This is a genomic window from Rubripirellula reticaptiva (assembly GCF_007860175.1).
Lineage (GTDB): Bacteria > Planctomycetota > Planctomycetia > Pirellulales > Pirellulaceae > Rubripirellula > Rubripirellula reticaptiva.
On record NZ_SJPX01000001.1, the window covers coordinates 1,153,430 to 1,211,100 of the forward strand.

A 57,671-nucleotide genomic window follows, 5' to 3' on the forward strand; every position below is an offset into this window, starting at 1 on the left:
ACGAGTCACGCAAACCGGTCGAACGGGATGGTACGTGCGAGTTATCCAAGGCGGCACGATCTCGGCCGGCGACGAGGTTTCCTTAACCGCTCAGCCACATCCAAATTGGACGGTCGCACGCGCGGGCGAAATCATGGTCGATAAAACGCCAGGCACCGATTCCATCGAAGCGCTCAAGAATCTACCCGAGCTGTCGCCGGAATGGAAAAAGGATCTTCCCTAGACCCGGCGCCGCCTACGTCAAGATCGTCCTTGACGATGTCCGTTTCAAAGTCATCCGTTTTGACATGGCCAGCACCAGCTCGCTCGCCATCCAGACGGTGAAACCACTGCGATGTCACCCTTTTTCTTCCACTCAAATTTGGACAACCCGCGTGGCCCCGCGACTCCGTTCGCGGGGATCGAACTGCAAAGCAGTGAAGAGGCAGCAACAAGCATCTTCACAAGCGGGGCCGCCAACGACCGATGACAACGTAACGAAAGTTAAGTGGATACTCGATTGTTTCACCCCGCCGCCACACGAAGCGATTTCCTCTCAATCCCAAAACCCCGAACCAGACCTCACGCGAAGCGATTCCCTTACGTCAATAGCAAGTCTACTCATCAATTTTGTCGGGAAGCTCAATGCTTGTTGGCAGGGGCTGAAAAACAGATTCCGCAACAAAACCACTGCCAATTCTAACTGCTGCTTCCGCGTGAACTACCGACCCGCGATCGATGGTCTTATGGGGCGTTGTGTAGTGCAGCGACACCTTGTCAAGTTGCCATGTCTTATTTCGCTTGGTCCAACTGCTTAACGTTCGCGCGAACGGTGCATCGTCTGCTTTTGCATCGTCTTCGCTTGCAGATGCAGGTGGCTGAATATTCAGCGTTAATCTTATAGGCATCATGCCGTGCAAGTTTGAGAAATACGCTTTGCACGTTACCTTCGATTTTATTGAAGCCCATTCAATTTCAATACTGCCATCGTCAAAGATTGTGCCTCCAGTTGGTTGTCGATCGAGCAGTTTCGTCAGCCCAAGCCTTTGCTTCATCGTAAACTGAATTTCTGCGGCTGTAGATAGCGGAAGATTACGATAGTCGCGAAATCTCAGCTTTCGAACTGCAATCGATTCGCTAACGGGAACCCATCCCGAGGCTGATCCGAGTTCGCGAAAATAGCAGCCATCGTCATTGACCACCATCGATGAGGCAACGATCGAAATTCCCTTGTCGTCAGTTGGTGAATTTTCCGTTTTTTTTAAGTCCGGGATTTTAGTCTCAGCTTGGCTATCTATATGGTCGCGTTCGAGTTCGGCTAAGCGAGTAAACACATACTGACGCTTTTCCTTTGCGACGATCATCCTAACGCGATGTGACGAGAGTCTAGCTGGATCAGAATTTACTCTGGTGATAATTGACTCGTCGATATCTACTCGCTTCCCCTCACAGTTAGTGAACCACTCTCTGAAGTTACGAGTGGCTTTCTCGTATGGGCCAGTGGCCATCTCGTCAGCCGAGAGATTGAAAATTGGCTCGGTGGGCGCTTGAGAGTCTTCCGCAGCCAAGTTCGTGTTATTAGTGAAACAGCAAAACCAAAATAGGGCACCGAACAACAATCCATGAAACAACGATTGTGCACGTGGTTTCGAGTTGAACATTAAAAACCCACAGTTGAATGACACGGACTTAGTCGCGAAGTCTCTAACGGAAAAAACTTACGTGCTGTTATCACCATACCGAATGTTCGAAAGAATCGTGTTCTGGAATCGAATTTTGAATGGCGAGATATGTGTTGACTCCGGAATGGAAAAAGGACTTGCCGTAGGTTCAATGCTGGCTACATCAAGATTTCTTGGATGATCTTGCCCTCAACGTCTGTCAAACGAAACTCGCGGCCTTGATACCGGTACGTCAGTTTTTCGTGGTCCAAGCCCAATTGATGCAAAATCGTTGCATTCAAGTCATGCACATGGACGCCGTCTTTGACAATGTCCATGCCAAAGTCGTCGGTCTCACCGTGACTGACGCCGCCGCGAACACCACCTCCGGTCATCCAGATCGTGAATGCGTCTTTGTGATGGTCACGGCCAGGAGCGGTCTTGCCGGTGCCGTCTTTGCTCTGGCCGAGGGGCGTTCGCCCGAACTCGGATCCCCAAACAATTAACGTTTCGTCGAGCAGTCCGTATTGTTTTAGGTCCGTGACCAACGCCGCCATCGCTTGATCGACGTCGCCGCATTTCTGCGGCAATCGTGTTTTCAAATTGTTGTGGTGATCCCAATCCGAATCGTATAGTTCGATCATCCGTACGCCGCGCTGGACCAACCGCCGGGCCAACAAGCAATTGTTGGCGAAGGAAGCTTTGCCCGGTGTCGCACCGTAGGCATCCAACGTGGCAGCACTCTCGCCGGAGATGTCCATCAAATCCGGGACGGATGTTTGCATCCGAAACGCCATCTCGTACTGGGCGATCCGCGTTTGAATTTCGGGATCACCCGTTTCGTCTTCGTGCATCGCGTTCATTCGTCCAAGCGTGTCGAGCACGTCACGCCGATCGTCGGGCGTGTGTCCGTCGGGACTGGAAAGGAACAGCACGGGGTCGCCGGCCGATCGAAACTGGATGCCTTGATAGACACTGGGCAGAAATCCGGTCGACCAAAGACTCGTCCCCGCACCCCCGGGCGGACCGCTTAACAGCACGACGTAGGACGGCAAGTCTTCGTTCTCGCTGCCCAGACCATACGTCACCCATGACCCCAAGCTAGGCCGTCCGCCGCGTCCGAAACCACTGTGCAAAAACATCTGCGCCGGTGCGTGATTGATTTCTTCGGTGTGCATCGAACGGACGATCGCGATGTCATCGGCGACAGTGTGCAAGTGCGGCAACAGTTCTGAAATCGATTGCCCCGATTCGCCGTGACGACGGAACTTCCACTGCGACGCCGCCAACGTCGACGTCTTGCCGAGAAACGCGAAATCACGCCCGGCCGTCACCTCTGGCGGACATGGTTTACCATCCCATTTCGACAACAACGGTTTGTGGTCAAACAAATCCAACTGCGAAGGCGCGCCGACCATGTGCAAATAGATAATGTTCTTGGCTCGCGGTGCAAAGTGGGGCGGTCGCACCGCGTGTGGGTTGTCATTGGTCGCCGCTTCGCTGGTTTCCAAACCCAACAACCGTGCCAGCGCGAGACCGCTTAAGCCCGCACCACCACATCGAACGAAGTCACGACGACCGATGTTTGGATTATGTGATTCCATGATTCACTCCTTGGTGATCGTTTCGTGAAGATTTAGCATCACATTGGCGACACCGAACCAAGATGCGAATTCGATTTCGGATAGGCCGTCGAGCCGAATTCCCGCTGCCAATTGTTTGGCTCGATCGGGATGCTTTTCCAAGTCGCTGGACTGGTCCGTCCATAGCGACGTCAAAGCCTGTACTTCGTCGGCGCCAGGTTCTCTCGCGACGCATCGACGTAGTTCCTCGTAAATCGTTGATTCGACCGACTGTCGCTTTGCGCTGGTGGCCGCTCGCAGCGCGATCGCCTTGGCCGCTTCGACATAGACCGGATCGTTCAACAACGTCAATGCCTGCAGCGGCGTATTGCTTCGCGATCGCCGTACCGTACACGCGAACCGGCTCCCCGCGTCAAAATTCGTGAAGCTGGGATACGGTGCGCCTCGTTTGATGACCACATAAACGCCGCGACGGTGCTTCTGATTCCCCGGGCTGACGACGTAGTCGTATTTTACTCCGCCGACCTTCGTCCACAGACCATCGGGTTGGTACGGTCGAATGGGCGGGCCAAAGGAATCGAGTGAAATCAATCCCGAAATCGCCAGCGCGTTGTCGCGGATCGTTTCGGCGTCCAATCGAACTCGAGGCCCCCGCGCGAGCCATCGGTTTTGGTCGTCCCACTCCAATGACTCGGGACTGGTTGCCGACGTTTGTTGATAGGTCTTGGACATCACGATCGTCTTGATCAATTGCTTCATCGACCAACCGTGCTGAACAAACTCGACCGCTAACCAGTCCAACAACTTCGGATGCGATGGTCGGTCGCCTTTGATTCCAAAGTCTTCGCGCGTCCGCACGATCCCCTCACCGAACAGTTCGGCCCAAATTCGATTGACCGTCACTCGCGCGACCAACGGGTTCGACGGATCGACCAACCACTTTGCCAAGGCCAGCCGGTTACCGCCAGACGCCGACGACTCTTCGATCGAATGCAAGAACGCCGGCGTATCCGGCTGGACCGATTCGCCTGGCGAACGATAGTCGCCTCGCAGGAATACGTAAGACGGTCGCGGTTGATCCAGTTCCGACATCACTTGCGTCGTGTCGGGTGCAACCTTTGACAAGGACCGGTCGATTGCCGCGATCTTTTTGTCCAACTGTAGCATCGCAACATCAGACTGCGATCGAAAATCGATCAACGCGTTACGATTCTTAACCGACCATTCTGGGCTGGGTTTGTTCAGCAACGAAATGATCGCATCGGGAACCGTGTCGTGGTCCGGATTGCCCGAGACGGCTGACAGTTGCAAACAACCGATCGTCCTCGCGTTGCCAAACCGCTGATCTAAAACAAACTCGATCTCGATGGGGCCACTCTCGTTCAAGGGTTCCTCGAGCGTGAACAGTGCCCAGTGTGGCCGCGAAAACTGGGGCGAGATGGCCCATCCTGTCTTTTTGATGCCGTCGATCGCTTTGCCCACGTCGTACGAACCCTGCGAATGATCGGCACGTGCGCCGACGAAAGAAAGCGGAGTTTTGGTTCCGTCGCTGCGAACCAAGGATGCTGAAAACTCGTTCAACACAAAGTTGTTTCGGACTGGGTCGCCGCGCCCGGGGCCAGTCCCGGGCAGCGACGGATCCGTCAACACGTCCAAGCGAATGGCGCGGATGTCAGTCGCATCGATTTTTGCCGATACCACGTACCGGTCCGACGATGGCGGATCATCACCAACCAACAATACGGCGCCGTCGTCGCGAACCTGATGCGAATCGGTCGTCCCTTCGGATTCAAACCCCGTGACTTTCATCACGTGTAAATGGGGTGACTGTTGAAAATCGTTTGCGAGTCGTTTCGCCCAATCGTCCAAGTCAACTTCGTACTCGGATCGCAATGCTTTGCGTTCACTGACGAGTGGTTTCTTCACAAGTTCCAGTTCGCGGCGTTTTTGATCACGCGCCGTGTTGGCGATCGGCATGGACGGGCCGAGAAATCGGATCGAGGAAATGGTTTTCGGATCGGATCGATCGGCTTCGATTTCGGTTTGGTTGAAGAACGCGGCAAACTGGTAATAGTTCTTGATCGTGAACGGATCGAACTTGTGGTCATGGCATTGGGCGCACTCGAGCGTTGATCCCAACCAAACGGTGGCTGTTGTGTTGACACGATCGAGAACTTGTTCGATGCGAGTTTCTTCGGGCAATGCACCTGCTTCGACGTTCGTCGGTGAGCAGCGATGGAATCCGGTCGCCACTTTCTGAGACTCCGTCGCATCGGGCAACAAATCGCCAGCAAGTTGCTCGATGGTGAATTGGTCGAACGGCATGTCATCGTTGATTGCACGAATGACCCAGTCGCGATAAGGCCACAAGTCGCGAAGGTCATCGCGTTGGAAACCGTGCGAATCGGCATACCGGGCAAGGTCCAACCAAGGCCTCGCCCAATGCTCGCCGAACTGTGTTCGCGTCAGCAGTTGATCGACCACCCGGCTGAAGTGTTCGTTCGACGGATCCGCTTCGAATGCGCGCACTTCATCAAGCGACGGCGGGAGTCCGATCAGGTCCAAGTGAACGCGACGAAGCAGCACCGCGGGATTGGCGGGTTCCGAGGGCATTCGACCTCGATCGTCCAATCGAGCGAGCACGAAATGGTCGACGGGCGTTCGGGGCCAATGATGATCCGAAACGGTGGGCAGCGCCGGCCGCGTCGGCGCGACGTAGGACCAATGCGGCGGCGGTTGGAAACCATCGGGCCATGCCGCGCCAGCTGCGATCCACTTGCGAATTGCACGAACTTCCGATTTCGAAAGCGGATCGCCGATCATCGGCATGACTTCGTCATGGTTTCGCGGTAACTCGATCCGCCGAACGAGCTCGCTATTGTTGGGATCGTCCGCCTCCAGGACTCCCGATTCCATCAAGCTTGATTCTTGATCCAATCGCAATCCGGCATCTTGGCGTTCTTCACCGTGACATTCGAAACAGGAACGATGAAGAACGGAATAGATATCCGCGACGAAATCGAACGACTCGGCGGCCAACGAGACCGATGCCGAATCGGCGATGAACATCATCGTGATCGCAATGCGTACGAGCATCTTCGGGGATGAACTTGGGTAGCGATCCTGCATGGTGGGAGAATCCAAAATCAGTCGGAAGTTGCAATCGGCCCTATCAGTCTAAGTGAACTTGCACCTGCATGCGTTGTGTTCGCAAACCTTTCGCCGTGGCAGGGTGCGAACTGCTTTGCAGTTCATTACCCGTCAGCGGAGTCGCGTGGCCACTTCGGGTTGCCCAAGTTAGGAACACTGGTTAGCCGAATCCGCCGCCGCCGGGCGTTTCGATGATCAGTCGATCGCCGGCTTTGACTGCGGTGGTTGTGGTGGCGGGTAGTTCGGTGGTGACGCCGTCCGATAACAATGTGTTGCGGCCCGACATGCCAGCGCCGCCGCCGGCGATTCCGTAGGGGCGTGTCGTTCGGCGACTGGTCAAAAGGCTCAGTGTTAGCGGTTTAAGAAACTCGAATTCTCGTACGATTCCGTCGCCTCCGCGATGGCGTCCGTGTCCTCCACTGCCTCGCCGGATCGCGAATCGGCGAATGCGGACTGGCAAACGAGACTCGGCCATTTCGGGGTCTGTGATCCTTGTGTTGGTCATGTGGGTGTGCACCGCATCGGCGCCGTCGGCGTCTGCGGTGGCGCCGCTGCCGCCACCAATCGTTTCGTAGTAACCGAACGTTTTATCCCCGAAGATCACGTTGTTCATGGTGCCTTGCGACGCCGCCACGGTGCCGATCGCACCCAGTAGAACGTCAACGATTCGTTGGCTGGTTTCGACATTTCCCGCCACCACGGCGGCACATTTTGCCGGATCGGGATTGGCCGGCGGATCCAATAGTCCAGGATCGATCCGCAGGTCCACGTCGCGCAGCACGCCCTCGCAAAGTGGCAGATTCGACTGTGACACGCAGCGCAGTACGTAAAGGGTTGCCGCAGTCGTAATTGCTGGTGTTGCGTTGAAACCGAAGCGATGCACCGGAGAAGTCGTGAAGTGGATCGACAATCGTGCCCCGATCCTTTGGATGCGGACGGCAATCGATGTGCCGTCGTCCAAGGTGTCGCTGAACTCCATCGGATCGGTCGACAAACCCGCAATCCAGCGGTGCATCGAGTCGCCGGCTAGATCCAGGATTTGCCCCATCAAATCGTTCACAATCGACGCAGAATGCGTTGCCGCCAATTCTCGCAGCGCCGCCGCGCCGTGCATTCCGGCGGCCTGAGCAGCAGCGATGTCGGCAAGGTTCTCGTGAACGCTTCGCGATGGGAATTGCCCCGACTGAAGCAGCAATCTCAGTTCGTCGCGCCGCGAAACGTTGCCGCGAACAAGCGGGAAATCGCGGATCAGGACGCCTTCTTCGGCGAGTGACTGAGCGTCGGGCGGCATCGAGCCGGGCGTACGTCCACCGATTTCGGCGTGGTGTGCTCGCGACGCGACAAAAAAGTCGGGTTTGGCGTCGCGGGCCAAAGCGTCGCAAAAGACTGGCGTCACCAACGTCACGTCCGGTAAGTGCGATCCGCCGGCGAATGGATCGTTGCTTAGGTACGCATCGCCCGCCGACATGGTCGGAAACACGTTCATCATGTGACGTACCGTGTGGCCCATGGCACCTAGATGCACCGGAACGTGCGGCGCGTTGGCGATCAACGATCCGTCGCCACGAAAGACGGCACAACTGTAATCGAGTCGTTCCTTGACGTTGACGCTAAAGGATGTCCGCCGCAGGACTTCGCCCATGGCATCGGCAATCCCTTGTAACCGGCGAGCGATGACTTCGATCAAGACAGGATCGGTATCGAGCGTGCCCCGCGATTTGTTGGTTGCATCCGCCATCGTTGAAGTTGCTGCGGTCTTGGTTTGGACGGGTGCCAGTTCGACCACGCCCCCATCCAACACCTTCGCTCGCCAACCCGGTTCGACAAGCAACGTCGAGTGGTCGCCGACGATCATCGCCGGTGCATCGATGTCATCACCCGTTTGTAGGCCAACGCGATCAATCAGTTTGGCCTCGATCATTTCTCCATCATGCCAGATCGACGTTGTGGTCGTCGGGGCCGGACTAGCCGAAGCGATCGTCGTGTTCGAGTCGTTGACCGGATGATGGATGGTCGCTTCGCCGCGGACCGCGACTAGTTCGATCGAACGGCCGGGTTGGTGGTATCCAAACGTGGATTGGTGGGAACCGATGAATCGATCAGCGATAGATTCGACCGGTTGCAGCGAGATGGTCAGTGAAGCGTCGGTACCTTGGTACCGAACGTCGCACTCAAAGTTGTGGTTGATTTCTGAGTCGTTCGTTGAGCTGGTTTCCGACGCCAGCATCTGGCTGGTTTCATCCTGCAAGTCAGCTATCATTGTTTTGAATTCGGTGACAGTGATGTCGCTCAGTGGCCGATAAATGCCGCGAGCAACGACACGGCCAATATTGGCCAATCCCATTCCCAAAGCGCTCAGCATGCCCGCGTCAGGGTGATCCAAAATGCGTTTCATGCCCAGTGCGGTTGCAACGCGGCAAAGGTGTTGTCCCGAGGCACCGCCAAATCCGACCAGTGCCATCTCGCGAACGTCGACGCCTTGGGCGGTGCTGACCGTGCGGACGGCCTCGGCCATGTGAGTGATCGCAATCCGCAGGAATCCCTCGGCGAGTTTCTCGGTGCATGTGAATGCACCGGAGTTTATTCGCTCGGCGATGGATTGGATTCTGCGCTGCGATGCCTCGCGATCAAGGGCGAATGGGAACCGGCTTTCTGGGATTCGGCCCAACAACAGATTGACATCCGTGACGGTCAGTGGCCCGCCACGACCATAGCAAGCGGGGCCCGGATCGGCGCCAGCGCTGGCGGGGCCGACCGTCAAACGTCCGTCGACATAGTCACAAATGGAACCGCCACCGGCAGCGACGGTTTCGATATCCATCATCGGCGTCATCACGCGAATGCCGGCAACACGCGACTCTTGGCGGCGTCCAACGGTGCCTTCAAATCGGCTGACATCGGTGCTGGTGCCGCCCATGTCGATACCGATCGCACGATCGGCCCCACAAAATCGGGCGACATTGGCGAGTGCGACGACACCACCGGCAGGCCCAGACAGGATGCTGTCGCGACCGCGAAAATCAGCGGGGGAAACGAGATTCCCGTTGCTGGTCATCAATCGGAAGCGGCAATTCGATTCGCCACCGAATTGGGCCCAAACATTTGCGGCGTATCCAGCCAGGATCGGATTCAGGTACGCATCGAGCGTCGTCGTTTCGGCTCGCGAGACCAACTTGATCAGCGGCGCCACTTCGCTGGAACGACTGATATGGGTGAACCCCGCTTGGCGTGCCAAGTCCTCAGCAATTCGCTCGTGGGCATCGTTGACATGAGCATGCATCAAAGAGATTGCGATCGACTCGATGCCGTCGCCGCGAAGTGCGATCAAGTCTTGACGTAGTTGATCGATGTTGATTGGCGTCAGGACGTTGCCATCGTGGTCGAGTCGTTCGCTAACTTCGACGACGGATTCGGTCAGCGGTTTTGGTTTGACGATCGCGAGCGCGAACAGATCAGGCCGATCTTGCTGGCCGATCCTGAGGATGTCGCCAAAGCCAGTCGTGACCAGAAGCGCAGTCTTGGCACCACGCCGCGTCAATAGCGCGTTGGTGCCGCGTGTGGTCCCCAGTCGAACGTCGAGATTCGGCAGGCCCTGGTCGAGTGGGACGCCAAGCAGGATTCGTGCGGCAAGCACTGGTGATTCGAGTCGGGCATCAATGCAAAGCGACGTGCCCGTTTTAATCTCGGCGTCGCTGTTGGCGTCGTTGTTAGCGGCTTTACTGCGCGACAGCACGATGGTGCGGTCCGTCTGCCGTATGACGGTTCCGATCGGCGTGAGTGCGCCATCAGCGCCCACGATCGACACGTCGGCAGAAATCCAGAAGCCTTGAACTTCGGCGGCGGGGAACGCATCGAGTGTTAGCGAACGGTCGGCTGAAACGTCGATCACTCGCGCGTAGACGGCACCCGAACTGAGCACTTTGGTGGCTCGGCGTTGATTGCCATCGACGACGAAACAGTCCGTAAACGTTCCGCCAACATCGGCCCACACAGAAACAGTCATGGCGTTGGGACAGTCATCGCGTTTTGGATGGACGTTAGGAAGGATTGAACAATTGCAGGCTGTCGTCGGTCGCGGCCTGGTCGATCAACGCAACCACGACGTCACCGGTCTTTAACTGATCGGACGCCGTTGGGACGCGAACAAATCCATCACGATGGATCGCGGCGATCAAGCATTTTCCGGCCAGCGGTAGTTCAGCCAAGCTGGCCTGTGTGACTCGTGACCCCTCGGTGACTTCCAGTTCAAAAACGCCGATCGTTCCGTTGGGCAATCGAGTTTGGCTGATAATCGCGCCTTCGTTCAGAAAGCCCATGATTTGACGCGCTGCAACGTCACGTTCCGACACCGCGCGGTCGATTCCTAGCTTTCCGACGACGTTGGCGTAGTCAGGGCGACCAACCACACACATCACTCGTGCTGCACCTAGTTCGCGAGCCTCGACGCCCGCCATGATGTTACTCTCGTCGCTGCCGGTGCAGGCGACAAAGTAATCGACCTTGCCGGCGCCTTCGTCTTCCATGATGCTGCGGCGGTTCGCGTTGGCATGGACGACGGTCACGTTGGGCAGAATCTTTGCGATATGGCTGCAACGATCAGGGTCACGTTCCAGCATGACGATGCGATAGTCACGGCGGCTAAGTGAATCAGCCAGGTGGTAGCCCGTTTCGCCACCGCCCGCGATCATGACTCTTTGCTTGGCTTTATCTTCGGTCTTGCTAACGAAGATTTCGCGAGTCTTGGCGACGGTGTCGGGTGTGCCGATCAAGCTAACACGGTCGCCGGCATGAATTTCGTCTTCACCGCTGGCGATCCACATGCGTCCGTCGCGCGAGATCGAGCCGATGCGGATCGACGCGGGAAGTTTGAGGTCTCGCAGTTTGTGGTCGACCGCGCTGCTCTTGGAATTGACTTCTAGTTCGTAGACTTCCAACTGACCTCGCGCGAAGTGTTCCAGCGGTATCGCGTCGGGGTTGCGAATCGCGCGGGCGAGTTCGAATGCGGAAAGTTGTTCAAGACTCAGCAGGCTGTCGATGTTGAAGTGACGTTGGTAATCAAATGTTGAAAGGTCTCGGAATGCGGGCGCGTATACTCGAGCGATACTGCGCCGGGCGCCAAGAGCTTTGGACATGCTGGCCGCGACGATGTTGACTTCGTCGTCGCCGGTCACTGCCAAGACCATGTCGGCGGCGCAAACATCAGCTTGAAATAGCACGGTGCTTCGAGAGGCGCTGCCCTCGATAGCTCGCACATCCAATTCGCTGTTGATGCGGCGAACGTTTTCGGGGTTGTGATCGACAACGGTCACGCTGTGTCGTTGCCGACAAAGCATGTCGGCGACCCAGCGTCCGACGGTTCCTGCACCAAGAGTCAATACTCGCATGAATTTATCGCACGTCGAAGCCGATCAATCGATCGACAAAAGGGAAAGTGATGGGTTGGCCAGAATTGGCGATCGATCGACCAATCAAGCAAGCCAGTCGAGCACACATAAAACGGCGAAGATGATCGCCATGAACCCAGTGATCCATCGCCCTGTCTGAAAGGCGTGACGCAGCACCAGCGACGTGTCTTCATGACGCGTGCCACCGAACACCAACGAGATCGCAATGATCAGCGGCACGTAATACAGAAGATACGACGGAGCGATGGAGAGCATGGAAGGTTGGTTTCGAAAGTATTGTTGGGTTGAGATGAAAGAGCGACGAAATCAGTCTTGGCAAAGTTGTCGTCTCGCGGCTTCAAGCTTCCGCCGTTTCGGTTGCCGCGACATCTGATTTTTCGTCATCTTTCTTTCGTCCACTGATCGGGATCGCAAGCGGTCCACCATAGGCATCGTAGATCACCAGAATATTCAACAACCCAGCGATCACGGTGTACCACGTGCCAAGCTCATAGCCTGCGCCGCGACGTGCGTACCAAGCTGATACCTCGTCGGCTTCGCTTTCGATGACGGGTCGAAACGGCGGAGCCATGAATCCGCCCCACAACGGTTTGTAAGCTGGCGACGTTCGGCCACTGGCAGTGGCCTTCCGCATCATATTGCCTTGGACCAAGGCCGGCAGAGCTGCCGCACCGACACCTGCTTGTAAGAAATAGTGCCAGCGTTTGTCGCCCGTTTCCCACGATGCATAGACAACGTGACCGCCGCCAAGGGCAAAGCCAAGGATCCACGCCGACATGATGCAGACAAAGAAGAGGCATCCTTTGGTGGTGCGGCCTTGGTACAGGTGGCCGGCACCAGGGACAAGCCACGCCAGAAATGCGGCTAGCGGTCGGTTGCGCAGATTCACCTCCTGCCCGTCGACTGCGATTGTATTTTGCGGGTCCGTTGGCATCTGGATTCTTTGTGCGTACTTGTCGAGATCGGGTCAATGAAAACATCACGCCGTTGACATTGGGTCGAAGACTTCGGGTCATGGCTGCCGCTCATTGTGAGCCAAAGCGTTCCAGGGCGGTAGGTGAATGTTCTTGGCATTCTTCGTTGATCGGCGGCGATTCTTGGTTTGAAGGGTATTTGCTGCCTCGATTTCAGGGTTGGTTTTTCTTTGTCTTAACTGATCAGTGCTTCGATTGGCCGGTGTTTCTATTGACCTAGACGCAACGGATTTCTTAAACGGGAACTACGGCCGACTCAAACCCAACCCTACCCATCCTCAGTAGCAGCTTTCTGATGTCACAAAAGAAGCACCTGTCATTTCCATTTGCATCCTCGGTATCGCTTGCGTCACCCACTTTCAGGTCATCGTGCCTGGCAGCCCTGGTGATCGCATGTGTCGCCGGTTGCGGTTCGAAAGACAGTGAAATGGCCGCTAATTCGTCGAATCAATCGAGTTTGTCGGCAGCATCGATAGCCGAAAATTCCGAAAACGTTGCAGCGCCGGCGGACGTGGTCAGCCAATATCTGGACCTGGTTCGGCGTGGCGGTGCAGATACGGGCGCTGGGTCGTTGTTAACGACGCGTGCCCAGGCCGAATTGAAGCGAATCGGGATCGCAGTTACTCCGATTGGATCGCCCAATGCAAAGTTCACCGTCACCCGCTCGGAAGCTTTCCCAGAACAGCCCAATTCGATGCTCGTCCACACCATCTGGACCGAGCCGGGTGCAGACGGAACCACAACGAATACCGAAGTGGTTTGGGCACTCGAGCGAGAATCGGTGGGCTGGCGGATCTCTGGATTGGCGATGGACCAAGGAGGCTCGGAAGGCCCTCAATTCATCGACTTCGAAAATGGTGCTCGAATGGCCCAATTGATGAACGAAGTCTCGCCGCAACCCGAGTCTCAACAAGCCATCGCTCGATAGAACGCTGAAATCCGCTGCAAAGCGTACCAAGCAAATTGCTCGGCGATCTGGCCCCGATGACCCCGATCGTCCGGCTCTCGGGATGCCGGGGAAGTCATGGACGCCCGCGATTTTACGTCATTGTGCGAAATATCAGGCGCATTGGTTGTACCACGATGACGCACCGGCGACAGGCAGCCCTTTTGGGTGGTTTGGTTGTCGTTTTGCCGTAAATTTCGGTGTTTTTTTCGTTCCCGGTTGCGTTTTGGAACTGCGGCGGTGACCTGTCGGTGGCAATTTGGGTCGATTGCCTCGTTTGAGCCGATTGACACTTTCATGTCCGCGGCTACTGTAACAACGAATCGAACTGGCTGCATATTCAGCCTAGGCTGCGCATTTTGTGCTGCCGCCGGTTTTTTGAGAGAGACCGAGCGACGGTCGGCGTGTTGTCGACGGCTTGGTCAGGAGTCCGAGGGTTTGGACTTCTTCAACTTGATGTGCGAATTCGGATCGCACCAAACACTCCGAAATCTTGGGAGAATTCTATGAATCGGACTGTGGTGAGCGGCGTTGCCGCATTCGCACTTTTGATCGGTGCGGCCTCGAACATGAACACGGTTGAAGCAGGTTGCTGTAACGGCGGATTGTTTGCCAAGCTGCATTCGAAAAAGTGCAGCGGCGGATTGTTCTCGCGTCTGAAAGCAAAGCATGCTTCGGATTGCTGTGCACCGGCTCCTGTTGCCGACACTTGCTGTGCACCAGCACCCGTTGCTGAGCCTTGCTGCGCTCCAGCACCTGTTGCTGAACCTTGCTGTGCTCCAGCACCTGTTGCTGAACCTTGCTGCGGTGGCGTTGTCGAAGCGGCTCCAATGATGGAAGCTGCTCCTTGCTGTGGTGGTGGCGAAGTCATGATGGGCGACGTTGTCAGTGACCAAGGTATGATCGTCGACGACAGCAGCCAAGGTTACGATCTGGCACCGGGCGAGCAACTCGTCCCAGGCAGCGTTCAAACGATCTCGGAAGGTGGCGCTGCTGAAGCCGCTCCTGCCGCTGAAGCTGCTCCCGAAGCAGCGCCAGTTCCAGTTGCTGATCCTGCACCTGCAGCAGAAGCACCTGCAGCAGAAGCACCCGCAGCAGAAGCACCGGCCAGCAGCAGCGATGCTGTTGAAGCCGTCGAAGAAGCTGCACCGCCAGCTCCGCAACCCGACGCTTCGACCGATGCGTGATCTTGTTGCGATCAAACTTTGATCGCATCTCAAGAATGATTTAAAACGAGAAACCTCGCCGGTCACTAGATCGGCGAGGTTTCTTTTTTGTCATCGTCGTTGTTCGAATTGTCTTCGGTGTTTGCGCCGTTGAAGTCATCAATCACATCCAGCCTCAGTCGCCCGACGTCGTTGAAGTCTTCGACGTCATCGGGTTTCAGGAACAAGTGTTCGCTGGCGTCTTGATCACGGACAAAGAACCAACTTGACGTCGTCGCTGCCATTTCCACTCGGTCTGATACCGTTTTAATCTCGACGTCCGACGGTCGCGCCGCCCAAGCCTTGGGTGACGCCCACGGGGACGCTCCGCAGCTCAAGTCACGCAGGATGTCAGTCATGGCGACATCCGACGACGGCTGCGGCATTCGAATCGGACCGATGTCACTGATGATCATCGGAACGCGAATTTCTGGGCTTCGCAGGGGGCCGCAACCGCGACCAATCCACCCGTTTTGGCCCAGCGAAAAACCGCCCGTGCCGACCACGATAAGCTGTGGATCATCGGCGCTGATCGATTGCAGCAAAATTTCGATCATCAAATCGATCAACCGTACCTGACATCCATAGGTTCGCATCCACGACGTCACCAAGTCTGGATCCGACGAATCAGCTAACGACAACTTCGGCACAGTGACGGTTTCAAAAATCGGCAGAGTCGGTTCAACGAGCCTTGCAGGTTCGGTGTTGCCGATCAGTTCAACTTCTTCTTCGTCGGCTTCGTGCGCTAGCAACTCGATTTCATCAATCGGAAACAACGACCGCGGCGCGTCCCACCGCGTCGACAAAAAATTGCTGTGCAGCCACATCACGCTCCAAGGTTCATCTTCGGCATCCCGTTCGACCGCTGCCGCGATCACCGATGCCAACTGAGTTGTTTCGATCTCGTCCGCGGGTTGGGCGTCTTGCTGGGTCGCTTGTGGCGGTAACGTGGTAACGCGATCAAAGCATTTTGCGTCAGCCGCGATCGATGAATCGTCGGTGATCAAATCGACGGCTCCACTGCCTCGCCATGCATCGGCCCAGCTGTTATCGCCACCATCAAACCAGCGGCGCAAGACTGCGGCCGAGTCATCGTTGGTTGCGATCCAGCGATCCCAAACACAGCCTCCAGTGGCAATCGTGTCGATCGCCGGAGTCTGGTTCCACGACGATCCGTAGCAACCGATTGCGGCCGTCGCCAGCGCGTCGAAGGAAAGCACGATCAACGGTTTGGTCAAACGACCATGATCGGACGCAGTGGAATCGGACACAGGCGAGTCGTTGGGCGACGAAGGGGGGAGAGACGCACGGATTTTACCGCGTAATCGCGACATTCGTTGCAACCGTCGCGACAACCGGATTGGACCGAAGGTAACAGCTTCGGACTGGCCCACCCAGTCCCTGCGGTAACCTAGCGTTCACCGTCTCGATTCGCCTTTGCAACACGTGGCCGCCATTCATGTCGATTATCACCGGCGTTTCCACTGTTTTCGTGTGGCAGTAAACTCCGGCGAATTTATCACTTTGACTCTCCACGCTTCTCGCTCCAATCCAATCAATTCACAGATGGCCGACTCAAACTCCTCCTCTCGGCATACCCGATCCGTCGTTTGGGGTGTTCCCTTTGACCACGTCACGCTCGAGCAATCGATCGACAGCATCGACGACATGATCGCTGGGGGGGAAGCCGGTTATGTGATCACGGCGAACCTGAACTATGCAATGCTGAATCGTCGCAATCCAGACATGCATCCGATCACCCGGGACGCTGATCTGATACTCGCTGATGGACAGCCGATCGTATGGCGAAGTCGTCTGAACAAACAACCGCTGCCCGAGCGGGTTGCTGGCAGCGAGATGATCTACAAGTTGGCCCAGCGAGCCACGCAGAAGGGACACGGCATTTACTTCATGGGCGGCGAGCCAGGCGTTGCCGCCAAGTGCGCCGATCGTTTGTCTCGGCTGTATCCCGGACTCGTGATCGCAGGAGTCGAGTCGCCTCCGTTTCGGAAGTTGACCGACGAAGAACAAGCCGAACAAGACGTTCGCATTAAAAAGTCGGGCGCCAAAATCTTGCTGGTCGCTTTTGGGCAACCCAAAGGCGAACGCTGGATCCACGAAAACTATCAACGGCTAGGTGTGCCCGTCTGTATCCAACTTGGTGCGTCGTTTGACTTCATCGCCGGAACCGCAAAGCGAGCGCCGATGATTTGGCAAAAGCTCGGCATGGAATGGGCCTACCGAATGATGAGCGATCCCAAGCGACTGGTACCTCGATACGCATCCAACGCTTCGTTCCTCGTCGGCGCGATCGTCGAAGACTGGCGTCAACTTGTCATTGGTTGGGGACTCTGGCCATCACCTCGCCAATGACCCGTCCCGCCAATCACCAACCAAGTAACCAGCGAACACTTCGTTCGCGCACAAACCTTTATCACGGACGAACCTCAAATACCCGACCGTTTTAACCTTACTTTGCAGAGAACTTAGCCATGTTGAATGCTCTCCTGATCGCCGGAACCGCCATCGTTTCCGTCGTCGCAGTCGCCACGATCATTATTCGGACGTACAACCGTCTGGTCGCGGACAAGCAAATCGCAGGCAACAGCTTTGCTCAGATCGAAGTGCAGTTGAAACGGCGTTACGACTTGATCCCGTCGCTTGTCGAAGCCGTGCGGGCCTACCTCGGTCATGAACGCGAAACACTTGAAGCCGTCATCGCAGCCCGCAGTCAAGCGTCGTCCAAGTTGCCCGGCGTGGGGCAGCAACTCAACGATCCAAACGTTGTCGGAACATGGGCGGCGTCGGAATCGGCACTCGGTGGTGCAATCGGGCGTTTGGCGATGGTGATCGAAGCCTATCCCGAATTGAAAGCGAACGAGACCGTTGCTGGTCTTACCGAAGAATTGACCAGCACCGAAAATCGAATCGCGTTCGCTCGCGGACTGTACAACGACGGTGCGACCACGTTCAACATTCGTCGCCAAAGTTTCCCAGCGATTGTCTTCGCCGCCGCAATCGGTTTTGGCGATGACTTGGTCTGCTTGCAATTCGACGACCAGCCGGAAATCCATCAAGTGCCAGCCGTCGAATTGGTCGCGTAGTGTAGCGTTGACGGACGTTCCGTCGTTCGAATTAGAACAACAACCCACTGGCTGATCGCGGAACACTGATCTTTTTTATGGTACGGTTCCGGGTTGCCAACTTGGATGAAACGCCCATGTTTGACTTTCTAGCTCGAAAAACGCGAGCAATGCGTGCTTCGGCTCGATGGTTTGCGTTGGTGTTTGTGACGCAGGTGTTCACGGTCGTCTCGACAGGTGTGGCGGTCGGCTATCTGTTGGTGTTTCCCGTTGTGTTCGCGTTCGCGTACCATAATTCGAACGCACCCCGTGATGGTCTGCTGAACGAATACGGACGCGAAGTTGACAAAATCGAATACTCCGTCGCGCGAGCGTTTACAAAATCGTTTGATGACTCGATCTCCGCTGAAGACCGTTGTGTCGACCCCCATCGCGTTTTTTGGTTCACGTCTTTATTAGGCGTCGCATCGACGGCCGCAGGATTGCTGTGCATCACAGCGATTGAACGCCATCGCATTCAGCGCGGCGGTGGCTGGGCCATCGGATTGGCGATGGGTGGACGTCGTGTCGATGCGATGGCCAACTTGGACCAACGCCGTGTGATCAATGTCGTCGAAGAAGTATCGATTGCGTACGGCACCACGCCACCAACTGTATTCATCTTACCAGCTGAAATGGGCATCAATGTCTTCGCGGCGGGTTTGACGCCTGAGGATTGTATTCTGTGTATCACCGATGGCGCGGTGCAGTACTTGAAGCGTGACGAAATGCAAGCTGTGGTGGCGCATGAAATGAGCCACCTGATTCATGGCGATACGCTGCTCGGAACGCGGATGACGGCGATTCTGTTAGGCTTGCAAAGCATTCGGGTGCTCGCCGAGATGTTGTTCACGTTAGGACGGGATCTTGCGGACGCTGATTTGCGAAGCTGTGTGCTGGGGTATCTGTCGATGTTGGTCGGGGCAGTGCTGTGGCCGTTTGGATTGTTCGGTGTGTTGGCTGCGACCGTACTGACGATGTCGATCGGACGTTCGCGAGAGACCGTTGCCGATGCCGAAGCAGTCGCCCGAACTCGAAATCCACAACCGCTTGCCAATGCGCTGCGGCGAATTTGGGGACACCCGGCCGGCGGCAGCGTGCGGCATCCGATGACTTCGCTGATTGCGCCAATGCTGTTCGTTGAACCCTCCATCACGCACCGTTGGTTTTCGACGCATCCACCGCTGCAAGATCGTATCGCAGCGATCGATCCAGCCGGCGACACGGTTCCGATCTACCACGACGATGTGTTGGTCGCGCCAAGTCATAACGAATCACGCCCAGCCGCAGAGATCATGAATTTTGTGTTCGCGGGTGCTTTGTTAACGAGCGACCAACCGAGGTCGAAACGGCCCGATTCGAAAACGCTTGATCCGGATCAGTTTGCTGCGGCGTCAGCGGTCATCTTGTCGGCTCTGAGTGCATGCGACGGTGAAACGACAATCTCGGACTACGAATTCATGCGTGGCTGGGCGCAACTTGGCTTGGGCGAAGCCAATCGAATCTCGGCCGATCACCTGGATGACGCGTTGTTCCGCGAGGCGACCGAGACCCTCACTGCGGCGACACCACCGCAAAAACAAAGAGTTCTGGCTGCGATCGCCAACACCATCTCAAGCGATGGCCGCATGAGCCCCGAAGAAGCCGCCATGCTAGAAACCGTTCAGGCCGCTTGCCAAGTCTCTTAACCGAGGCAAATGCAACTGCATGACGTTGGTCGTGTATTCTTCATGATGGAAGTCACGATTGCGTTTCCATCGTTGGGAAGCTGCGGCTGAGGAATGCGATGACGTTTGCGGAGCCTTGTTCTTCGATTGTTTGATCGAAACCTGAAACGTGGTACAGCGACTGCTTGGGTTTTTGATGTTACATGTTTTGATCGCGGTGACCGTGTTGTGCGTTCAGGTTCCTGATTGCTTTATTCACGGCACTCATTCACACATGCATCATCCACGAACTCACGCGGTCGTCTTTCTGCGCCGTAGCCCTTGGTCGGGTACTTTTTCTGGTCGCTGGCTTGGATTTACATTTCGGTAAGTCGGTCAGGATCAGCGTGTGCTATCAGGTCTTGTTTGACTGAATTCCGTGGTTGTTTTTGATCGCGCAAACACTATGGTGTGATCACCATCGCACTGGCAATGCTGACCATCATCGTTGCACTTGGTCGGGTGAAGTGGGGATATGCGGTCGGCGTCGACGCTGCGGCCTGTCTTTTCGCTGCAATCGTTTCGGAGTCGATTGAGCGAGTTGTACTAGGACATGCTTGGGGCACGTACCAGCACATGACGGGTACGCGCCGCGCTTCATTGACCGCGGTGCTGTCGGCAGCGACATTTGCCGCGATCCATCATGAAAGCGGCCACTCGCTGGGCCGCCGAATAAACTACAGCCGATCGAACTGCGATTAAGCCGAGGGCGTTGTCTTCTTTTTCGGCTTGTAGACTTCCGTTGCCGTACCGTAGTGAACTTCGCCAGCGTTCATCAGCGTTTCGCTGAGCGTTGGGTGCGGGTGAACCGATTCGGTGATGTCATGAACTTCACAACCCATTTCGATTGCCAACACAGCTTCGGCAATCAGTTCGCCAGCGCCACTGCCGACGATGCCGCAACCAAGCACGCGGTTGGTTTCGGGGTCGACCAACCATTTGGTCAGGCCATCGGTGATTCCGAGTGCCTGAGCCCGGCCGCTGGCCGCCCACGGATAGACTTCGACGTCCACGGTGATTCCGTCGCGTTTCGCTTCGTCTTCGGTTAAACCAGCCCAAGCGATTTCGGGATCGGTGAAGACGACCGCGGGAATTGCGCGCTTGTCGAACACGGCTGGCTTGCCCGCGATGACTTCGGCAGCAACGCGTCCTTCGTGAGTCGCTTTGTGAGCCAGCATGGGATCGCCGGCGACGTCACCGATTGCAAAGATGTTGGTGTCAGCGGTGCGTTGTTGGTTGTCACAGACAATGAAGCCACGCGCGTTGACTTCGACCTTCGTGTTTTCCAAACCTAGGCCTTTGGTGACCGGTCGGCGACCGATGCTGACCAGGACGCGGTCGTATTGTTCGTGGCCGAATTTGCCGGGGCCTTCAAATGTGACTTCGATCTTGTCGCCGACTTCGGTCAGCGAACCGACTTTGGTGTTTAAGAAGACTCGTTCTTCACACATCTTGTTGATGCGTTTGGCGAGCGGTTTGACCAAGTCGCGATCGGCACCCGGCAGCAGAGTTTCGGTCATTTCGACGACTGAAACCTTGGAGCCCAGGTGAGCGTAGACGCTGCCCATCTCCAAGCCGATGTAACCACCACCGATGACCAATAGGTTGTCGGGGATGTCGGCAAGTTTTAGAGCACCGGTGCTGTCCATGACTCGGTCGCTGCCGATGTCGAATGCCGGTGGCATCGCAGGCACACTGCCGGTGGCGATGATGCAGTGATCGAAGGTCAGTTGACCGCCTTCGGGGATCGAAGCGTCGTCGCCTTCAAGTTTTAGTGTGGTCGAGTTCACAAAGCTGCCACGCGCTTTGATGATTGTCACGTTTCGGCGTTTGGCCAGATTGCCAAGGCCACCGGTCAAGTTCGAGATCACTTTGTCTTTTCGGGCGCGAACTTTATCGACGTCGATCTTAGGTTTGCCGGCGTACTCGACGCCCCATTCGGCGCCCAGTTCGGCGACTTCGCTGATCACTTTGGCAACGTGAAGCAAAGCCTTGCTAGGGATGCATCCACGAAGCAAGCAAGTACCGCCTAGTGTTGGCGAGGCTTCGACGATGGTGACTTGAAGACCTTCGTCGGCAGCCAAGAAAGCAGCCGCATAACCACCGGGGCCACCACCGAGAACAACAACGGGCGAATGCATGAGTCTAATACTTCGGTTGGAAAGTGAATCGCCGAGGACGGCGAAAATGTGTGTGTCAAAAAACGATCCGCACGAGCCGGGAACAGCGCGTGCGGATCGTCTTTAATTATAGTCGTATTTCGAATCGCGAACGATCGTCATACCAGTAGTGGTGAACGCGGGCGTTATCGTGACAAGAATTCGACGACGCTGTTCGCGTCCACTGGCAAGCTGATGTCGCTAGGGCCAGGCTTGCCCAGTACGGTTGCTTTCAAGTTTTCGCTATCGAACGAAACCCAATCCAGGGCGTCCGGCGAAGCGTTGGCGATGACGCCACGGTAAACGTTCTTCAGGTTTTCGCGGCCGCGGACTTCGATGATGTCACCAGGACGCAAGATATAGCTTGGCGAAGTGACCTTCACACCGTTGACGCGGAAGTGGCCGTGGCCGATTCCTTGGCGAGCTTGCGGACGGGTCTTGGTGAATCCTACGCGGCGGATCACGTTGTCCAAACGGCTTTCGCACATCAGCAGCAATAACTCACCGGTGTTACCGGGCTTGTGGCTGACGGCATCGAAACAGCGACGCAGTTGACGTTCGCCCAAGCCATAATAGTGCTTGATCTTTTGCTTCTCCATCAACGCCAAACCGTAGTTACTTGGTCGACGTCCACGGACGTGCATACCGGGCGGTGTGGGGCGGCGGTCGAGTGCTCGCGCGGCGCCAGCAGTTTCATAAATCAGGACGCCAAGACGACGGTTGATGCGAGCTTTCGGGCCGGTGTAACGGGCCATGGGCAATGCCTTTCTTTCCGCGGGCTATAAAAGCCATGCGGGCTTGGGGGGGAACGTGGTCGAGCGAGTTGAAACCAGAGACGTCACTGAAAGAAGTGTTTTGCAGTGTTTTACGATGTTTTCAAACTTCGCCGGCCGGCGTGATCCGTATGGGGCTAGAACGATTCCAGCCCGCAGGTCACGCGGGATTTTCGGTAAGGGGCAAAGTTTGGCTGGAAAAGCCGGTTTTTGCAAGGGCAAGCACCTGACGACTTTCTCGGGTTTTCGGTACCGTGGCAGCCGCAGGTCCCGAATTCGACCGTGAACGCAGATCACGCCGGTCCGGGCCCACGGAAATAACGCAGAATCCCCCCAAACAAGAAACTATCGCAAGATGACTGATTTTGACGTATTTGGCGTTGGAAACGCTTTGGTCGATATCCAAGCGACCGTCGAAGATGCCGTGCTCTCCGAATTGAACGTCGATAAAGGCATCATGACGCTGGTGGACGATGCTCGCCAACGCGAAGTGCTGGGACTACTAGACGGTCGCCCCCTAAACCGCTGTGCCGGTGGATCAGCGGCCAATACGATCGTCGCGGTCGCCGAATTTGGTGGCAAATCGGCATTCGTGGGCAAGATCGGCAATGACGAAGTCGGCAAGTTCTTTTTGAAGGACATGCAGGACTTGGGCATTCATATCGACGTCGAACCGGCTGACGACTCAACCGGCACCTGTGCGGTGCTGATCACCGAAGACGCCCAGCGAACGATGCTGACCAATTTGGGTGCGTCGGTGACGTTGACCGAAAACGACATCGACGAAGAATTGATCAAGCGATCCAAGTACATCTACGTCGAGGGATACCTGTTTACCGGCGAGAACACCAAGGCAGCCGCCTATCGTGCGATGGACTTGGCTCAAAAGCACGGCGTCAAAATCGCCTTCACGGCTTCGGACCCGTTCCTGATCAACATGCTTCGCGACGAGATCTGGGAACTAGTTACTGGGCCGGTTGATTTGCTGTTTTGCAACGAAGAAGAAGCAAAAAGTCTGACCGGTGAATCCGACCCGATCGCTTGTGCCAAGGCGATCCATGATCACGCAGAAAACGTCGCACTGACGTTGGGCGAAAAAGGCTCAATCATCATGCACGGCGGCGAAGCGTTCCCGATCGAAGGCGTCGCCGTGAAGGCGATCGACACGACCGGTGCGGGCGATATGTACGCCGGCGCGCTGTTATTCGGAATCACGAATGGCATGTCGTGGCGCCAAGCTGGCCACTTGGCCAGCGAAGCATCCGCAAGAGTTGTGGCTCAAATGGGCGCACGTTTGGAACGCAAGTTCACCGCAGCCGAAATTGAAGCTCTTTCGAGTTTGGCTTAACACCGTCGCCAGTCACAGACTGGTCACCACATACCGGTCACATAGTATTCAAGTCGCGTTTTGGCATCTGCATTTCACAGATCGCCAGCGCGTCGGCGGCGATCCGCGGATCCAAGAACGGTGATACAACGCCCTCGTCGATCCATTTCGCGACCGCGTTGATTTCGTGAACGAACGCGTCGACTGGATCACCATCACCAAACTCGGGACGTTCGACGCGTCCGTCGTTGTGCATGATAGTGACGGGGATCAGCGCGGTCGAACCGTCCGCGTAACCAGCGAATTCGAATTGAATCGTTGCGTTTTCAAAACTGACTTCGTAACCGTGCGTGAAGCCTCGGGCGGATGAATCGATCACGCCACCGCCGGCCGAAACGACCGTCTCGTCGTTACCGAAATCAAAAACCGTTTCATAAAACTTTGGCACACCGCACCGCCGCTGGCTCGCCGTCGTGGCGGACTTGGGCATCCCGAATAGCAATCGAATCAAGTGCGCGTCGTGAACGTGCAAATCGACCAACGGTCCACCCACTTTTGCGGCGTCGTAAAAATCGGGAATCCAGTCTGGCGGGCCAATCGTTCGTTTGAATCGGCCGGCGGTCGGTTTGCCGTAGCGTCCGTCTTCGGCTGCGTCGACCAAGATTTTGAACTCAGGCATTAGCGGCAAAATGTGCGCGACCGCCAAGTTCCCGCTGCCCGAATCGGTAGCCAACCGGGTCGCAGTGGTCGCATCAAGCGCCAGCGGTTTTTCGCACAGACATCGTTTTCCGCTGCGCACACAGGCGTCGATGGCTTCGGCATGCATGGCCGGCGGCAAGCAAATGTCGATCATGTCGATCGATTCGTCCGTCAGCATTCCTTCGATGGTTTCGTAAACGTTGATCGACGAAACGTCGATTTTTTCGCCTGGCGGACCAAAGTTGCCTTGGATCGATGTCCAGTCCCCTGCGCGCTTGGCTGGATTGCTGGAACAAAACGCGACCACTTCGGCGTTTGGACTTCGTTGATAAGCTAGATAGTGGATCCAGCCCATGAAGCCGACGCCGACAATTCCTGCTCGCATGTTGCTTACTTTTCGGGTTTGGGGAACTGAGTTGCTTTTCTATTCAAAATCGAAAGTCTAAGATGTTTCGACGCACCAGCTTACCAGCTATTCGACGGTCTCTCCGGTCAGCCACTTCGGCTGCTGTCGTAATTTCGATCGGAATGTTGATCGAAGCCACATCGGTCACGGCCGATACCTGGACTCAGTGGCGCGGCAGCGACGGCAACAATCACGCCGCCGCGGGGACCGAAGCACCGCTGAAATGGAATTTCACAACCGGCGACGGCATCGCTTGGAAAACCGCCATTCCGGGCCGAGGCCATTCCACGCCGCTGGTTCTCGACGAAGGTATTTTTTTGACGACTGCCGAAGCCGACAAGCAGACTCAGTCGCTGATCAAGTTTGATCGACAAAGCGGTCGCATCGTCAACCAATGGGTGCTGCACCGAGGCACTTTGCCGGCCGACATCCACAATCACAATTCCTACGCGTCGCCAACACCAGCTTTCGACGGCGAACATCTGTTCGTTACTTTCCACACCGACGACGCGATTTGGTTGTCAAAAGTAACCACGTCGGGAAACATCGTTTGGCAACGACGCGTCGCCGAGTTTAAGCCGCGACTGTTCCAGTTCGGGTATGGCGCCAGTCCCTTGGTTGAAGATGGATTGGTGATTGTCGCCGCCGAGTACGATGGCCCCGACAGCGGCCTGTACGGGCTGGACTGTCGCACTGGCAAGCAAGTATGGAAAGTCAGTCGGCCCAGCAACCTGAACTTCGCGTCGCCGATCGCTGCGACCATTACCGGACAACGGCAAATCTTGTTGGCCGGTGCCGGGATGTTTGCCGCCTATGATTCGCTGACGGGAAAAGTGCTGTGGTCCATCGACACGACCACCGAAGCCATTTGCGGTACGGCAGTTTGGGATGACCGACGTGTCATCGTTAGCGGCGGCAATCCAGTGTCCGGTACTTGGTGTGTCAGCGGAGATGGATCCAAAGCAGAGCTGTGGAGCAACGGCGTCAAGTGTTACGAGCAATCGTTGTTGGCGATTTCGAACTACGTCTTTGCGGTTGCCGACACCGGCGTCATGTATTGTTGGCGAACAGTCGACGGAAAAGAAATGTGGAAGCGAAGGTTGTTCGGCGGTGGCATTAGCGCATCGCCAACCTTGGTGGGAAATCACATTTACATCGCTAGCGAAGCGGGCGAGGTTTTTGTAATCAAAGCATCGCCCGACCGATTTGAACCGATCGCCGAAAATCAAACTGGCGACTCGATATTTGCCACGCCCGTCGCCGTCGATGGCCGTTTGTACTTGCGAACGGGCGTAGGTACAGGTCGCGACAGACAAGAGTATTTAGTGGCTGCGGGCCGAGTTTCGCAAAACTAGCCAGCGTTTCACCTAGAGCTCATTCGGCAGTTAATATCTCGATACTCCAGAATCGATTTCTGGCCTGCCACGATCGAATCCCTCTCACTTTTTCTACCGGCCGGACATCATGATTCGCGTTGCTTCTTTAACCGTTATGTACCTTGTGTTTTATGCTGCAGATTTACATGGCCAGGAAACAACGGTTAGCGAAAAGCCAAAACAAGCGGAACAAGAAGCCCAGGTCAACACTGCTGACTACCTACGTGAGATGCAATCGAATGCAGTGCGCGAACAGCAAGCGAGTTGGGGCCACTGGGGCAATCAAGCGGATCGCTTTAGCACTTGGTTGAATCACAGTAATCGTTTGATCCCCGTCTATACCTTCGGCATCACGCTTGATTCGCTGCGTGCCGAAGGCAGTGCCTACGCAGACCCTGCTCGGCTTGAAAATTTGTACGGCAGCGTTCCCGAAGGTTCCGTTAATTCGACTGCAACTTACTTTGATCAGACCGACGTTTATCAATTGCAAAAATCGGCGATCGATGCTGGCTTCACAAACATCATCATGATTGTCTTCGACGGAATGGACTGGCAAACCACTCGGGCAGCCGCGCTGTACCAACAACACCGCAACGCTTATAGCAGCGGTCGGGGGACCGGGTTGTCGATCCAAGATGAACGTTCGATGCCAACCGATTTTGGTCTGATCGTGACAAGTGCACGTAACGGTGGTGCAAAGTACGACGTCAATTCGCAAACAATGCTGAGCGGCGACAAGCCGGCCACCGGCGGGTTTGACTCGACTCGCGGTGGTGACGCACCATGGAACGAGAAGCCGGCGCTTGACTATTTGATGGGGCTCGATCGTGAACGGCCACACACAGTGACCGATTCGGCAGCGTCGGCGACCAGTTTGTTCAGTGGCATCAAGACCTATAACGGTTCGATCAATGTGGCGATCGATGGAACGCAAGTTGAGCCGCTGGCTAGGGCGCTTCAGGCCAATGACGATTACATGGTCGGCATCGTCACCAGTGTTCCGGTTAGCCACGCTACGCCGGCGGCTGCTTACGCTAACAATGTGGCACGTGGCGACTATCAAGACATCTCGCGTGATCTAATCGGATTGCCTTCTTCGGCTCACCGCAATAAGCCGTTACCGGGTGTCGACGTCTTGATTGGTGGCGGATGGGGTGAAGGCGTCGACAAGGACTCGACGCAAGGCGACAACTTTGCGACTGGCAACAAGTATTTGCATCAGGATGACTTGCGCCGCGTCAATATTGACCACGGCGGACCCTATGTCGTCGCTCAGCGAACCAAGGGTAAGCGGGGACGCGAGAACCTGATGGCGGCTGCACAGCAGGCTGCGGACGATGGTTCGCGACTGCTGGGGTACTTTGGGGGTCAAGGTGGACACCTGCCATTCCAAACCGCCGACGGCAATTTTGATCCGACGTTCGACGCAAAGGGAACTGAGAAGTACTCCCGAGCTGACATCGACGAAAACCCCACGTTGGCCGATATGACCGAAGCAGCATTGTTGGTATTGGAGCAATCGATCGAGGGTTTTTGGTTGCTGATCGAAGCCGGTGACGTTGATTGGGCGAATCACGCCAACAATCTTGATAACGCGATCGGAGCCGTTGCCAGTGGCGATGCTGCGTTTCGATCAGTGATGAACTGGATCGACGAAAACAACGCGGCGGACTTTACCGCGGTCATTGTGACGTCGGACCATGGTCACTATCTGGTCATCGACGACATTGAACGAATTGTTAAGCCGGCCGAGTGACTCGAGGTGCCTAACGGAAGAACGGAATCGGTGAAGCGGTTGAATCTGGTGTGATTCCCGGCGAAGTGCTAATCTAGGGGATACGTCGCTCACCGGCGGGCGGGTTTCATTTGGTTGATTGCTTCGATTACTGAAACTGAATCATCCGATCGCCGGCGTGTGACGGGAATCGCTTTGGTTCCGATTCCCATGATGGGAAAATCCTTCTCAACTTACGGGCGCACTTCGGAAACGCATGCGCATGTCACACCGTGAACGCTTCTGATGATTCACCACCCCCAATGTCGCCAGCGATTCACCTGGTGGACGGTACTGGCGAGATTGACGGTACCGACCAAGATTCCAAACTAGCGCTTTGCCAGCAGATTCTAGGATACCAGTTCAAAGACCCGACCCTGTTGTTGTCCGCTCTGACGCATGCCTCGGGTGCGGTGCATCGATTGGCCAGCAACGAGCGACTTGAGTTTTTGGGCGATGCCATACTTGGGCTAACGGTTTGCCTTTGGCTGTTCGAAGAGTACCCCGAATACAACGAAGGCGATTTGACCAAAATTAAGTCAGCCGTTGTCAGTCGGCGATCGTGCGGGAAGGTTGCGATCGAGCTAGGGTTTGACCGGTGCCTGATTGTTGGCCGTGGAGTCACTCGTAACCGCAGCTATCCCCGATCTTTGGTAAGCGACGTGTTCGAGTCGGTGATCGCGGCGATGTATTTGGACGGCGGAGATGAAGTCGTCCGTCCTCGGCTAAAAGTTTGGCTAGCCGACGAAGTTCGGCACGCGGTTGAATCGCAAGGCTCGAACAATTTTAAGTCGACACTGCAACAGTACGCTCAACGCGAACTCGCCAGCACTCCGGTGTATCGACTGGTTCGCGATGCAGGGCCCGATCACCGCAAATCATTTCTGATTACCGCGGTGATCGCCGATCGCCAATTCGCCGCCGCCTGGGGCAGCAATAAAAAAGATGCTGAACAGCACGCCGCGGCTAACGCGCTTGCCGAGCTGCACGGTGACCCCTTGCCGTTTTCGTCAGACTTAGAAGAAACGGCAAAGTAGAATTTTACCTCGGCTGTAACTGAGTCCAAATCCACGCGGCTCAGTCCGTTGGTTTCAACGGACTGAAGTTCAGACATGATCCTTCACGCGTCGCTTGAACCGGAACCCGCAGTTTACTCCGGCATCGTGAATCCACTGCTGGCCGGTGCAGTCGTCGATGCGGATGGTGTCGCCATCGTTGGGCGAATCGCCGCCGGTTTCACTTCCGTTGGCTTGGTTTCCGCAGGCGTTGCCTCCGTTGGGCGAATCGCCTTGGTTTCTGGCGTCGTCGCGGGAGCACTGGATTCTTGCTGCCAGTTTGGATTCCAGGCTTGTGACCATGACGCTTTCGATGGCGTGCTAGCTTCAGCGCCTAAATCCACGGACTCGACCTGGCCGGTTGGTTTCGGCGCCGCCGTGATCGCAGCGGTCGCAGGACCAATCGACGATGATGCCGAGACGTTTGCAACGCCAAGGTTCGCGGTGTTTGAAGGGCGTCCGGTTTGCTGAATGTTGGGCTGGGGTGCCGCGGCTGCGTACTGAGCCACTTGTTGCGAAGCCTGTGGTGCTGCCTGAGCAACGGTGCCACTGCTGGCATCGATTTGGGCAAGCATTTCTCGTGATCGTTCGATAGCGCGTCCCACTGCAACGTCGCCGCCCGCTTGTGATTCGAATTTCAAAGCTTCGGAAATCTGTGCCCGTGCCTGTGGCAACTGGCCGCTCTTGAAGTGCAGGTAGGCCATGTTGAAGTGTGCGACGGCTGGCTTGTTGTTCTGGGCCAATACCTGCATCGCGGATGCAGGGTCGCCGGACTCGAACTTGACTGTGGCCAAATTGTTGGCGTATCGAGAAGTGCCCGGTGCAAGTTGCAATGATTTTTCCAAAGTCTCGATCGCACCGGCATGGTTGCCCATCTTGCTGAGCGTCAGACCAAGATCGTTGTACAGACCTGCGTCATTGGGAGTTTGATTGATCGCGACTTGAAATGTCTTGGCCGCTTGCGGCAAGTTGCCTTGTGTGAAGTGCAGTCGAGCAATGTTGTTGAGCGCTTGAGGATGATTTGGTGTGCTTTCGAGAGCTTTGGTATAGCTCTCCATTGCCTTGCCAAAGTCGCCTGTCGATTCCCAAAGCTGACCATTGGCAACGAAGACTTCTGCGTTGACCTTGTCTGGCTTGTTATCCAGCCGAAGCGGATCTGCTTGGTCAGGACTATCCACAACCTCTTCTGATTTGCGTCGAAAGACGCTTGTCATCGCAGTTGCTGTTTTGCCGATTGCATTCTTGGTGCTAACCGCGACCGCCTTGACTTGGCTTCCCGCACCGCTATCTGACGACGCAACGGATTCGCCCATCGTCGACGATTCGAATGTCGACGGACTTGATTTGGCAAATGGGTTCATCGATGCCATTGGAAATCCGCCGCTCGAGCAGCCTGTCGATGCAACCGTTGTGCCGACAAGGATCGAGGCAAGAAGCGCTCGGCGAGCTTTGATCGCAGGTTTCACGATATGTTTCCCCAAAAGGCACTAACGCGGCTAAATCAAGCGGCGACTGTGACAGTTGTCTTGATTAGTTGAAAGGTTCCGTTGTTGAGGATCGGCAGGATGACGCGGTGAACTTGAATCTGTGTGCCGTCGATGTGACGCGTTTGAACGAAAAAAGGCGGCTCCGATTTTATCGGACCCGCCTTCGTTGAAACCGAATATTTCGGCCAATGACCAGTGCGTTAGTTGCCGGATGGCGTTGCCACGGATTGGTTGCCCCCGGCGCTGGTGGCCGGCAATTGAGGGCTTGGCAAGTTGTTCAACCATTCGCGGCTGACCTTGGTCGCCCAAGCACCGGACGAGGTACCCGGTTCGACATCGGTCACCATAACCGCAGGTCTTGGCCCTTGGATGTTCAAGCTAGCCAGCGTTTGGTGAACCGAAGCAACTCGTGCCTGGGTTTCTTCTGGCGTCATGCCTCGCATCACAAACACATCGCGATGCAGTGCTGGGGCTTGCGTCGCGATCCATTGGACCCGTCGGTTGCCCGATGCCAACAACGCACCGTCGCTTTCGCGGAAAAGTTCGTGGCCGATCGTGTTGTGAATTCGCCAGCCGTTGTGTTTCATGATCTCAAACGGGGCAGCGACTTGCATCGCATCGGCTTCGTTGAATGGTTCGGGCCATGCGTTATTGCGTTTGTAGCCGACATTCAAGTCGTGCCAAAATGTATGCCAATCGGCACACGCCGAAGTTGCCGTCACGCCTACGGCCAAGAAAGCCAACACAAATCGGTTGAATCGGACGGTTCGTCTCATAACAGGCAGTTCCTTCCGCCGTTAAAAACAAGCTGTTGGCTTGCCTTTATCGTTTGGTATTGATCGTTTGAATCAGCGACGCAGATGACCGCCGCAGAATATCCGCTGCGGCAACCTAATCCTTCGGGACTGTCCGCTAGCTACATCATCGGTTCGGCGATGCCAGAACTTTCCTGGGGGGCTGACTTGGTGGGGATCCGTTACGACCGACAAAGTCGCCACCTGGCCGATTCGACTCTAGACCATCGGTTCAACCACGATTGTTTCCCCGTCGAACTCGACCACGTCGCCGGTCGACAACTGTTTGCGGCGGCGAGTTTCGACTTCGCCATTGACCTTGGCTTCGCCAGCCTGGATTCGCACCTTCGCTTCGCCGCCGGTGGCCACGAAGCCTACAAATTTTAAGTAGTCATCCAGGCGAATGATGGGTTTGTCATCGGTCGGCGTGTTCAAGCTAGAGGCCTTCGGTCAGGATGTGATGAAGCGGTCCAGTCAGTAAAGTTCCGCTAAGATACTCGCTTTGCCACCATCCGTACTACTCTTTGCAGAAACATGACTTCATCCGACCTCTCCGACGATCCGTCACCCAAAGTTGCCGATCGCAAGGTCAGCATCGATGCTTACCGTGGAATGGTGATGTTTTTGATGCTGGCCGAGATTCTGCATTTGGATCGACTGGCCGAGCGGTTCCCGGACGTAAAATTGTTTCAATGGATTCAGTTCCATACCACGCATGTGGCCTGGGAAGGCTGTTCTCTGCACGATTTGATTCAGCCCGGATTCACATTCTTGGTCGGCGTTGCGATGCCATTTTCAATCGCTAGCCGGATCAAGCGTGGCGGATCCATGGCGTCGATGCTGTGGCATGCCGCATGGCGGTCGGTCGTCTTGGTTTTGTTGGGCATCGCGCTGCGTTCACAGGGGTATGACCAAACCAACTTCACTTTCGATGACACGCTGACACAAATCGGACTGGGGTATTTCTTTGTGTTCCTGATCTCGCTAACGCCGCGGTGGGTTCACTATGTGTCGGCCGCCATGATCTTGGTTCTGTTTTGGGCGGCGTTTGCTTTGTCGCCAGCCCCACCCGCCGATTTTGACTACGCTGCCGTCGGAGTCCCCGCCGATTGGCCCCACCATCATGATGGATTCGCGTCCCGTTGGAACAAGAACAGCAATCTGTCGTGGCGGGTTGATGTGTGGTTCATGAATCGGTTTCCTCGACCAGAACCGTTCACGCACTCCGGTGGCGGTTATGCGATGTTGTCATTCATCCCAACGATGGCGACGATGATCTTTGGCTTGATCGCCGGCACATGGTTGAAGGAGCCGCTCGAACTACGATCCCGTTTGATTCGGTTTGTCGCCGCAGTTGTGATTGGGTTTTCATTGGCGCTGCTGTTGCAGTGGACGGACGTTTGCCCCAACGTCAAACGCATCTGGACCCCCACGTTTGCACTGTATAGTGGCGCGTGGTGCATGACGTGGTTGGCGACGTTGCATGTGATCTGTGACGTCGGCAAATGGCAACGTTGGGCATTCCCCTTTCTCGTGATCGGTTCCAATTCCATACTGATCTATGTGATGAGCTGGACGTTGGAGGGACCGATTCACAACTTCCTGCTGCGTCATTTCGGTCATGGTGTCTTCGAAGTCTTCGGCGTCTCCTATGCGGGTGCACTGATTGGTGCTGCCACGCTTGTGATCATGTTTTCTGTTTTGCTGTGGCTGTATCGGAAACGTGTTTTCATCAAAATCTAAGTGCAGTTCAATCGGCAATATTCGCAGTCCTAATGTCCAATCATTTCGATCACTTTCAAACCCAACTCGATGCACTGGATCAAACCAGTCGCCGGCGTCGACTTGTGCCCCGGTCGCCTGTGGGAACAACGTTTGTCGAGGACGGTCGGTCGTTCATCAACTTCGGCAGCAACGATTACCTGGGACTTGCATCACGTGAATTGTCCGGCATCCGTGCCCGTGCTTGTGCCAGCGGAAGCGGCGCTAGCAGTTTGGTATGCGGTTGGACCGCTGATCATCAAAACCTTGCCGACTGCATCGCCAAGCTAGAGTCGACGGAAGCGGCGACGTTGTTTCCAAGCGGGTTTGCAGCCTGCAGCGGCGTCGTCGCGACATTGCCCGGTCCAGGCGATTTGATTCTGAGTGATCAATTCAATCACGCGTCTTTGATCGACGGTTGCCGTTTGTCCGCCGCCGACCGACTGGTTTATCCGCACCGCGATATGGCCACGGTCGAGTCGATTTTGCGACAGAAACGGAATCAGTACGAACGAGTTTGGATCGTGACCGATACGATTTTTAGCATGGACGGGACTGTCGCGCCGCTGCCGGAGCTCTGCGACTTGTGCGACCGTTTTGAGGCGATTCCGATCGTAGACGAGGCTCATGCGACCGGTGTGATGGGAGACGGCGGCAGTGGCATGTGCGAAGCCTTAGGCGTGAAGGGACGTGTCCCGATCCGTATCGGCACGCTCAGCAAAGCAATCGGAAGTCAAGGTGGTTTCGTCGCCGGTCCCCAAGTTGTGATCGACTATCTGGTCAACAAATGTCGATCGCTGATTTACAGCACGTCACTGGCGCCATCGGCCGTGAGATCCGCGCTGGCGGGAATCGATGCCATCAACCATGAACCCCAGCACCGCTCGCGAGTTCGGCAATGGTCGTCGCAATTGCGGGACGCGCTTTCGATCGAGACCTCGGCGATCGAATCGGTCGTTCCCATTGTTCCGATCATCATCGGTACCGACAGGGACACACTGGCCGCTGCCAAATCGTTGGCTAACGCCGGCTTCTACGTGCCCGCCATCCGGCCGCCCACGGTTCCCGAAGGTACCGCCCGGCTCAGGGTTTCGTTGTCGGCCAGTCACACCGAAGCCCAAATCGGTCAACTGATCGAACATCTCGCCTAGGCTGGTGCCTGTCGCGAAGTCGCCGAGTGGCCAGATCGAGAAAAGTTGGTTTCGATACTTTGGGATTTTTTCCCTAACAAACTTGGATCCTGATCGTTTGACTCTCTAGACTCGAAGATTCGGGTCTCGTCTCGATTCTCTTCTCTGAATTTTGGTGGTCGTCATGGCACATGTCACTCGGTCCGTCGTTGCCGGATTGTTGTTCACATTCTTGGGCGGGACTTGGCTTGATACCGTCGTTCAGGCCGAATCGATCGGATGGATCGAACGATTCGCACTCGCCGACGATCGTCAGGCCGCGATCGATACGCTGGTGCCTGGGACCGACGACTATTTCTTCTATCACTGCCTGCACTACCAAACGACTGGCCAGCTTGAAAAAGCCGAAGCCGTGCTTGCCGAGTGGGCTGCCAAGACACCAGGACCCGCCATTGCGGCGATCAACGCAATGGTTGATCGCCAGCGTTTGTTGACATACGAACAGTCGCCGCAGCGAACGATTGACCACTTGGTCAAACGTCTCGGCGTCAAATTTGATTCGGCGCCACCGATAACACGGAACCAGCGTCGCTACGCCAGTGAGCTGAATCCATCAGTGCTGGCAGCCAAGGGGTTGATCCAGCAGGCCATTGCCGAAGGCGGCGAGTTCAAGCCTGCTGCACTGGCATTCTTGGCCGACCGTTTTCTACGTGGCGAGACCGCTGGATACACAATCCCGTTGTCCGTTTTGCTAGGCCAGATCAAGACACCATCGATTCCAAAACTCGGTGAACTTGTCTCGCAAGAACTGACAAGTCGGCGGCTCGCCGATCAGCGATTTGGTGATCTTGCAGCGCACAAGTTATTGACTCTTGAAGAGTTGCGAGCGCTGGCGTTAAAAGTGCCCGGCGTTGCTGATGACGAAGCCATGGTGTCGGCCGTCTTGGTTCGTCTGCGTCCGAGCGCCGACGTCGATCTGTCCTTTCAACCAGAAGCTCGAATTGAGTATCTGACACGCGTCGAAACGTACGTGCGAGATTTGCCGGCTAGTTACAACAGCTTGAAAGCATCAGCGGCGTTTCGTTTGTTGGAGGCGAATTTGACGCGAGGAAAATTTGATCGCGAGCTGTTCTTGCGTTACTTGAAGTTGCCTCGCAATAGCCCATTGGTCGCTTCAAAGTGGAATGACGCTAACCCTCATCCCGCCGACGTGCGCAGTGACTACATGGGAATGGCATTGTTGCCACCTATCGGAAAAGAAGATGATGTTCTGCGAGCTCACTTGGAACACTTTTTGGTCGATGCCGAATCGACCTCAGCCTTTGATGCGTATTTAAAACCGGCTTACCTGCGACAAGTGTTTGCGGAAACAAAGCTGTTGTACGGCGCCGCAGACGAGGCACGTTGGTACAAAATGCTAGCCAGTTCACGCCGCCAATCCCTGCGGGATGCGGTTGAGTTGCGTTTGTCGCCCACCAACCCGATGTTCTTTGACGCCGATGCGCCGACTTCGCTGTCGGTGGACTTGAAGAATGTTGATGAACTGATAGTTCGGATCTACGAAATCAACGTGCCGGCTTATTGTCGTAGCCATGATGGACCGCTGGATACGGATATCGACTTGGACGGTCTGGTCGCGACTCATGAAATAAAGCAAGCGTTCAACCAGCCTGCCGTCCGCCGCCACCGTCAAATAATTGAATTGCCGCAAATCACGGGACGGGGAGTCTGGGTAGTTGACTTAATCGGCAACGGTGTACGCGGTCGAGCCATGATCCGCCGCGGGTCGCTTGACCATGTGGTTACCACGGTCGCCGATGGCATGGCGTTCACGGTCATTGACGAAAATCGCAAGCCGGTCTCCGGTGCAACCGTGTGGATGGGTTCGCAAACATTCAAGGCAGATGCCGATGCTGACGTTGACGCCGAGGGAACCATTCTGGTTCCGCTCGCATCCGCTGATACAACTCGCAAAGTGATCATCAGTGATGGCGTGCTGGCTGAATCGGTGACGCTTTTGCATCCAGCCGAAACCTACGAACTGGATGCCGCGATGCACCTCGATCGGTCGATTTTGCAATCGGGCGGTCGAACCGAATTGCTGATCCGGCCGCGATTGTCGATGACGGGCGTGCTGGTCGCTCCGTCAATGATCGACAAAGCACATGTTTTGATCGAGTCGACCGATCTTGACGGAATCACGTCGACGCAAGAAGTGGAAAAGATTGAACTCACCCAGACTGGCGAATTGGTGGTGCCCTATTCGGTTCCGTCAAGGCTCGCCAGCATCGTTGCCACGCTGTCGGGAATCGTGAATCCGGTCACGGACGCGCAAGCGGTCGCTGTTTCGACATCGCAGACTTGGAACATCGCCGGCATCCGGAAAACACGAAACATCCATGATGCTTTCTTGACTCGTGATGACAACGACTATGTCATTGAAGTGCGTGGCCGTAACGGCGAGATCGTGCCGGGTGCGGTCGTGGGGATTTCGATCAACACGATCTATCGCGATCAGCCAGTTCGGCAAACATTGCAAGCCGGCCCCGACGGCCGAGTCCGATTGGGCGAACTCGATGGTGCTGATCAGATCGAGTTTTCGGTCTCCGGTGGAATCTCGCACACTCACCGTCTGGATGATGTGCAACGGTTTTGGCCAAGCGAAGTTTTCGCCGCCGCAGGAAACCCTATCGAACTTTCGTGGCCTGAATTCTCTGACATACTCGGTCAACCGTCTTCTCGATTCCGTTTGGTGGCGGCGGACGATCGTACGGTTCGCACCGACGAAACGGATCACTTGTCGATTCGCGATGGTTTGCTAACGATCACGAATTTGCCGCCCGGCGATTTCAGTTTGATTGACCGACGAACCAACGAACTGACTGCGATCTCGATTGTTGGCGGTCCGGTCATTGCTGGTGTAGCGGTCGGACAGACACGACATCGATCAACCAACATCACCAAGCCGATTTCCATTGCCAACGTCCAACGTGATGCCGACGGAATCAAAATCAAACTGTCGGGCGAAACCGCACTGGCCCGAGTTCACTTGTATGCCAAGCGTTACTTTGATCAGGCGTCGTCGGGTTCGATGTTGCATCTGCCGCTACCTGATCTGACCGGTCGCAGTGTCAGTCGTATCGGCGCGGGCTATGTTGGTGATTTGCGACTCGGTGACGAGTATCAGTATGTGCTTCGGCGTCGCTATGCGGCTAAGTTCCCAGGCGTAATGTTGCCGCAGCCGGGATTGATTCTGAATCCCTGGGAAACCGACGAAACCCAAAGCCAAAGTCAGTCTGCCGCCGAAGGAGAAGTCTCGCCACCGAGTGCACCGGCGCGGGCGAGTCGCGGGCTCGATAAGGCGAAACGGCAAGCAAGACAGGCGGCGCAGGCTGTTGCGTCGGACTTTGATTTCTTGGCGGATCCCGGCATCGTGGTCGCCAATTTGCGACCGGACGCCGATGGTCTGGTAACGATCCCTGCCGACGTGATCGACGGGATGCCGATTTTACGAATCGTTGTCTGCGATCCCGTAACCGTGATTCAAACGACGGTGACGGGGCAGCTGGTGGATGCCGAGACTCGTGATTTGCGTTTGGCAAAAACGTTGGACTTGGGGACAGACTACTCGATGGAGCAATCAGTGTTGGTGGCGTCGCCTGACTCGCCGATCGACCTGCAGAGCCTCGGCAGTGCTCAGGTTCAAACCATTGGTTCGGTCGCGTCATTGCTGAATCTCTACAAGACGTTGGTATCGGATTCGCGTCTGGAAGATTTCGATGTACTTGGTCATTGGTCCGATTTGGACGAGGCGGCCAAGTTGGATGCGTATTCGCGATTGGCTAGTCACGAACTGCACGTGTTTTTGTGGGTGCATGACCGCACGTTTTTCGACGATGTCATCGCACCGTACTTAACCAACAAGAAGGAAAAGCAATTTGTCGATCACTGGTTGCTCGGCAATGACTTGTCCGGTTTCACCAACATGTGGCAATACAATCGGCTAAACGCTGCCGAGCGGGCAATGCTGGCGATGAGAGTTCCCGACATTCGCGAAGTCGTGCAACGGGAACTGCGCGAGCGAGTGGCGATTCAAGATGTCGACGTCGCGGCGGTTCGGTTCGGTATCGAAACGGCGCTCCAGCAAAAGTTGATGGAGTCGAGATCTGACATGGAAGTATCGGACAGCATGTTGGGCGTGGAGATGGATATGGCCATGGGAGAACCCTTTGGCGGTTCCGTAAACGGCGGAATGGGTGGCGGAGGTGCTGCCGATCCGTTCGGTCCGAATGAGTTTGCATTCGGCGGTGGTCAGATACAGCTTCGCGCAAATGCGGCGAAGTCTCTTGGTCGCAATGTCCCGGGTTTGCCGGACGCAAATCAGTGGGCGGCACTTAGCCGTCGGCGATTGGGACGATCATCAACCGTTTTCTTCCGCGAACTCGATTCGACACGGCAATGGGCCGAAAGTCACTGGGACCGAGTGCGGACCGTATCGGGGCCAGCCTCGGAATCATTGATTGACGCGAATGGCTTTTGGTCCGATTTAGCGTCGGGATCGGCAGAGAAGATTTCCGTTTCGGCCGACCTGCTGCGTCCCAGTGATTCGCGGCATGCTGCCCTGATGGGACTCGCTTTTTGCGGGCTGCCAATCACGGCCGGTGAAATCGATCTGCCCTCGGCACCCGACACGTGGTTCAAACCTGCGCACGGTGTTGCGGTGGTGACCAAGCGGCTTCAACGACTCAGTGCGAATGGCCAACCGAATTCGATCATGATCGGAGGACGTTTTACTCGTGTCGACGATTCTGATGCTGCGGAAGTCACCGAATTCGTCGCTGGTGTGGTCTATCGTGGGCAAGCGGTGTTATCGAATCCGACGCCCCAACAGCAGTCGTTCAATGTGCTGTGGCAGATTCCTGCTGGCAGCATTCCCGTGACCGGCACCAAGACGCTTGATAGCCGTGTCGTCACGTTAAAGCCGTTCGCCGTGGACGCGATCAGCTACGAATTTTACTTTCCCGTCGCGGGCAAGTTTGCCCACTATCCGGCAACAGCCGCAGACGGGGAAACGTTAGTGGCCAAAACGGAACTGAAGACATTTGATGTTTTGGACGAAGCGACTTCGGGCGACACGAACAACTGGAATGCCATTGCTCGCGACGGATCGGCGGACAAGATAGCCACGTTCTTAAGGGATGCCAATGTCCGTAAAATTGATTGGTCGTTAGTCACACACCGGATGTCTGACCCATTGGTCTATCGCGCGATCACCGACTCGCTGGTTGCGAACCGATTGATGGTCGACGAACTTTGGGCGTTTTCGCTGAAACACAATGACGAAGCCGGCATCCAAACGTTTTTGTCGATGCAAGATGGTTTGTCCCGTGATGTTGGTCCGGTGCTCGACAGTTCGCTACTGTCGGTGGATCCAATTGAACGTCGCCGTCACGAGATCCTCGAGTATTCGCCGCTAGTTCGTGCGCGCATTCATCGGCTGGGCGAATCGGATGAAATTTTGGATCCAACATTCTTGGCTCAATACCGCGAATTCTTAAATACAGTCGCCTACGCTCGCGAAATCTCGCCCGAGCAACGACTGACGCTAGCGTATTACCTTCTGATCCAGAACCGCATCGCCGAATCGATCGCGGAATTCGACAAAGTTGATCGAACGACCGTGGCGACCAAGTTGCAATACGATTACATGGACGCGTACTTGGCGATGCATCGCGGCGAACACGCACGTGCTGAAAAGATCGCTGTTGCTAACGCAGGTCATCTGATTCCCCGCTGGGCCGCTCGGTTTAGAGAACTGCAATCACAGCTCGATCAGGTTCATGGTTGGGACACCGCGAACGAGGTCGTTTCAAAGGATGCTTTCGACGCTGGCGACAAAGTGATCGCCGAAGGCAGTGGCGACTTGGCCATGATCGATCGACAAACTCGTCAAGCGGTGGCGTCGGACGAAATGCCAGAATTAATCGTGCGGGTCGATGGTGGCTCGGTCCGGATCGATCATCGACGAACCCGATCGGCGACGTTGAATCTGTACGGCGTCGACTTGGAATTGTTGTTCAGCAAGGCACCCTTCGTTCGCGACGACTTGGCCAAGATGGCGATGGTACGACCGCTGCGAAGCGAGTCGATCGATTTCAAGGATACCAACGGAGTTGCCAATGTTGACTTGGATGAAGGCATGCGGCGTCAAACACTCTTGGTCGAAGTGGTTTCCGGAGTGTCACGTTCGACCGCGCTATCGTACGGAGGAAACCTAACGACGTACGTTTCTGAAGCGATGGGGCAATTGCAAGTGACCGACTCGCGAAACGGACGCCCAATCGGAACGACCTACGTCAAGGTTTACGCGAAGTATGCCGACGGATCGGTTCGCTTTTACAAGGACGGATACAGCGACGCACGAGGACGTTTCGACTATGCCAGTCTGAGTGCAGCGGATGCAAAGGGAGCAACAAGATTCGCGATCTTGGTGCTAAGCGACGAGCAAGGGGCAACGCTGCACGACGTAGCACCACCAAGAAAGTAGATCGGCTAATGCTGCGAGTCCGTCGCCGTTCCGACCGAGATCCCTCAAGCGAACCGCAAATAGTGTCAAATTGCGAAAATCAAAAACTTCCGAAAAATCGCGGCGCATTTTTGTTGACGGGGGGGGGGGGCTGTCCCGCTAAGTTGCGGTGAGAGCGTGGCAGCAACCGAAAGTTTCTCGAACGCGGCTGGAATGAAACGTATAACCAGCGGCATTCTGAAAGCGGTTGTATTTTCGTTTGGGACCAAACAGAAATTGATTGAAGGTGCTGAACTCGGTTGAGCATTCTTCAAACAGATGAGTGAATGATCCGAAATTTCAAGACTGGATGTTTCTCCCGATCACTAAAAAGGACTGACTTGTGAAAACAGTAGTCGTCAAAAGTCGCCATCCCAGAAAAGTCGCGACGCTAAGCAACGTCGCGCCGACTGGGAGCTTGTTGACCCAAAATATCCTTTCGGTTTCACTTGCACTGCTCAGCGTCGCCATCGCAGCAGGAATAACGCGTGGAGACGGAGAAGAAACAGGTTCGCATCTCAATAACGAAAGCGACCAGACTGAACAAAGGCTGGCGTTGTGTGACGGAAGGAGCATCGTTTCGCTAGGGGTCGCAAGACCGGGCGATAAGCTTTCTGCCGCGATTAGGCTCAATAACGAAAAAGAATCTACGCAAAGAATTACCGGAGCGACAGTTTCATGCGGCTGCTTGAAGGTCGTTCCGGGGCGTCGCGTGGTCCTTGCGAGATCGTCAACCTTGCTAAAAGTTTACACAGAAGCTGGTAAGCGAACAGGTAGGCATGAGCAGACGGTAACACTAAACGGGGTTGATGACCGCAAAGAGAGTTTCGTTAAACAAATTGTTTTCTATTATGACATCGTTGGTGACTTTCAGCTTTCCGTTCCTTCAAATCGATGGATGATTGATCGCTCTTCTTCGCAGGCCCCAACACTTGAATTTGTGCTTCGCGGATTTCGTGAGACGGATTTGAAACGAGTTGATGTGGATGTCAACGGTGTCGAGGTTCAAGTCAGTCGTACGTCGGTCGCTCCACGAGGAGATGAGTCGAGTCGAGAGGTTTGCGTAGCGACTCTGGTCGATCCGTCATCAATTGTCAGCCCGCTCGCAATTACTGTTTCGGCATCGTACCTAGCCGAAGGCCACGTAACTGAATCAAGTATGTCGGAGCGAATTGTACTAATAAACAAACCTAGCGTAACAATTTACCCAAAGTCTCCAAGGATTGAGGACGGGAATGTAGTGGTTTTTGCGAGACTATTGAGTGACCCCGTTGAAGGTGTGAGGTTTCGGCTTAGGCAACGAAATGCGGTCGCACTCATTGGAACCTACAAGAAACTTGGACCGCGATTCTATCAAGTTGATTTTGGCAAGTGATTTCGTCTGATGACAGATTGGATAGTGTGCTCTTAGTCAATGTTGATAGCAATGTGCATTCGATTCCCGTTCAACTCCTTCAGTAAGCAATGCAATGAAATACCACATTAGTTGTCGAGCCGGATCTTTTTGGATAATGACTGTCATCTTCTTGGCCTGCGTTGGGGAAGTTACGGTAGCGAGCGCAGAAGATGGGATTCTGAAATCCAAGCCTGGGTTCGGAGCCTTGGTTGTGGAAGCCATGGCTGCTCGTGCATCAGTTGTAGCTGGAGAATTCGAATACAGGATCGACAGTATTAAGGGCCGTGGGGATGATATCGAGTGGACCCAGGAAGGCGTGTATGGATTCGATGAACGATCGGATCGATCTATTCACGCATTCAAGCGTGTTCGAACGGAGCATGCGGTTGATCAAAATCCTTCAAACGCTAACGTCGGGGGCGGAATCATCTCTCAAACGGAGAACGGATTGCAGGTCACGGGAGGCGGCGTTTTTTCGCCGGATGTTTCTTTCTTGTTTCCGCCTGAAAGTCGAGTCGGGTTTGCAAAGTTACTGGAAACACGTCGTAACTATCCCTACCTAACACCATTCAATTTTCGATCATTTGGATTCGCGTTCTACGGAGATCTGTTGAAGAATTCGCCTTTTGATAAGGTAATTGCCTATTACCTCGCCGTTGACGATTCGACAGTGCCGGAAGTTCAAGCAAGCGATTTGCCAACGGAGTTGTTACCTGCTATCAGTGATGCCAGATACTTTGACTATGGAAATGTATTTTAGCGGTTGAAAGCGATCAAGACTATTGGGTTACAAGATCACGGTTCGCCACGCCAAAATACAAAAAATTGACGAACGGGCAACGTGAAAAAACTGGCGAGCAATTGCACAGTGATTGCGTCGTTAAATTGACACAGGTAGATGGTTACTGGGTTCCGAAACGCACGGTTTATACACATCGGAGCGGCAAGCTAGTAATCGATCTGACCTGGGCGTCGGTGAACTCAGATGACATTGATTTTTTGTCGACGGCGTTGTTGGTCGCATTAATAAGCCATTGCGTTAGTTTGGGTCTAAACACGAGGGTGTTGTTATGAAGTCTTGAGTCGTTGCGGCTGCTTTTGTTCTGCCATTCTTAATGCCGCAGATTTGGTCAATCGCAGATGAAGAGTGTTTTGACCTTGGTGGTCCAAACGATTGCGTCAGTGAATACAGTGTCGATGAATCCGAAACATGTGTCGCGGAATCGTGTACACCTAACTTTCAAACCGACGGTGCGGGCGTACCAATAGTTTTGAACGGCTGGGTTCAAGTTGATTCTTACGATTGTCCTGCGAATACGAAGGAATTTGTTGTGCAGTCGGGATCGTTTTCATCGTGTGATGAAGGTACTGGGACGGGTGAGTATGCAGAAAGAGCTGATGCCACCGATGTTTATTGTGTCAAGACAAAGTTTTGCGCAGCGACCTGCAATGTTACGGCTGAAACGATAACTGTCCATGGTGGTGAGTTGAGGATCGCTTACTGCAAGAGTGGTGGTGGCCCGAGTTCCCAATGCGCTAACGGGGATCACGAAGGCTGCATCGTTTCAAGCCAAGAATGCGTTGGCGAATGTCCTGACGAACCAGAAGAACCGTGAGAAGCACCACGAAGCGTGCCCAGGTTGCTGAACGTGGGACGGGGATTGGTTTGATCTGCGTGCAGCAGTTTCTGGTTTCGGGCTTTTTTGTGGGCGACTTGCTGGACGTAGGGTGTGTCAACGAATTGCGCCTCCCTACTTTCGTCTTCAAGACTCTGCGTTTCAACGTTCTTTACGCAGTGTATGCCGAGAAACGGAGAGGGAAGGTGAGCAACAACTCAGGTTTCCAATTTGGCGACCGCGACTAGAGCATTCTGGTCACGTGAAGTGTCGGCCCGGCCTAAGTCCACTGCCGCAGCCACTTTTCGAGGGTCAGCAAATTCCACAATCGGTAGCCGTGGTTTTGCTCGTTCGTTTCGTGCGAGCGGACCAGTTCGGCGACGGCTTCTTTGCGGAAAATCGGTGCGATCTTGGCATCGTCGGCTAGTAGTGTGTCGTGAACCATTGGTTTCAATTCGTTTCGGAACCAGGCACCGATCGGGATGCCAAATCCCATCTTCTTCCGTGTGAAGATCGATGGCGGGATCATCGATCCGAACGTGTCCTGCAGAATCAACTTTCCGCGTCGCCCGCGGAACTTCATGTCGACGGGCAACGATGCGGCGAATTCAACAATCCGGTAATCCAGTAACGGTTGACGAACTTCCAAACCGTGTGCCATCGATGCGATGTCGACTTTCGTACAGAGATCGCATGGCAAGTACGACAGAATGTCCGACGTGCTCGCTCGCGTGACGACATCACGTCCTTCACTTCGTGCCCACACCGAATCTAGAAAGTCGAACGGATCGGATTCAGGCAGGGATGCCACGAACTCGTCCGTGTACATCGACGCGCGAAGCGATTCCGGGAAGATCTGCAGCCAATTCAAGTAGCGTCGCGCAGTTGGTTGACCAAGTGCTTCAAGGAACCGTTTGCCACGCCGCACGATCGATCGACGCTTGTTTGAGTCGGGCAACCGCCGGATCAAACCGATGCCGGGAATCCTTTGAATCGGAAATAACCGTTGCAGTTTTTGGCTCAACCATAACGCTTGATACCGTTCATAACCGGCGAACAGTTCGTCGCCACCGTCGCCTGACAACGCCACAGTGACTTCGCGTTTGGTCAGTTCCGAAAGATACCAGGTGGGAACCGCCGATGAGTCGCCAAACGGTTCGTCGTAATGCCACACCAACTTGTCGATCACATCAACGCCACTGGGCGTTACTTCGAATCGCGTGTGTTTGGTGCCCAGGTGCTTGGCAACTTGTGCGGCATAGACCGTTTCATCGAAATCGGCGATCGGAAAACCGATACTGAATGTGTTGACTGGGTTTGGCGATTGAGACTGTGCGATGGCAGTGATCAAGGACGAATCAATACCACCGGACAAAAATGACCCGAGCGGAACATCTGCTTGTAGTCGTAGCTTTACCGAATCACTGAGCAGTTCGCGGAGTCGTTCTTGAGCCTCGGCGGGGCGGATTGGACGCTCGACTGATGGGTCAAAATTCCAGTATCGATGGACGGACAGCTCGCCATTTTCGTAAATGGCATAGTGACCAGGTTCTAACTTTCGAACTCCTTTCCAGATCGTGCCGGGATGAGGAATGTATTGATAGGTTAGGAACTCATCGATGGCGGCAGGGTCGATCTCGGTACAGACACCGGGTACCGCAGCCAAGCATTTCAGTTCGCTACCGAAAACCAGTCGATCATCTTTGACGGCATAGTACAGCGGCTTTTGTCCGATGCGATCGCGTGCTAAGACCATGCGGTTGCGTCGGGCATCCCAAATCGCGATCGCGAACATCCCGTTAAGCTGATCAAAGCAGTCGGTGCCAAGGTCTTCATACAAGTGGACGATCGACTCGCCGTCGCCGTGAGTCGCGAACGTGTGTCCGGTGCCTTCGAGACGTCGCCGCAAGGTTTGGAAGTTGTAGATCTCGCCATTGAAAACCAATCGGACGGTACCGTCTTCGTTGGAAAGCGGTTGCCGAGCACCTTCGAGGTCAATGATGCTGAGACGGCGGAATCCCAAGCCGACCCCGATTCGATTGCCGTAGGCGTCACGGTGATCGGGGTTCATCCAGATCTGTGAATCGTTGGGACCACGGTGCGCGATCGTGTCGGTCATCTTTTTCAGATGATCAGGCGTGATCGCAGAGCGATCGTCACGCCAAACCGAGCCAGTGATTCCGCACATTGAGTATTTCCAAGCTTGCCACGTTGCGTAAACCAGGACCTACGCCTGGCGAGATCCATTGCCAGGATAATTCCTGATCGTAGGGTCTGGTAATGTCTAGCCGGCTGGTAGAGCGGGTGAATGCGTATGCCGTTTCACCATCACCACTTCGCAGTTGCCAGATCGGAAGATGACGTCATCCATGAAGCTGGTCAACAACATCAGGCCACGACACTGTTCCAGCTCGAAAGATTCCGGTGTTCCCGGTGCCGGGGTCATGCGTGTCACTCGGCCGCGTCCGCTTTGTGAGACTTGGATACGAGTGTCGTCCGTGCCGACTGAAAATTTTAGTTCAACGGTTTGTCCCGCGTACTCTTTGCTGGCCGTCCGTTCGGCCATTTCCTGAATTCCAGTTTCTTCATTGCCAAGCCATCGGCTAAGCAGCGTCTCGTCATCTCGAATTTCCAGATTGCCAAAACAGATCGCGTTCAGCAGCGCGCTGTGGACCGCGGTTCCCAATCGCACCCGCTGGGTTGTGTTCATGTGCCCTGCCGAGGCCAGTGACTGGACGACGAAATGCACGACCGGCTCGATCGAGGTCAAATTGTTGGAAAGTTGCAAAGTGTATTCGGGACAGGTCGATTTTTGGCCACTGCCGTCAAAGACTCGGTCCGATGCAGCCATTCGGATGGTTTGGCCCACCACGCGGCAAAGCAACTTCGAGAGCGAATTTTTGGGGACAAAGTTGGCCGCTCCCAACGCAAGCGCATCGACGGCCAGCGATTCGCTCCCCCGCGCGGTTACGACGACCGAGGGCAGTTTGGGGTATTGCTCGGCTACGGCCTGGACCAATTCCATTCCGTTCATTTCCGGCATTCGCAGGTCTGTGACGACCAGATCCGGTTGCCGCTGGCTAAGTGTCTCAAACGCCAGTCGCCCATTCTCAACGCACTCGACCTGATGCCCGCCAGACTCCAGAATGGACCGAATCAACGCAGCGTGAGTCGAACTGTCCTCGGCCAGTAAGATTGATGACATGGTGGTTCTTCTCGGTGGAGTGTCGCCGGCAACGCTGATCGCTACTATCTGTTTCCAGTCTATCTGATCCCGCCTCTTCTCGGTGTTTCGTCAATGCAGAATCGACTTTCCCGATGTATTTGTTCCCTGTCGTTTGTCTTGGTTGCTTTTGCGGGAATCGGTGCTGCCGGTTTATCCGCGATAGCGGACGGGCCTGCTGACAACCGGGCGGATCAAGTTCGTCCGATTCCGCCGCCGGGTATCGAGTTAGATGCCGCGGTCAGCGATGGGTTGATGAAAAGGTGTGAGTCGATTCGCACTCGGTTCATCGCCATCGATCTTGAGGGCAAAGACGTCAAAGTTCAGTCGCTCGCCAGCGAAGTGTTGGTCTTTCCTCGCGCGGTTGAACTGGCCATCGAATTTGGCCAATTCTACAAGCCACGCGAAATCGAATCGGCCGGGAAGTTGTTGGATGAGGCAGAGCGGCGAATTACCGTGATCAAAGACGGCGGCGATTGGGGCGAGGTGGTCGGCATCGGCGACGGAGTGAACCAGAAGCTGATTGTCGGTGGTTATCAATCGAAAATTGATGGTTCTTTTCAACCATATAGCGTCGTCCTGCCGGCGGGAATGCGCAAGTGTGACCCACGTCCGCGGCGACTGGATATTTGGTTTCATGGTCGCGGTGAAACTCTCAGCGAAGTTGGCTTCCTGACCAAACAGCAAACCAATGCCGGTGAATATGCTCCGGTGGATACGCTTGTATTGCATCCTTACGGTCGTTATTGCAACGCATTCAAATTCGCTGGCGAAGTCGATGTGCTCGAGTCGCTCGAATACGTCAAGTCGCGACTAGCCGTCGATCCCGCCCGCATCAGCGTGCGTGGATTTTCCATGGGCGGTGCAGCATGCTGGCAGATGGCGACTCATCACGCAGATCGCTGGTTTGCGGCCAACCCAGGTGCCGGTTTCTCGGAAACGCCAGAGTTCTTGAGCTTCTTTCAGAATGAAGATGCTCGCGCGACCGCGCCGGATTACCAACAATCGCTGTGGCAGTGGTACGATTGCCCGCCGTGGGCTGGTAACCTCAAGCAATGTCCAACCATCGCGTACAGTGGCGAGATCGACAAGCAAAAGCAAGCAGCCGACGTGATGGAGACGGCGCTTCGTGGTGTCGGAATCGATCTGGTCCACGTGATTGGACCCAATACGGCGCACAAAATTCATCCTGATTCAAAAACGAAAATCGAATCAACCATGGCGACGCTCGCACGTATCGCGGACACTGTCGCGCCGCGGCGGATTGAATTTACGACCGTGACACTTCGGTATCACCAAATGTACTGGGTTGATGTGCAAGGCCTAGCACAACACTGGAAGCCGGCCGAAGTGGTCGCCGATGTTGATTCTGCATCGCGAATTCGGATCAAAACCGACAACGTCACTCATCTGAATTTACAGTTTGGGCCGGGTCAATGGCCGGGCGCCACGTCGGGGCCAGTCAAGATCGAGATCGACGGGACTACGATCATCGGTCCTGCGATTCGTTCGGATCGATCGTGGAATGTTTCACTGGTGCGAAGTGAAAAGGAATGGGCGACGGCTTCGGAAGAAGCAACAACCGAACTTCGGAAGCGTCCAGGACTGCAAGGTCCGATCGACGATGCGTTGATGGATTCGTTTGTGTTCGTGATGCCGGGCGACAAGTCCAGTGATAAGGTCGTTCAGCAATGGGTCGAGTCCGAATCGGTGCACGCGATGGACCAGTGGCGGAAACATTTTCGCGGGGACGTCCGTCAAACCGTCGATCGTGATTTGACCGATCAACAGATTGCATCGAGCAACTTGATTCTGTTTGGTGATGTTGAATCGAACGAAGTGATCGCGAGAATTGCGGACGAGTTGCCGGTGGAGTGGAGTGACAGCGATGTCACGATTGGCGAGCACAAAGTGCCGCGGACCGGCCATGTGCCGATCTTGATCTTTCCAAACCCGCTAAACCCCAATCGTTATGTTGTCATCAACAGCGGGTTCACATTTCGTGAATACGACTATCTCAATAACGCCCGCCAAACACCAAAGTTGCCTGACTGGGCACTGGTGGATGTGACCGGCGGCGCGACGTCCCAGGCAGCAGGCGAAGTAAAAGCCGCCGGCTTCTTTGACGAAAAATGGCAACCGTAAGCCAGCATGCTCACTGGCTTACGGATCATTGGCTTACGGGCGTGTGAAAATCAAACTCGCCAGGACAAGTTCTGGCTTAGGCTGATACCGCGGTTGCGCAGTCGATCGCGTACCCGACCGACGCTTGTCGGACGCAGATGGCATCTTTGTTTCGCACTGCTTGCTTGCGGCGCAGTTCGTCAAGCACCTCGGGGCGAATCGCGACACGATCGTCAACCGGAATAGCTCGCAAAGGTTGTGACGACTTAAGCTGGGCGATGCGGTTCTGCAAATCCGCAGCCAATTGTCCGGCGATGGCTCGGTTCGTCGGTGACGCGAGTTTCGCCAACGCAGCAATCTGGGCTTCGATTTCACCGACCTGAATTTCTTCGGTCATCCGATGGCTCGAACCTGCGGATCGGGACATGTCCGCGTCTGATCGACGATCGGCGATTTCACCTCGGACGATGGCGAGTTCGCGAGGCGCCTCGATCCCAATTTCGGTTCGTGACGTCTTCAAATCCAAGATTCGAACCACGACGCCCAAAGCGGGAATCTCGATCGATTCCCCTATTTTCCGTGACAGTACCAACATGCCTAACTCCGTTTTAAGGTCCGAAGGATGATTTAATCGGCCAGGAGTTTACCGCAGAGCCCGGTTGGGTACAAGCGTATAGGTGTGAACGTGTGTTTCGTGTAGTCAATCGGTCCTTTCAGGCCGCCTGTGGGGCTCGCGTGGCGCGAACGATTTGGACGCTATTTTCGCTCGCCAGATTGATCATGTCGATTTCGTATTCTCGGTGGCGCGCGTTCCAGATTTCGACGATCGGCCGAGTAAAGTTTTCGCCGTTGGATCGAACGACACGCCCAACTTGGCCGTCACTCATTTCGACGAACGAACCGATGGGGAATAAAGACACCGCGTGCAGTAAACCGCGAACGGACTTCGAATCGAATTTTCCACCGGCAACGTCGTGCAGAAGTTTCTCGATCGCGAAGTACGGCATCAGGCCTTTGCGGTGACCACGGTTCGATACCAATCCGACATAGGCATCTGCGACCGCAGCGATCCGAGCCAGCGGGTGAATCTCGTCCACCACACGACCGCGCGGGTAACCACTGCCGTCGCATCGCTCGTGAAGTTGGTAGGCCACGATTCGTGCGACTCGCGAGATCCGGACTCCGGGGCATTGTAACGCATCGAGTGTCAGTACCGGGTGCTCGGCGAGAGAGGTAAGTTCGTCCGGCGTCAACTTTCGCTTCTCGGTATAGACCTTTCGCGGCATCATTTTCATTCCGACGTCATGGATCAAGCATCCCGTGCCAAGATCGACAAGACTGGCATCATCTAGCCCAAGCATTAGGCCAATGGAAATCGCGACGCTGCACACATGCAGGCTATGTCGCGCTGGATACTCGGTGTCGAATGGATTCAAGCCCAGACAAAGGAACATGTCGCGGTCGTCAAGAATCGACTTGACGCTGTCTCGGCAAACGCCCTCAAGTGATTCGTCATTGGCCGAGGATCCTTTGATCAGATTCACGAACAATTCGTCAAGGTAAGCGATTTGTTGTTCGGATTTCTTGACCGTTTCGAGCATGTGATGTCGGTCATAGCGATCCTGGCGCGGTGCTCCAAGTCGTTCGGCAACTGTCTCGGTCGGCATCTCGATTGATGCCTTGAATCCTTCACCGACGACTTCTTCATCGATGTCAGAAGTGGCTCGGTTTGTCTTGCAAATTTGCGAGTACGAATGGTCGTCGGCTTTGCGGGCAATGCCTTGCGGCGCACCCGCTTTTAGCCTCGCGAGGTCACGTCGATTGACAACGACATTGTTGATTCCGCGTTTGACGAGCATGTTGAGAAACTGCTCGTTGATTTCGATGTTCTTGCCCAGCAGCTTTGTTCCTGCCGAATCAGGATCAAAGATAGGCGAAGATAGAACGGTCCCGACCGAAAGTGTCGATAGCGAGACGCGAGCGAAGGTGGCAGACACGCGAAAGCCTTGATGGGGGGAGAAACTCGATTCCATCCGACCAGGACTCTTGGGGAGTCTTGGTGCGCATGGGTGCCCCACTCATACTTTTAACGCTGCAAGACGGAACTGCCCTCCCGTTTCTATGATGGCTATCGAAACGTGCACACGTCCATCCTTATGAATTTATGCGGGGGCGCGCCAGTTGTCCCGGAGACCCTCATCAGCGTGAGCATAATCGCTACGACCGCGACTTCTTGGTCAAGCCGTTTTGTAGTTGGTCAGTCACGCGATATGCCACGCGTTCCCGTTTTGCGTACCGCTCAGTCGCTGTTCCTACGCAAGCCGATTGCGTGACTAACCCGGCGGCCAAGTCAACTTGCGGCCGCCCATGACATGAAAATGAAGGTGGGGGACTTCTTGGCCGCCGTCGTCGCCACAGTTACAGACAAGCCGGTAGCCGCCCGTCAGACCTTCGGCGGCGGCGACTTGGGACGCGACGACGACACAGCGGCCAATGATTGCTTGGTCTTCGTCGTTTAGGTCGGCGAGGGAGACGATTTCCTTTTTGGGGATCACCAGAAAGTGTGTCGGTGCTTTGGGGCTGATATCGCGAAAAGCCAGGCATAGGTCATCTTCGTGAAGGATATCAGCGGGGATCTCGCGTGCGATAATTTTTGTGAAGATCGATGGCATGAGTTTAGAAAGTTTGGCGTTTTTGGGATTCGGAGTCACCATTCTAACTTAGGCGGTAACCGAGCAGCGTTTACGCGTGTCATGGTTGCGGGAAGTTTGTTTTTTTGCTTTAGAAAGTAATGCGTCGTGGAAGAAGCGTTTAACGGGTGGATGTTGGCGGGCGGTGCCGCGGCAGTCACGATTTTGGCGACCGGCTGGGGGCATGTGAAAAGCCTGTATAGCCAGATCGCCGGACGAGTCGTTGTCAAAATCACGACCAGTGGTTTCCAGGCCGACGCAATCCTGCTGTACATGAAGCACCACTTCACCGCGTCGCGGTTTGGGCCGCGAGCCTATGTGGGATGGAAGTTGTTCGTCAGGCCGAAGTCGCGTGTGCAGTTGGTGTCGATGGAAATCGCACCGCCGACGGGGCGTCTGTATTGGCAAGGTTGGCGACCAATTTGGGTTGCCAAAAGCAAAGATGGGTTGGGCGATATGGAAGAAGGTTTGCAGGCCGCCGATTATGACTATCAAACGATTTCCATCACCTTCCCGCGGGGCACGATTGACCCCGACACACTGATCACCGACGCAACGAATTTCTTCAACGATCAAGTCCGCGACTACGAATCGACCGGCGGTCGACGTCACTCGATCCGTTTCGTGCACGGCACCGCTGGCAACACGGCGACGATCCAGATGAAGGGCAAGAGCGGCGGCGGCAGCCCGACCAGCAGCAGCGACATTCGCGCCTGTCTGAGCCATCGGCCGCTCGGTTGGTCGTTCTCGGACTTCGGCAGCGATCCGGGCGAAGATATTTCAGCGGTGGACCGATTGGCGCTGGACGATGTAACGCGAGACTTGGTTTGCGAAGCCGGTCGTTGGCGACAAACCGAACAGTGGCACCAGGAACGCGGACTGCCATGGCGACGCGGTTATCTGTTGCACGGCGAACCTGGTACCGGCAAGACTGCGCTAGCTCGCGCGATGGCGGAAGACTTGGACTTGCCGATTTTTGTCTACGATTTGGCGACGCTTAAGAACGACGAACTGCTAAAAGCATGGAACCAAATGTTGGCTGAGGTGCCGTGCATGGCATTGATGGAAGACCTTGATGCGGTTTTCGATGGTCGCAAGAACATTGCGGTTCAAAGTGGACCTGGATTGACGTTCGATTGTTTGCTGAATTGTTTGGACGGTGTCCAGCGAGCCGATGGACTGATGGTGATGATCACGACCAATCATTTAGACAAAATTGATCCTGCGATCGGGCAACCCGGTGCGATCGGATCACGCCCGGGACGAATCGACCGCGTCGTATCGATGGGGCGTCTGGACGACGAGGGACGCCGCAAATTGGCAAATCGGATCTTGCACGATTGGCCGCAGTGGATCGATGACATCTGTCACGCCGGTCAAGGCGACACGCCGGCTCAGTTCCAAGAACGATGCGGCCGGTTGGCGCTTCGGCTTCACTATGGCGAGGCTGACGCCGATGCTGTTGCAGGTGCCGCGGTAGCCTCGGGTGAACGCCGATAAACTTCGGCATAGTTCGCAAACACATCATCATGATTTCCGTAGTTGCGCACCAGTTCGCATGCGTACGCAGCGACCATGTCTTCCGCGAAATCGCGGCGTCCAAAGATGTAGTAGTCCGTTGGGATCTCGGCGCTGTCAAAGTACATCGGATGGCGACATGCTAAGATCACGTCGCGGCCCGCCGCATAGGCGGGCAATGAAAATTCAGGGCCAACTGTCAGCGTCGCATCAGCCGGCAGATCGTCCAAAATATTTCGGACGAATCGCGGGCTTGCGTACACGTCATCACCAAATTTGGTCGCGTAAGTCATTACGGCACGGCCACCGCTGCCGGGTAGCATCGCAGCCAACAAGATCGCAGCGGCAAACGTTCGCAGCGAAGTCTTGTTGGCTCGGCCGCGGATGACGGCGATATCGAACTGTCGTGCCACGTATGCGAAAGCGATCCACCCCAGCGACGCGCTGTAGCACCAAAACCCTTGGACCGGATGGTCGCCCAAACAAGCCGTCAGTAGGTACACGCTGGAAATCCCGAGCACCGTGATCGTTGTCGCGGCGCGATCACGTTTGTTCCACGCTAAGAAACTGATCGCAATGAGTCCAAACAATAGCATCGAGAACTGGATCGGATGCGCGCGGTCGATCAGCTGTGGTGTCTGGTGCGAAAATGAATCCCAAGGCATCACAAATCGGCTCAGCAATCCCGGCCCGGCCGGCCGCAAGATGTTGCCGACGAATTGCGATCGAAACAGGTCAGGCCGCATCAAAATTAACGGTGTCCAAGTCGCAAACGTTGCCGTAACGCTGATTGCGAACACTGCCACACGGCGAACAATTCCAATTAGATTCTCGGCGTTCCATGCGATCCAAATGGTCATTTGAATTCCGAACACAATCGCAAACGGATGCGACAACGCGGCAAGTCCGACGCTGATTCCTGCCGCGATGATCCACCTTGTTTGGTATTGCTGGCGGCTAATTGCACCGCAATACACCGCCAGCAAACCAAGCATTCCGCACAGCATGTCGGGCCGCGCAACCATGGCTGGGAAGAAACACAGCCGCGAACATGAATAGATGGCAGCTGCTAAGATTGCCAGTCGGCGATCTTGAAAGAATGCTTCGGCGATTCCGAACGTCAATACGATGGAAACAATAGCCGCGACCAACGAAGATAGCCGTGCCGTTCCGTAGTTGCCGGCAAAGATTTCAAAGAACGGTGCTTGCGCATAAAACGAAAGCGGCGGCTGGGCGAACAACATTTCATCGGCGCCGATAAAAACACTGTCCGGATCGGTTGCTCGTGCATAGGGGACGCGTGGGATGCCTTCGTTAGCAATCGTCAGCCCAGGAATGCCGTACCATTCTTCGTCCTGTCCGCCGGGCGAGAGCAACGCGGTTGGAAGTCGAACTAATATGAACAACAAGACAACGATCATCATTCCGATGCCGGCCCCGTCGGTACGCTTTAGCGGTTTCATTTCAGTTCTTTTGGTTTCGGCGGACTCGGTTTGAACGATTTCGAATGCCCATTATGCGAACGAGAACTCATACCGCTACGGCACCAAGTTCGGGACGCCCAAACCGGCGAAGCATTTGACATTGCTGGATGCCCTGTTTGTGGCCTGGGCGTCACCGCCGGGATGCCCAACGATTTGGACCAATACTATGGCAAGGAATACGTTGGCCGGCGTCACGGGTTCACCGCTTCGATGTGCGATCGCCGTCGAATCCGAATCATCCGCGGACTTGTCCAAACGTCTGCGCCGGCGAAATTGCTGGACGTTGGTTGTGGTGACGGAACGTTTTTAGGTACAGCGATCCAGGCAGGATACGCTGGGATCGGTGTGGAACGGTTCTCGAGTATCGCTGCGGATGCCGGATTGCCGGTGAAAGCGTCGCTCGACGAGACAGCGTCCGAGTCGCCTTTCGACATCGTTACGATGTGGCATGTGCTAGAACATCTGCCCAATCCCGGTGAAGTGACCGAGCAGCTTCGTGGCCAGATCGCGGACAATGGAGTCTTGGTGATCGCGGTTCCCGATTTCGGAAGTCTGCCATCGAGACTTGTTGGACGTTTTTGGTTGCATTTGGATGTGCCCCGTCATGCGTATCATTTCACAACTGAATCATTAACAAAGTTGTTGTCGGATCGTGGTTTTGACGTTGAGTTTTTTCGCGGTTCAGAGTTCGAATACGATTTGCTGGGTTGGTCATCGAGTGCCATCGATGCGTTGGGCGGTGAACCGAATCTGTTGTTCAAATTGTTGACGGGTCGGTCGACAAAAACTGGTCGACTCGGCCGGATCGCTGCACTAGCGTTAGGTGCTGTTTTGTCGGTGCTGGGTGCGGTGCCCGTGTTGATTGCCGGCTGGCTTGGCCGTGGCGGAACGTTGATTGCAATTGCTCGGCCCAAGTCAGCTAACATCAGGGTTATGTCCGAAAAATTGGAAGGTCGAATTGTTTAACGAAAAGAAAGTCGTTGTCGTGATGCCGGCCTATAACGCGGCAAAGACCATTGAGAGAACTTATGACGAAATTGACAAGCGTCTGGTCGATGAAGTCGTCTTGGTTGACGACGCAAGCAGCGACGACACTGCCAGCGTCGCGGCGGCGCTAGGAATGCATGTGCTTCGGCATCCTGAAAACCGTGGCTATGGCGGCAATCAAAAGACCTGTTACAAAGCAGCAATTGAATTGGGGGCGGACATCGTCGTGATGGTTCACCCTGACTATCAATACACACCTAAACTGCTGCCGGCGATGGTGTCGCTGATTGGCAGCGGGCTGTATGACTGTGTGATTGGCAGTCGTATTCTTGGCGGCGAAGCGCGAGAAAGTGGGATGCCGATTTGGAAGTACATCGCCAATCGATTTCTGACGCTCGTTCAAAACGTATTGATGGGTTCCAAGTTGACGGAATTTCACACGGGCTATCGCGCGTTTTCCCGAGACCTGTTGTTGACGTTACCGCTTGAGGAGAACTCGGACGATTTCGTTTTCGATAACCAAATGTTGTCGCAAGCCATCTACTTTCGATTTCGCATGGGCGAGGTCTCTTGCCCGACAAAGTACTTTGCCGAAGCGTCGTCGATCAATTTTAAGCGTTCGTGTGTCTACGGCTTGGGATGTTTGTTGACCGCAGCGACGTTCCGCTTGAACCGGTTAGGGATTTTGCAATCGAGCATTTTTGCAAAAGAAGGACGCCGGCTAGTGACGGAGTCGAAAGCGGACTAACGGATCGGCTGCGATCGGTTAGCCAAGTCTGAAGCCAACGCGGTTGTTACTCACCGGACGTAGGCATGCCGAGTTGCCGCATCTTTCGGTAAAGATTCGAACGATGCAGTCCAAGTCGGCTGGCTGCGTCGGTCATGTTGCCGCCGCTGGATTGGATCGCCCGTTCGATGTGTTCGACTTGGAACAATTTTGTTGACTCGCTCAATTCGATCGGCATGTCGATCCGACAAATGCCGCCATCGCGGTTGATGTTTGCTCCGGTCAGACTCAAATCGTCTGACTTGATGATGTCGTCGCTGGTCAAATAGCAGATGCGTTCGATCGTGTTACGAAGTTCGCGAATGTTGCCTGGCCAAGGGTGATTTCGCATCGCACTTTTCGCGGCTTCGCTCCACGTCGGAACCTGCCGACCAATTTGGTAGCAAAATTGTTTCAAAAAGTGATTGGCCAGCAGCATTACGTCGTCGCCACGCTGGGACAACGGGGGCAACGTCAATGAGACCACGTTCAAGCGGAAGTACAGGTCCTCGCGAAACCGGCGTTCGCGGATCAGTTCTTCGAGCGGTTGGTTCGTCGCCGCGATCACTCGCACGTCGACAGGAATCGGTTGTGATCCGCCGACTCGCACGACTACTTTTTCTTCCAGCACTCGTAGCAATTTTGCTTGACCGCCCGGACTCATGTCGCCGACTTCGTCAAGAAAGAGTGTTCCGCCACTTGCCAATTCAAACTTGCCCACGCGAGTCTGGTTGGCATCGGTGAACGCACCCTTTTCGTGTCCAAACAGCTCGCTCTCGAGCAGTGTTTCGACCAAGGCCGCACAATTGACTGCCACGAATGGGCCGCTG

General features: G+C 55.3%; 41 protein-coding genes (2 of these 41 running past the window's edge). 20 read left to right on the forward strand and 21 right to left on the reverse strand.

What is annotated here, in order from left to right:
- On the forward strand, positions 1-223 hold the end of the coding sequence (locus tag Poly59_RS04100) for an MOSC domain-containing protein (RefSeq protein WP_186776006.1). 422 nt of this gene lie to the left of the window's left edge; the window shows 223 of its 645 coding nt (coding positions 423-645); its start codon lies beyond the left edge, outside the window; its stop codon occupies positions 221-223.
- Between the two features lie 373 nt (positions 224-596).
- On the opposite strand, the gene Poly59_RS04105 is transcribed toward Poly59_RS04100, so the two are convergent.
- The 7 genes from Poly59_RS04105 to Poly59_RS04135 form a co-directional block, all read right to left on the reverse strand.
- The gene (locus tag Poly59_RS04105) at positions 597-1,547 is read right to left on the reverse strand and encodes a hypothetical protein (protein ID WP_146532751.1); all 951 of its coding nucleotides are present in this window, start codon (positions 1,545-1,547) and stop codon (positions 597-599) included.
- Positions 1,548-1,819: 272 nt separating this feature from the next.
- Entirely contained in the window at positions 1,820-3,244 is a 1,425-nt protein-coding gene (locus Poly59_RS04110) for a DUF1501 domain-containing protein (RefSeq protein WP_146532752.1), read from the reverse strand.
- Between the two features lie 3 nt (positions 3,245-3,247).
- The gene (locus Poly59_RS04115) at positions 3,248-6,352 is read right to left on the reverse strand and encodes a PSD1 and planctomycete cytochrome C domain-containing protein (protein ID WP_146532753.1); all 3,105 of its coding nucleotides are present in this window, start codon (positions 6,350-6,352) and stop codon (positions 3,248-3,250) included.
- A gap of 181 nt (positions 6,353-6,533) precedes the next feature.
- On the reverse strand, positions 6,534-10,376 hold the full coding sequence (locus Poly59_RS04120) for a hydantoinase B/oxoprolinase family protein (protein WP_146532754.1): 3,843 nt from the start codon (positions 10,374-10,376) through the stop codon (positions 6,534-6,536).
- Positions 10,377-10,410: 34 nt separating this feature from the next.
- Positions 10,411-11,757: a Trk system potassium transporter TrkA gene (gene trkA / locus Poly59_RS04125; RefSeq protein ID WP_146532755.1), complete on the reverse strand. Its 1,347-nt coding sequence runs from the start codon at positions 11,755-11,757 to the stop codon at positions 10,411-10,413.
- Positions 11,758-11,841: 84 nt separating this feature from the next.
- Positions 11,842-12,033: a hypothetical protein gene (locus tag Poly59_RS04130; RefSeq protein ID WP_146532756.1), complete on the reverse strand. Its 192-nt coding sequence runs from the start codon at positions 12,031-12,033 to the stop codon at positions 11,842-11,844.
- Between the two features lie 82 nt (positions 12,034-12,115).
- Positions 12,116-12,712 (reverse strand): DUF6677 family protein, encoded by a 597-nt coding sequence (locus Poly59_RS04135; RefSeq protein WP_246151368.1) that lies wholly within the window; start codon positions 12,710-12,712, stop codon positions 12,116-12,118.
- Between the two features lie 467 nt (positions 12,713-13,179).
- On the opposite strand from Poly59_RS04135, the gene Poly59_RS04140 reads away from it, so the two are divergent.
- Both Poly59_RS04140 and Poly59_RS04145 read left to right on the forward strand, forming a co-directional pair.
- On the forward strand, positions 13,180-13,680 hold the full coding sequence (locus Poly59_RS04140; RefSeq protein WP_146532757.1) for a hypothetical protein: 501 nt from the start codon (positions 13,180-13,182) through the stop codon (positions 13,678-13,680).
- 524 nt (positions 13,681-14,204) lie between these two features.
- Positions 14,205-14,885: a hypothetical protein gene (locus Poly59_RS04145; RefSeq protein WP_246151369.1), complete on the forward strand. Its 681-nt coding sequence runs from the start codon at positions 14,205-14,207 to the stop codon at positions 14,883-14,885.
- A 65-nt stretch (positions 14,886-14,950) separates the two neighbouring features.
- On the opposite strand, the gene Poly59_RS04150 is transcribed toward Poly59_RS04145, so the two are convergent.
- The gene (locus tag Poly59_RS04150; RefSeq protein ID WP_146532758.1) at positions 14,951-16,174 is read right to left on the reverse strand and encodes a hypothetical protein; all 1,224 of its coding nucleotides are present in this window, start codon (positions 16,172-16,174) and stop codon (positions 14,951-14,953) included.
- 295 nt (positions 16,175-16,469) lie between these two features.
- On the opposite strand from Poly59_RS04150, the gene Poly59_RS04155 reads away from it, so the two are divergent.
- The 4 genes from Poly59_RS04155 to Poly59_RS04170 all read left to right on the forward strand — a co-directional run bounded on the left by Poly59_RS04155 (position 16,470) and on the right by Poly59_RS04170 (position 20,433).
- A complete protein-coding gene (locus tag Poly59_RS04155) occupies positions 16,470-17,276 on the forward strand; it encodes a WecB/TagA/CpsF family glycosyltransferase (protein WP_146532759.1) in 807 nt (268 codons plus the stop codon).
- 119 nt (positions 17,277-17,395) lie between these two features.
- Positions 17,396-18,007 carry a LemA family protein gene (locus tag Poly59_RS04160; RefSeq protein ID WP_146532760.1) on the forward strand — a complete coding sequence of 204 codons (612 nt, stop codon included), beginning with the start codon at positions 17,396-17,398 and terminating at the stop codon, positions 18,005-18,007.
- Between the two features lie 116 nt (positions 18,008-18,123).
- Positions 18,124-19,713 carry a M48 family metalloprotease gene (locus Poly59_RS04165; protein WP_186776007.1) on the forward strand — a complete coding sequence of 530 codons (1,590 nt, stop codon included), beginning with the start codon at positions 18,124-18,126 and terminating at the stop codon, positions 19,711-19,713.
- Positions 19,714-20,142: 429 nt separating this feature from the next.
- Positions 20,143-20,433, forward strand: a complete 291-nt coding sequence (locus tag Poly59_RS04170; protein ID WP_146532762.1) for a hypothetical protein — start codon at positions 20,143-20,145, stop codon at positions 20,431-20,433.
- Here Poly59_RS04170 and lpdA read toward each other — a convergent pair.
- Entirely contained in the window at positions 20,430-21,872 is a 1,443-nt protein-coding gene (gene lpdA, locus Poly59_RS04175; RefSeq protein WP_146532763.1) for a dihydrolipoyl dehydrogenase, read from the reverse strand. The two genes, Poly59_RS04170 and lpdA, sit on opposite strands and share 4 nt — an antisense overlap.
- A 164-nt stretch (positions 21,873-22,036) precedes the next feature.
- Positions 22,037-22,645 carry a 30S ribosomal protein S4 gene (gene rpsD, locus Poly59_RS04180; protein ID WP_146532764.1) on the reverse strand — a complete coding sequence of 203 codons (609 nt, stop codon included), beginning with the start codon at positions 22,643-22,645 and terminating at the stop codon, positions 22,037-22,039.
- Between the two features lie 373 nt (positions 22,646-23,018).
- On the opposite strand from rpsD, the gene Poly59_RS04185 reads away from it, so the two are divergent.
- On the forward strand, positions 23,019-24,011 hold the full coding sequence (locus Poly59_RS04185; protein WP_146532765.1) for an adenosine kinase: 993 nt from the start codon (positions 23,019-23,021) through the stop codon (positions 24,009-24,011).
- A gap of 37 nt (positions 24,012-24,048) precedes the next feature.
- On the opposite strand, the gene Poly59_RS04190 is transcribed toward Poly59_RS04185, so the two are convergent.
- The gene (locus Poly59_RS04190; RefSeq protein ID WP_146532766.1) at positions 24,049-25,074 is read right to left on the reverse strand and encodes a Gfo/Idh/MocA family protein; all 1,026 of its coding nucleotides are present in this window, start codon (positions 25,072-25,074) and stop codon (positions 24,049-24,051) included.
- Positions 25,075-25,136: 62 nt separating this feature from the next.
- On the opposite strand from Poly59_RS04190, the gene Poly59_RS04195 reads away from it, so the two are divergent.
- The 3 genes from Poly59_RS04195 to rnc all read left to right on the forward strand — a co-directional run bounded on the left by Poly59_RS04195 (position 25,137) and on the right by rnc (position 29,282).
- Positions 25,137-26,450, forward strand: coding sequence for an outer membrane protein assembly factor BamB family protein (locus tag Poly59_RS04195; protein WP_146532767.1), 1,314 nt, complete (start codon positions 25,137-25,139; stop codon positions 26,448-26,450).
- A gap of 109 nt (positions 26,451-26,559) precedes the next feature.
- On the forward strand, positions 26,560-28,227 hold the full coding sequence (locus tag Poly59_RS04200; protein ID WP_146532768.1) for an alkaline phosphatase: 1,668 nt from the start codon (positions 26,560-26,562) through the stop codon (positions 28,225-28,227).
- A 281-nt stretch (positions 28,228-28,508) separates the two neighbouring features.
- On the forward strand, positions 28,509-29,282 hold the full coding sequence (rnc, locus tag Poly59_RS04205) for a ribonuclease III (RefSeq protein ID WP_146533250.1): 774 nt from the start codon (positions 28,509-28,511) through the stop codon (positions 29,280-29,282).
- A 113-nt stretch (positions 29,283-29,395) separates the two neighbouring features.
- On the opposite strand, the gene Poly59_RS04210 is transcribed toward rnc, so the two are convergent.
- The 3 genes from Poly59_RS04210 to Poly59_RS04220 all read right to left on the reverse strand — a co-directional run bounded on the left by Poly59_RS04210 (position 29,396) and on the right by Poly59_RS04220 (position 32,016).
- On the reverse strand, positions 29,396-30,766 hold the full coding sequence (locus Poly59_RS04210) for a tetratricopeptide repeat protein (protein WP_146532769.1): 1,371 nt from the start codon (positions 30,764-30,766) through the stop codon (positions 29,396-29,398).
- 221 nt (positions 30,767-30,987) lie between these two features.
- Positions 30,988-31,563 (reverse strand): hypothetical protein, encoded by a 576-nt coding sequence (locus Poly59_RS04215; protein ID WP_146532770.1) that lies wholly within the window; start codon positions 31,561-31,563, stop codon positions 30,988-30,990.
- Between the two features lie 237 nt (positions 31,564-31,800).
- Positions 31,801-32,016: an RNA-binding S4 domain-containing protein gene (locus Poly59_RS04220; protein ID WP_246151370.1), complete on the reverse strand. Its 216-nt coding sequence runs from the start codon at positions 32,014-32,016 to the stop codon at positions 31,801-31,803.
- Between the two features lie 99 nt (positions 32,017-32,115).
- Here Poly59_RS04220 and Poly59_RS04225 point away from each other — a divergent pair, with 99 nt between their 5' ends.
- The 5 genes from Poly59_RS04225 to Poly59_RS04245 all read left to right on the forward strand — a co-directional run bounded on the left by Poly59_RS04225 (position 32,116) and on the right by Poly59_RS04245 (position 43,193).
- A complete protein-coding gene (locus tag Poly59_RS04225) occupies positions 32,116-33,324 on the forward strand; it encodes an acyltransferase family protein (protein WP_222436036.1) in 1,209 nt (402 codons plus the stop codon).
- 32 nt (positions 33,325-33,356) lie between these two features.
- A complete protein-coding gene (locus tag Poly59_RS04230) occupies positions 33,357-34,493 on the forward strand; it encodes an aminotransferase class I/II-fold pyridoxal phosphate-dependent enzyme (RefSeq protein WP_146532771.1) in 1,137 nt (378 codons plus the stop codon).
- Between the two features lie 163 nt (positions 34,494-34,656).
- Positions 34,657-41,019, forward strand: coding sequence for a hypothetical protein (locus Poly59_RS04235; protein ID WP_146532772.1), 6,363 nt, complete (start codon positions 34,657-34,659; stop codon positions 41,017-41,019).
- A gap of 439 nt (positions 41,020-41,458) precedes the next feature.
- Positions 41,459-42,412 (forward strand): DUF1573 domain-containing protein, encoded by a 954-nt coding sequence (locus Poly59_RS04240; RefSeq protein WP_186776008.1) that lies wholly within the window; start codon positions 41,459-41,461, stop codon positions 42,410-42,412.
- A gap of 94 nt (positions 42,413-42,506) precedes the next feature.
- Positions 42,507-43,193: a hypothetical protein gene (locus Poly59_RS04245; RefSeq protein ID WP_146532774.1), complete on the forward strand. Its 687-nt coding sequence runs from the start codon at positions 42,507-42,509 to the stop codon at positions 43,191-43,193.
- Positions 43,194-44,329: 1,136 nt separating this feature from the next.
- On the opposite strand, the gene asnB is transcribed toward Poly59_RS04245, so the two are convergent.
- Both asnB and Poly59_RS04255 read right to left on the reverse strand, forming a co-directional pair.
- Positions 44,330-46,237 (reverse strand): asparagine synthase (glutamine-hydrolyzing), encoded by a 1,908-nt coding sequence (asnB, locus tag Poly59_RS04250; RefSeq protein WP_146532775.1) that lies wholly within the window; start codon positions 46,235-46,237, stop codon positions 44,330-44,332.
- Between the two features lie 96 nt (positions 46,238-46,333).
- Positions 46,334-47,254 carry an ATP-binding response regulator gene (locus Poly59_RS04255; RefSeq protein ID WP_146532776.1) on the reverse strand — a complete coding sequence of 307 codons (921 nt, stop codon included), beginning with the start codon at positions 47,252-47,254 and terminating at the stop codon, positions 46,334-46,336.
- A 138-nt stretch (positions 47,255-47,392) separates the two neighbouring features.
- Between Poly59_RS04255 and Poly59_RS04260 the strand changes: the two genes are divergently transcribed.
- Positions 47,393-49,417, forward strand: coding sequence for a prolyl oligopeptidase family serine peptidase (locus tag Poly59_RS04260; protein ID WP_246151371.1), 2,025 nt, complete (start codon positions 47,393-47,395; stop codon positions 49,415-49,417).
- Between the two features lie 76 nt (positions 49,418-49,493).
- Here Poly59_RS04260 and Poly59_RS04265 read toward each other — a convergent pair whose 3' ends face one another.
- The 3 genes from Poly59_RS04265 to Poly59_RS04275 all read right to left on the reverse strand — a co-directional run bounded on the left by Poly59_RS04265 (position 49,494) and on the right by Poly59_RS04275 (position 52,068).
- Positions 49,494-49,991, reverse strand: a complete 498-nt coding sequence (locus Poly59_RS04265) for a carbon storage regulator (protein ID WP_146532778.1) — start codon at positions 49,989-49,991, stop codon at positions 49,494-49,496.
- Positions 49,992-50,109: 118 nt separating this feature from the next.
- Complete coding sequence (locus tag Poly59_RS04270; RefSeq protein WP_186776009.1) at positions 50,110-51,393, reverse strand: HD-GYP domain-containing protein; 1,284 nt, start codon at positions 51,391-51,393, stop codon at positions 50,110-50,112.
- Between the two features lie 336 nt (positions 51,394-51,729).
- Positions 51,730-52,068 carry a histidine triad nucleotide-binding protein gene (locus Poly59_RS04275; protein ID WP_146532780.1) on the reverse strand — a complete coding sequence of 113 codons (339 nt, stop codon included), beginning with the start codon at positions 52,066-52,068 and terminating at the stop codon, positions 51,730-51,732.
- A 126-nt stretch (positions 52,069-52,194) separates the two neighbouring features.
- Between Poly59_RS04275 and Poly59_RS04280 the strand changes: the two genes are divergently transcribed.
- Positions 52,195-53,586 (forward strand): AAA family ATPase, encoded by a 1,392-nt coding sequence (locus Poly59_RS04280; protein ID WP_146532781.1) that lies wholly within the window; start codon positions 52,195-52,197, stop codon positions 53,584-53,586.
- On the opposite strand, the gene Poly59_RS04285 is transcribed toward Poly59_RS04280, so the two are convergent.
- Positions 53,523-55,067 (reverse strand): ArnT family glycosyltransferase, encoded by a 1,545-nt coding sequence (locus Poly59_RS04285; protein WP_146532782.1) that lies wholly within the window; start codon positions 55,065-55,067, stop codon positions 53,523-53,525. The genes Poly59_RS04280 and Poly59_RS04285 overlap by 64 nt on opposite strands.
- Before the next feature lie 30 nt (positions 55,068-55,097).
- Here Poly59_RS04285 and Poly59_RS04290 point away from each other — a divergent pair, with 30 nt between their 5' ends.
- Together Poly59_RS04290 and Poly59_RS04295 are read left to right on the forward strand one after the other, a co-directional pair.
- Entirely contained in the window at positions 55,098-56,054 is a 957-nt protein-coding gene (locus Poly59_RS04290; protein WP_146532783.1) for a class I SAM-dependent methyltransferase, read from the forward strand.
- Entirely contained in the window at positions 56,047-56,823 is a 777-nt protein-coding gene (locus Poly59_RS04295) for a glycosyltransferase family 2 protein (protein ID WP_146532784.1), read from the forward strand. Before Poly59_RS04290 ends, Poly59_RS04295 begins: the two co-directional genes overlap by 8 nt.
- A gap of 46 nt (positions 56,824-56,869) precedes the next feature.
- On the opposite strand, the gene Poly59_RS04300 is transcribed toward Poly59_RS04295, so the two are convergent.
- Positions 56,870-57,671 carry the final stretch of a sigma-54-dependent Fis family transcriptional regulator gene (locus Poly59_RS04300; RefSeq protein ID WP_246151372.1) on the reverse strand. Its footprint extends 1,220 nt past the window's final position, so the window shows 802 of its 2,022 coding nt (coding positions 1,221-2,022); its start codon lies beyond the right edge, outside the window; its stop codon occupies positions 56,870-56,872.

Excerpts from the sequence above, each read along its gene's own strand:
- Poly59_RS04110 (WP_146532752.1), bottom strand. The coding sequence starts at position 3,244 with ATGGAATCACATAATCCAAACATCGGTCGTCGTGACTTCGTTCGATGT.
- Poly59_RS04115 (WP_146532753.1), bottom strand. The coding sequence starts at position 6,352 with ATGCAGGATCGCTACCCAAGTTCATCCCCGAAGATGCTCGTACGCATT.
- Poly59_RS04120 (WP_146532754.1), bottom strand. The coding sequence starts at position 10,376 with ATGACTGTTTCTGTGTGGGCCGATGTTGGCGGAACGTTTACGGACTGT.
- trkA (WP_146532755.1), bottom strand. The coding sequence starts at position 11,757 with ATGCGAGTATTGACTCTTGGTGCAGGAACCGTCGGACGCTGGGTCGCC.
- Poly59_RS04130 (WP_146532756.1), bottom strand. The coding sequence starts at position 12,033 with ATGCTCTCCATCGCTCCGTCGTATCTTCTGTATTACGTGCCGCTGATC.
- Poly59_RS04135 (WP_246151368.1), bottom strand. The coding sequence starts at position 12,712 with ATGCCAACGGACCCGCAAAATACAATCGCAGTCGACGGGCAGGAGGTG.
- Poly59_RS04140 (WP_146532757.1), top strand. The coding sequence starts at position 13,180 with ATGGCCGCTAATTCGTCGAATCAATCGAGTTTGTCGGCAGCATCGATA.
- Poly59_RS04145 (WP_246151369.1), top strand. The coding sequence starts at position 14,205 with ATGAATCGGACTGTGGTGAGCGGCGTTGCCGCATTCGCACTTTTGATC.
- Poly59_RS04155 (WP_146532759.1), top strand. The coding sequence starts at position 16,470 with ATGGCCGACTCAAACTCCTCCTCTCGGCATACCCGATCCGTCGTTTGG.
- Poly59_RS04160 (WP_146532760.1), top strand. The coding sequence starts at position 17,396 with ATGTTGAATGCTCTCCTGATCGCCGGAACCGCCATCGTTTCCGTCGTC.
- Poly59_RS04165 (WP_186776007.1), top strand. The coding sequence starts at position 18,124 with ATGTTTGACTTTCTAGCTCGAAAAACGCGAGCAATGCGTGCTTCGGCT.
- lpdA (WP_146532763.1), bottom strand. The coding sequence starts at position 21,872 with ATGCATTCGCCCGTTGTTGTTCTCGGTGGTGGCCCCGGTGGTTATGCG.
- rpsD (WP_146532764.1), bottom strand. The coding sequence starts at position 22,645 with ATGGCCCGTTACACCGGCCCGAAAGCTCGCATCAACCGTCGTCTTGGC.
- Poly59_RS04185 (WP_146532765.1), top strand. The coding sequence starts at position 23,019 with ATGACTGATTTTGACGTATTTGGCGTTGGAAACGCTTTGGTCGATATC.
- Poly59_RS04190 (WP_146532766.1), bottom strand. The coding sequence starts at position 25,074 with ATGCGAGCAGGAATTGTCGGCGTCGGCTTCATGGGCTGGATCCACTAT.
- Poly59_RS04195 (WP_146532767.1), top strand. The coding sequence starts at position 25,137 with ATGTTTCGACGCACCAGCTTACCAGCTATTCGACGGTCTCTCCGGTCA.
- Poly59_RS04200 (WP_146532768.1), top strand. The coding sequence starts at position 26,560 with ATGATTCGCGTTGCTTCTTTAACCGTTATGTACCTTGTGTTTTATGCT.
- rnc (WP_146533250.1), top strand. The coding sequence starts at position 28,509 with ATGTCGCCAGCGATTCACCTGGTGGACGGTACTGGCGAGATTGACGGT.
- Poly59_RS04215 (WP_146532770.1), bottom strand. The coding sequence starts at position 31,563 with ATGAGACGAACCGTCCGATTCAACCGATTTGTGTTGGCTTTCTTGGCC.
- Poly59_RS04225 (WP_222436036.1), top strand. The coding sequence starts at position 32,116 with ATGACTTCATCCGACCTCTCCGACGATCCGTCACCCAAAGTTGCCGAT.
- Poly59_RS04230 (WP_146532771.1), top strand. The coding sequence starts at position 33,357 with ATGTCCAATCATTTCGATCACTTTCAAACCCAACTCGATGCACTGGAT.
- Poly59_RS04235 (WP_146532772.1), top strand. The coding sequence starts at position 34,657 with ATGGCACATGTCACTCGGTCCGTCGTTGCCGGATTGTTGTTCACATTC.
- Poly59_RS04245 (WP_146532774.1), top strand. The coding sequence starts at position 42,507 with ATGAAATACCACATTAGTTGTCGAGCCGGATCTTTTTGGATAATGACT.
- asnB (WP_146532775.1), bottom strand. The coding sequence starts at position 46,237 with ATGTGCGGAATCACTGGCTCGGTTTGGCGTGACGATCGCTCTGCGATC.
- Poly59_RS04255 (WP_146532776.1), bottom strand. The coding sequence starts at position 47,254 with ATGTCATCAATCTTACTGGCCGAGGACAGTTCGACTCACGCTGCGTTG.
- Poly59_RS04265 (WP_146532778.1), bottom strand. The coding sequence starts at position 49,991 with ATGTTGGTACTGTCACGGAAAATAGGGGAATCGATCGAGATTCCCGCT.
- Poly59_RS04275 (WP_146532780.1), bottom strand. The coding sequence starts at position 52,068 with ATGCCATCGATCTTCACAAAAATTATCGCACGCGAGATCCCCGCTGAT.
- Poly59_RS04285 (WP_146532782.1), bottom strand. The coding sequence starts at position 55,067 with ATGAAACCGCTAAAGCGTACCGACGGGGCCGGCATCGGAATGATGATC.